Source organism: Streptomyces corynorhini (assembly GCF_003346515.1).
Lineage (GTDB): Bacteria > Actinomycetota > Actinomycetes > Streptomycetales > Streptomycetaceae > Streptomyces > Streptomyces corynorhini.
Genome location: NZ_QQNA01000197.1, coordinates 1 through 40,432 on the forward strand (window position 1 = coordinate 1; position 40,432 = coordinate 40,432).

A 40,432-nucleotide genomic window follows, 5' to 3' on the forward strand; every position below is an offset into this window, starting at 1 on the left:
CGGGGCGGCGCGGGACGGGGCGGCGCGGGACGGGGCGGCGCGGCGCGGCGCGGGCTACGGGCGCAGGGCGGGCCGGTCCCGGTCGGCCGGGGTGCTCTGGGAGGGCACCGACGAGGTCTCCCCGCCACCGCCGAACGCGTACTCGTGCAGCTTGCGCCACACGCCGTCCGCGCCCTGCTCGTAGAGCGCGAAGGAGGCGCAGCTCCAGGCCGCGCCGTACTCCGACAGCTCCTCGTACGCCCGGTCCATCGCCTCCTCGGCGATGCCGTGCGCGACGGTCACATGCGGGTGGTACGGGAACTGCAGCTCACGCACGAGCGGCCCCGACGAGTCCCTGACCCGCCGCTGGAGCCACATGCAGGCCGACGCGCCCTCCACGACCTGGATGAAGACCACCGGCGAGAGCGGGCGGAACGTACCGGTGCCGGAGAGGCGCATCGGGAAGGGCCGCCCGGCCGACGCGACCTCGGCCAGGTGCGCCTCGATCGCGGGCAGCGCCGACGCGTCGACCTCCGTGGGCGGCAGCAGCGTGACATGGGTGGGGATGCTGCGTGCGGCGGGATCGCCGAAGCCCGCACGCCGCTCCTGGATCAGGCTGCCGTACGGCTCCGGGACCGCGATCGAAACGCCGAGCGTTACGGTCCCCACATCGTGCTCCTCAGTCGTCGTGCGTGGCCGGTCAGTCGTCGTGCGTGGCCGGCCGGGCGGCCTGGCGGACGGATCTCTCAGTGCTTGGCGGGCAGGAAGCCCACCCGGTCGTAGGTCTGGGCGAGCGTCTCGGCGGCGACGGCACGGGCCTTCTCCGCGCCCTCGGCCAAGAGTGCGTCCAACGTCTCGGGATCGTCCAGATACTGCTGGGTACGCGCCCGGAACGGAGTGACGAAGTCGACCATGACCTCGGCCAGGTCCGTCTTCAGGGCACCGTAGCCCTTGCCCTCGTAGCCACGCTCCAGATCGGCGACGGACGTCCCCGAGAGGGTGGAGAGGATGGTGAGCAGATTGGAGACGCCGGGCTTTCCCGCGGCGTCGAACCTGATCTCCGTACCGGTGTCCGTGACCGCGCTCTTGATCTTCTTCGCGGTGGCCTTCGGCTCGTCGAGGAGGTTGATCAGGCCCTTGGGCGTGGACGCCGACTTGCTCATCTTGACCGTCGGGTCCTGGAGGTCGTAGATCTTCGCGACCTCCTTGACGATGTGCGGTCGCGGCATCGTGAACGTCTGCCCGAAGCGGCCGTTGAAACGCTCGGCGAGGTCGCGGGTCAGCTCGATGTGCTGGCGCTGGTCCTCGCCGACCGGGACGGCGTCGGCCTGGTAGAGCAGGATGTCCGCGACCTGGAGGATCGGGTACGTGAAGAGGCCGACCGTGGCGCGGTCGGTGCCCTGCTTGGCCGACTTGTCCTTGAACTGGGTCATCCGGGACGCCTCGCCGAAGCCCGCGATGCAGTTCATCACCCAGCCGAGCTGCGCGTGCTCGGGCACATGGCTCTGCACGAACAGCGTGCAGCGTTGCGGGTCGAGCCCGGCGGCGAGCAGCTGGGCGACCGCGAGCCGGGTGTTGGCGCGCAGCTCGGCGGGGTCCTGCGGAACGGTGATCGCGTGCAGGTCGACGACCACGTAGAAGGCGTCGTGGGTGTCTTGCAGCGCCACGTACTGGCGCACCGCGCCGAGGTAGTTGCCGAGGTGGAACGAGCCTGCGGTGGGCTGGATCCCGGAGAGGGCGCGAGGGCTGTCGGATGCCATGTCCACCATTGTCTCAGGTGCGGCCGACAGCTCTGCGACGCAACGGCTGGGGAGCCGGACGGCGACGAAGACCGGCGCCAAGGGCCGCGCGGAGCCCCGTACCCCTCCCGGCAGGCTCTGCTCCGTCCGACAGGCTCTGCTCCGTCGGGGCCGACAGGCTCCGCTCCGTCGGGAATGCGGGAATACATGGCCAGTCGCGGCAGTAGAGTCCCTCTTTGTGCTTCTTGGGATGATCTGCGCGCTGGGTGCCGCCGTCTGCTACGGCACCGCCTCCGTCCTCCAGGCCGTGGCCGCCCGCACGGCCGAGCCCGGGACCGGGTCGGGGGTGGATCCCGCGCTGCTCGTGCGGGCGGTGCGGCAGTGGCGGTACGTGGTGGGGCTCGCCCTGGACGGTGCCGGGTTCGCCCTGCAGATCGTGGCGCTGCGCGTGCTGCCGATCTACGCGGTGGGCGCGGCGCTCGCGGCCAGTCTCGCCGTGACGGCGGTGGTGGCGTCGCGGGTGCTGCGGGTGCGGCTGAGCCGGGCCGAGTGGGGCGCCGTCGCGGTGGTCTGCGGGGGGCTCGCGATGCTGGGGCTGGCCTCGGGAACCGAGGGCGGCTCCGGCGGGACGGCCGCGCTGCGCTGGGCGATGCTGGCCGTCGCGGGCGCCGTACTGCTGCTGGGCACGGTCGCCGGACGGCTGCCGGACCGGCCGCGCGCGCTGGTGCTGGGGCTGGGCGCGGGGTTCGGGTTCGGGGTGGTGGAGGTCTCGGTCCGGCTCATCGACTCGGCCGACCCCGCCAACCCGGCGCTCTACGCGCTGCTGCTGGGCGGCGGGGCGGCGTTCCTGCTGCTGACGTCGGCGTTGCAGCGCGGTTCGGTGACGACGGCCACGGCGGGCATGGTCCTCGGCGAGACGATCGGCCCGGCGCTGGTGGGCGTGGTCTGGCTGGGCGACCGTACCCGGGGCGGGCTGGAGTGGCTGGCGGTGGCGGGGTTCGCGGTGGCGGTGGCGGGGGCGCTGACACTGGCCAGGTTCGGCGAGCCGCCGGTGGCGGAGGCGGCGGCGGACGCCACGTGACGGATACGCCGTTACGGGGCGGCCTGGACTGCCTGGACTGCCTGGCCAGGATCCGGGCAACCGGCCGGAACCGCGTTCTTGACACCCCTCATTCACCTGAGCGACCGTGATGCGACGGTCTGTGACCAGCCAGCGGGGGGCGGCACCATGTCTCTACTCTTTTTCGGCAAGGACCCCAACACGAACGGCGACGACTGCCCGACGGTATGGGTCGACGGCAGAACCGCGGACATGGTGTTCCAAGGATGCAAGGCTGACGAGCAGACCGAAGCGGAATGCCTGACGGTCGGACACATCCCCGACACCGAAGCGGTGATCCGGATTCCGGCACGGATGGTGCCACTGATCAGGAAGGCATGCGATGCCGCAGAGCAACGTGCCGGCATTCTCTGAGTTGGTCGCGGACTGCCACAGCTCTGCCGTCCACCTGGAGATGCGAGACGCGTACGGCGTCGCTTCCGAAGCTGATGACATCTCGGAGTGGAGAGCGCGCGGCACCATCACTCCCGAGTCTGTCGAACGCCGCCGTCCCTGGTTGGATCTCGTCCGCAGGACGGTAGACCGTGGCGTGGTCATGCGCCGTGCCCGAATCGTGTCCACACCAGTCAGCGAGTACATTCGCTACGAGCACGCGGGAACATATCTCAACGTCGCGGCAGGCGAGTTGGTCGGCTGGCTGCCCCGTCGGCTCGCCTCGGGCCTCGCGCTTCCCGGAAACGATCTGTGGCTGCTCGATGACCGGCTGATCCGTTTCGGCCACTTCACCGGCGACGGCGCGTCCGCGGGTCACGAACTGTGCGACGACCCGGCAGTGATCAAGGCATGCGGCACGGCGTTCGAATCTGTATGGGAACTCGCCACGCCACACGCGGAGTTCACGATCTGACCCCCGAGGATCACCGGCCAGCTCATGCCCACATACCCGTCATCCGGCGCAGGAACAGCCCGTAAGGCCATCGCGGCCAGACTACGTGAACTGCGCCTGGAAGCCGGGTTGAAAGGGCATGAGCTGGCTGCTCGCTGTGGGTGGCACAAGTCCAAGGTGTCACGCCTTGAGAACGCGATCACGCCGCCGTCCGACGACGACATCAGGGCATGGTGTGCGGCGTGCGGCACGGACAACCACACTGCCGACCTCATTGCCGCGTCACGCACGGCTGACTCCGCCTATGTCGAATGGCGTCGGCTGCAGCGCACGGGACTGCGCCGCCTCCAGGAGTCCCGCATGCCGTTGTACGAGCGCACACGGCTGTTCCGGAGCTATGCCTCACATGTCGTGCCGGGACTGTTCCAGACACCTGCCTACGCCTCCGCGCTGCTGTCGGCCATCGGCCGGTTTCATGACGCCTCCGGCGATGTCGTCGAAGCCGTCGCCGCTCGCATGGCGCGTTCCCGCGTTCTGCACAACGGGGGTCACCGGTTCACGCTGGTGCTGGAAGAGTCCGTCCTGCGCTACCAGCTCGGAACCCCCGAGGCCATGACCAGTCAGCTCGGCCACCTCCTGTCGGTCATGTCGCTGCCGGCCGTGTCCCTGGGAGTGATCCCCTTCGCAGCGCGGGAGCGGGACCTATGGACCCTGGAAGCGTTCAACGTCTTCGATGATCAGCGGGTTCATGTAGAGCTGCTGTCAGCTCAGGTCACCATCTCTGCCCCCAGCGAGATCGCTCTGTATCTCAGAGCGTTCGCGAAGCTGCGGGAAATAGCGGTGTACGGAACCGAAGCGCGCGGACTGGTCACGTCCGCCATCGACGCGCTGCGCTGAAGACTCGCGTGCAACCACGTAGAACTGACTAGGCATTGAGATCCCGGCGTTCCTAACGTGGTGGCCGTACGGACGACGCGATGGCAGAACATGAGCGGGCCGTACAACGGCGCGGGGACCGTCTCCCCGTACGTACGGCGAAGGGACACCCACCATGACCGCTATCCCCGCATTCGAATTTCGCACAGCGGCAGCGTGCCGTGACAAGAAAGTGGGCAATTGCCCGCAGGTGGCCATGAACGTTCCTGGCGTGGTGGCGTTGCGGGACAGCGAGCGACCCGACACCATCGTGACCATGACGGCGGGCCAGTGGACGGCGCTCGCGGACGCCGTGAAGGCCGGAGAGTTCGACCTGAGCGCCTGAAAGCAGGTCCCGTGAGGAAGACGTGCCCCCGCTGCGCTGCCGAGTGTCCTACGGATCCGGAGAACGGGTTGCCTTGGTGCGCGCGGTGCGGGGCATTCTTCGCACTCTCGCCACCGGCCTGCCGGGGCCTTTGGTGGCGGCGCGACGTGGCCACCCGTATCCCCGCCCAGCCGCGTGAGCACTGATCTCGGGGCGCTCGCCGGCCCGGTCCGGCCCCCGTCGAAGGCCCTGTGCTGCCCCGGAACGGATACGCCGTTACGGGGCGCCCTGGCGGCCCCCGGCGGACTCCGCCCGCTATGGGCTGCGGCCGGGGCCCTCAGCTTCCGCCGTATGGGCGGGTGATCGCTTCCAGCGCGTGACCGGACGGGTCGAGGAAGTAGACCCCGCGCCCGCCGTCGTGGTGGTTGATCTCGCCGGGGCGCTTCTGGTGCGGATCGGCCCAGAAGTCGAGCCCGGCCTGCTGGATCCGCCGGAAGATCCCGTCGAACTCCGCCTCGGTGACCAGGAAGGCGTAGTGCTGCGTGCTGATCGACTCCGCCGGGACGGTCGCGTAGTCGAGGGTGACGCCGTTGCTCACCACGACGGGGACGAACGGCCCCGTCTCCTGGCCGACTTCGAGATCCATGATGTGCGCGAGGAAGGCCGCGGATCGGTGCTTGTCCCGGGAGTGGACGATGGTGTGATTCAGCTGAACGGACACGGTGGATTGCCTCCGTAAGGCAGTCTCACGGGCACCTCCATGCCTCACCCGAACGGTGACCGGCACGCGATGCCGTACTCCCGAGCCTAGAACGGACGCACCCCCGCTGTCACGTGGGCAGCACCCGGCACAGCGCCTCCAGCGCGCCCGCCCACGCGCTGTCGGACGGCGTCCCGTACCCCACCACCAGCGCGTCGGGGCCGGGCGGCGCCGCCGGGTGGCGGAAGAAGGACAGGCCCTCCAGCGCCAGCCCCCGGTCCCGGGCCGCGGCGAGCGTCGGGCGCTCCGTGCCGGGCGGCAGCCGGACGACCGCGTGCAGTCCGGCCGCGATGCCGGTGACGCGCACTTCGGGGGCCGCGTCCGCGAGGGCGGCGGCCAGCTGGTCGCGGCGGCGCCGGTAGCGCCCGCGCGCGGCGCGGACCTGCCGGTCGTAGGCGCCCGAGGCGATGAACTCCGCCAGCGTCAGCTGGTCCGGCGTGCTCGACACCCGGTCCACCGCGCCCTTCGCCGCCGCCACCTCCTCCACCAGCCGCTCCGGCAGCACCATCCAGGCGAGCCGCAGACCGGGCGCCAGCGACTTGCTCGCCGTGCCCAGGTACACCACCCGCTCGGGGTCGAGTCCCTGCACAGCGCCCACGGGCTGCCGGTCGTACCGGAACTCCCCGTCGTAGTCGTCCTCCAGGATCAGCCCGTCCGTGGCGCGCGCCCAGTCGACGGCCGCCGCCCGGCGTTCGGCGTGCAGGGCCCCGCCGAGGGGGAACTGGTGGGCGGGGGTGAGCAGTACGGCTCCCACGCCACCGCGCCGCCCCGTACCGCCCATACCCCCTGTACCGCCTGTACCGCCTGTACCGCCCGCACCCCCCGTACCGCCCGGCCCCGCCAGCTCGTCGGTACGGGTGCCGCGCGCGTCCACCCCGAGCGCGGGCGTGCGCAGTCCCGCCTCGGCGAGCAGCGCGCGGTGCACGGGCAGCCCGTACGCGTCGACGGCCACCTCCCGCACCCGGCGCGCTCCGAGCACCTTCCCCAGCAGGGCCAGCCCGTGGACGAAGCCCGAGCAGACCACGATCCGCTCGGGCGCGGCGTGCACCCCGCGCGCCCGCGCCAGATAGCCCGCGAGCGCGGTGCGCAGCTCGATCCGGCCGCGCGACTCGTCGTACCCGTACCCGAAGGCGTCGTTCGGTGCGGCGGTCAGCGCGCGGCGGGCGGCCCTGATCCACTCCTGGCGGGGGAAGGAGGCGAGGTCGGGGGAGCCCGGCAGCAGGCTGTACGAGGGCCGCCCGCGCGGACCGGGCGCGGCGGCGCTCGCGGGCGCGGCCCGCCGGGGCTCGGCCCGCGCGGCGACCCGCGTCCCCGACCCCTGGCGGGCGGTGAGCCAGCCCTCGGCGACGAGTTCGGAGTAGGCGGTCGCCACGGTGTTGCGGGCGACGCCCAGATCGGCGGCGAGCGTACGGGAGGACGGCAGCCGGGTCCCGGGCGCGAGCCGCCCGCTCCGTACGGCCTCGCGCAGCGCGGCCATGAGCCCGGCGCGCAGCCCGGAGCCGCGCAGCCCGGAGCCGCGCAGCCCGGAGGCCGCCGGATCGAGGTGCAGGTCGACCTCGCCGACGCGGGTATTGGCCCAGGATCCCGTCATGGAAATGGACCATACCTCTGTGCCATTGACTGGGTACGTTCGTAGGTATGACACACACATACATGGCCCCCCACACCCCCCGCCTGGACTGGGCGAAGTCCGCCCCCACGGTCTACAAGGCGATGTTCCAGCTCGACCGGGCGGCCCGCGAGGGCCTCGATCCGACGCTGCTCGAACTGGTCAAGATCCGTGCCTCGCAGCTCAACCACTGCGCGTACTGCCTCGACATGCACACGAAGGACGCCCTGGCGGCGGGCGAGACGGTGCAGCGGATCGTGCAGCTGAGCGCCTGGGAGGAGTCCCGGCACTTCTACACGCGCGAGGAGGTCGCGGCGATCGAGCTGACGGAGGCGGTCACCGTCCTCACGGACGGCTTCGTGCCGGACGAGGTGTTCGAGCGTGCCGCGAAGGTCTTCGACGAGACGGAGCTGACCCGGCTGATCGCCGCGATCACGGTGATCAACGCGTGGAACCGCTTCGCGGTGACGACCCGGATGGTGCCGGGCGCCTACACGCCGGGGCAGTTCGCACACTGACGCCGCGCGTCACCGGGTCGTCGCCACCGTCCCGTACTCAAGCAGCCGACGAACGCCCGTCCAAGCCTGTCTCGGGGGGCGGCTCCGTGCCGTGTGCGGTAAAGACGAAGGTCGAGGTGGCGTCGTCCAGATCGATGGTCAGAGAAGCGTCCAGAGCCTTGGCAAGGCGGGTGAGCAGCGGCAGAGTCGGCACGGAATCCCCCGCTTCGATGCGGGAGATCTGCGACTGGGTCATATCGGCGCGCTGTGCCAACTTCACCTGGGAAAGGCCGAGTACCGAACGCCGGTCGTAAACGGCCTGGCCGAGCGCGAAGGCATGTCCGGCCTCGATGTAGGCCGGCGACTCGTCAACCGTCTCGCCCAGCAGCTTTCTGGTCCGACGGGTTGTCCATTGGGAGTGGTTCACCGCATCTCCTCACTTGAGTCGCTCATAGTCGTGCTGTGCGGGCCCGTGCTCCGTCTCGCAGAGTTTCTGCGCCAGTTGAGCACGCTCGACCTCTGCGATCTCGCGCTGCTTGGACTTACGGAACACGGTCAGCAGCACAATGCGCCGGTCGGCGGCGAGCCAGTACGTGATACGGACCGCATGGCCGTCCATGCCGAAGCGCAGCTCGCGCACCTTGCCACCGAGGTGGCGGGAGTACGGCTCCGCCAGAGTCGTCGGTTCCGCCGCAAGCATCTCCGCCGCACGCTCGACCTTGTCGTAATGCGCGTCCGGAAGTAATTCCAGTCATTGCCGGACCTCCGGCTCGATCTCGATCTGCCAGACCTTGCTCACGACCCAGGACTATACAGAAATCAGTATACGAGTGGCGGGCGAACGGCTGCCCCCGGACGCCCGCCTGGCACCTACCGACGATCCGGCCCTGCCCCTACTTCTTCGGCAGCCACTTCCGCCACGTCGGCCCGTTCGCCTCGACCCACTTCTCCGCCGCCGCCTCCGGGGACATCTTCCGGTCCGCGATCATCATCGCCACCTCGTCCTGCTGCTCCGTCGTCCAGGCGAAGTTCTTCAGCAGCGTCGCCGCGTCGCCGCCGTCGCGGGCGAAGTCGGCGTTCATGAACTTCTGGAGCGGGGTGTGCGGGTAGGCGCAGGCGACCTTCTGCGCGTCGGCGTCGCAGCCCTCCTTGTAGGCGGGGAGCTTGACCTCCGTCATGGGGACCTTCTGGAAGAGCCACTGCGGCTTGTACCAGTAGCTGAGGAAGGGCTTCTTGTCCTTGGCGAACTGCTTGATCTGGGTGATCTGCGCCGCCTCGGATCCCGAGAAGACCACCTGGTAGTCCAGCTTCAGGTTGTCCACCAGCGCCTTGTCGTTGGTGACGTACGACGGCGAGCCGTCGAGCAGCTGGCCCTTGCCGCCGCTCTCCGGGGTGCGGAGCTGGTCCGCGTACTTGTTGAGGTTGCGCCAGTCGGTGACGTCGGGGTGCTGCTTCGCGAAGTACGTGGGGACGAACCAGCCGATGTGGCCCGTCACCCCGAGGCCGCCCGCAGGCGTGATCGTCTTCTTGTCCTTGACGTACCGCTCCTCCTGGCCGGGGTGGCCCCAGTCCTCCAGGATGGCGTCGACCCGGCCCTGGCTGAGGGCGTCCCAGGCGGGGACCTCGTCGATCTGGACTGTGTCGACGTGGTAGCCGAGTTCGTGTTCGAGCAGGTACGTCGCGACCGCCACGTTGGCCTGGGCGCCGACCCAGGACTGTACGGAGAGGGTGACGGTCTTCGTGCCGCCCGCGTTGGCGTACGGGGACGCCTGCTTGGTCATGTCGGCCGCGCCGCAGCCGGTGAGGGCGACGAGCGCGCCCGCCGAGGCGAGGGCGGCGATCTTCCGGTGGATTCGGTGGATTCGCACGTCAGGCGCCTTTCCGTCGTTCCGTCGGCTGCGTCACACGGTCGAGCATCAGGCCGAGGCAGACGATCGCGGCCCCCGCGACCAGGCCGGTCGCCAGGTCGCCCTGGGCCAGGCCGAAGACCACGTCGTAGCCGAGCGCTCCGCCGCCGACCAGTCCGCCGATGATGACGACGGCGAGGACGAGGACGACGCCCTGGTTCAGCGCCAGCCGCAGCGCGGGCGCCGCGAGGGGCAGTTGGACCTGGCGCAGCTGCTGGCCGCCGGTCGCGCCGAGCGAGCGGGCCGACTCCAGCGCGGCCGGGTCGACGTGGCGCAGCCCCTGGGTGGTGATGCGGACGACGGCGGGCAGCGCGTAGACCACGGCGGCGGCGACCGCCGGGGCGCGGCCCACGCCGAAGAGGGCGACGACGGGGATGAGATAGACGAACTGCGGCAGCGTCTGGAACACGTCGAGCACCGGCCTGAGCAGCGCCTCGACCCGGGAGCTGCGCGCCGCCGCGATCCCGGCGGCGAAGCCGATGACCAGGGTGACCGCCACGGCCGCCAGCACCTGGGACAGCGTGTCGAGCGAGGGCTTCCACACGCCGAGGACGCCGATCGCGCCCATGGCGAGCACGGCGGTCAGCGCGGTCTGCCAGGTGCCGATGAGCAGCGCGAGCGCCGCGACGATCAGCAGCAGGACCCACCAGGGCAGCGCCTGAAGGCCGCCGCGCAGCGGGTCGAGGATCCAGGTGGTGAAGTGGCCGGCCCAGTCGGCGGTGCCGCCGATGACGGGGACGCCGGAGTAGAGGTGGTCGGTCATCCAGTCGACGACGCGGTTCACCGGTTCGGCGATGGCCACGGTCCCGCCGGACGGCCATTCCAGCCGGCCCGCGAGGCGTCCTGCGACGGCGACGAGCGCCACGCCCAGCGCGACGAGGGCCCAGCCGCGCCATCCCGTACGGAAGCCGGGCAGGTCGGTGCGGTCGAGGCCGGAGCCCGCCGCGTTGGTCGTACGGTCCAGCACCACGGCGAGCAGCACGATCGGCAGCCCGGCGGCGAGCGCCGCGCCGACGTCGACGGAGGCCAGCGCCTGGTAGACGCGGTCGCCGAGGCCCCCGGCTCCGATGACGGAGGCGATGACGGCCATGGAGAGCGCCATCATGATCGTCTGGTTGAGGCCGAGCAGCAGCTGCTTGCGGGCGAGCGGCAGCCGGGCCGTCAGCAGCCGCTGCCACGCGGTCGCGCCGAGCGACGAGACGGCCTCCATCACGCCGCCGTCGGCCTCGCGCAGCCCGAGCGCGGTGAGCCGGGCCATGGGCGGGGCCGCGTACACGACGGTCGCCAGGACGGCGGCGGGGACGCCGATGCCGAAGATCAGCACCACGGGGAGCAGATAGGCGAACGCGGGCAGCACCTGCATGGTGTCGAGCAGCGGACGCGTCATCCGGTAGACCCGGTCGGAGAGTCCGGCCGCGAGTCCGAGCACCGCGCCGAGCAGCACGGACGCGGTCACGGCCACCACCATCAGCGCGAGCGTCTGCATGGTCGGCACCCACATGCCGAGCACGCCGCACAGGGCGAAGGCGACGGCGGTCGTGAGCGCCAGCCGGATGCCCGCGACGCGCCAGGCGATCAGCCCGGCCGCCGCCGTGACGCCAGCCCAGCCGACGGCGAGCAGCAGCAGGTAGACGCCGCGTACGGAGAGCACGACGGCGTTGCTGATGTGGCCGAAGAAGTAGAGGAAGAGGGGGTGGTGGTCGCGGTTGTCGATGATCCAGTCGCTGGCGCCGCCGAGCGGGCCGGAGAGGTCGACGGTGAGCGCGTCGGGCCAGACGGCCGAGCCGGACCAGCGGGTGAGGGCGAGCGGTACGAGGACGGCCGCGAAGACGGCGAACGGGAGCAGTTTGCCGGTGACCGTACGGTTCCTGAGCAGCGCGGACGGGCCGCCGCGTCCGAGGGATCCGGCGGTGGGGGTGGTGGTGGTCATCGCAGTGCGGCCGCCTCTCCGGACGCGGCCCCGGACGCGGAGGCGGTGTCCGGCCCGGAAGCGGTCCCGGTGTCCGGCCCGGAAGCGGTCCCGGTGTCCGGCCCGGAAGCCGTGCCCGCGACCACGCCGAGCAGCCCCTCCCGGTCCACCACCCCGAGCAGCCTGCCCCGGTCCATCACGCGCGCCGCCGGGTCGCCCGAGCGCGCGACGGCCTCGATCGCCTCGGAGACGGTGGCGGAGGGGCCGAGCGCGGGGCCGGAGTCGTGGTCGCCCGGTTCGGGATCGCGCATCGCGGTGCCCACCGTGATCACCTGCTCGCGCGGCACGTCACGGACGAAGTCCCGTACGTACGCGTCGGCCGGGCTGCCGACGATCTCCTCGGGCGTACCGAGCTGGACGACGCGGCCGTCGCGCATCAGCGCGATGCGGTCGCCGAGGCGCAGGGCCTCGTTGAGGTCGTGGGTGATGAAGACCATCGTGCGGTGCTCCTCGTGGTGCAACCGGATGACCTCCTCCTGCATCTCGCGCCGGATCAGCGGGTCCAGCGCGCTGAACGGCTCGTCGAACAGCAGGACTTGAGGATCGACCGCGAGCGCGCGGGCCAGTCCGACGCGCTGCTGCTGCCCGCCGGAGAGCTGGCCGGGTTTACGGTCCTCCAGCCCTTCGAGGCCGACCTTGACGACGACCTCGGCGGCCTTCTCGCGGCGTTCGGCGCGGCTCATCCCCTGGATCTCCAGGCCGTACGCGACGTTGTCGAGCACCGAGCGGTGCGGCAGCAGGCCGAAGTGCTGGAAGACCATGGCGGCGCGGTGGCGGCGCAGCGCGCGCAGCCGGGTGCGGTCCATCGCCAGGACGTCCTCGCCGTCGATGGCGAGCGAGCCGGAGGTCGGCTCGATGAGCCGGGTCAGACAGCGCACCAGCGTGGACTTGCCGGAGCCGGACAGGCCCATGACGACGAAGACCTCGCCCTTGCGCACGTCGAAGGAGACATCGCGTACGGCGGCGGTGCAGCCGGTGCGTTCGCGCAGTTCGGCGGGGGTGAGCGCGGCGAGTTCCGGGTCGGCGGGGACGCGCTCGGCCTTGGGGCCGAAGACCTTCCACAGGTCGCGTACGGAGAAGACCGGTGGCCGCTCCGAGACCTCGGACTCGGTGCCGGGCGGGGTGAGGTCCTTGTCGGCGACGGCGGCGCTCCTGCCCGTGCCCGCCGCGTCCGTGCCCGCGGCGTCCGTGCCCGCCGTGCCCGTGCCCGCCGCGTCCGTCGTGCCCGCCGTATCCGTACCCGCCGTGCCCGTGCCCGCCGTGCCCGTGCCCGCGGCGTCCGTCGTGCCCGTACCGCTGGTGGTGTCGCTCATCGGTTCAGCCCTTCCTCGTCGGTGGTGGCTCCCGTGAGCAGTTCCGCGCACTTCTCCCCGACCATCAGGACGCCGATCATGGGGTTGACCGCGGGCATCGTCGGGAAGACGGAGGCGTCGGCGATCCGGATGCCTTCGAGCCCCCGGATCCGCAGCTCGGGGTCCACGACGGCCTGTTCGTCGGTGGCCGCTCCCATCCGGCAGGTGCCCGCCGGGTGGTAGACGGTGTGCGCGCACTTACGGGCGTACTCGCTCAGTTCTTCGTCGGAGGTGATCTCCGGCCCGGGGGCTACCTCTCGCTTCAGCCAGTGTGCCAGCGGCTCGGCCGCCGCGACCCGCCGTGCGATCCGGATGCCGTCCACGAGGGTGCGGCCGTCGTAGTCGTCCTCGTCGGTGAAGTAGCGGAAGTCCAGGGCCGGTTTGACCTCGGGGTCGGCGCTCGTGAGGTAGAGCCGGCCGCGGCTGCGCGGCTTGGGGATGTTCGGGGTCATGGACACGCCGTGCTCGGGGCGTTCGTACCCCAGTCGCTCCGGGTTGTCGGTGAAGGGGATCTGGTAGAAGTGGAACATCAGGTCGGGTCCCTCGGCGGCCGGATCGCGCCGCACGAACAGGCCCGCGTCGGAGTCCATCGCGGAGTTCTCCGGTATGGGCCCTTCGGTCTCCCAGACGATCACCGACTCGGGGTGGTCGAGCAGGTTCTCCCCGACGCCCGGCAGGTCGTGGACGACGGGTATGCCCAGCTTCTCCAGGTCGGCGCGGGGGCCGATGCCGGAGTGCAGCAGCAGCCGGGGTGTGTCGACGGCCCCGGCGCAGACGAGGACCTCGCGGCGGGCCTCGACCAGCCGCTCCGCGCCGTCCGCCGTCCGTACGCGTACGCCGGTGGCGCGGGTGCCGTCCAGCTCCAGCCGGTAGGCCCAGGTCTCCAGCAGCAGATGGAGGTTGGGGCGGTCGAGGAAGGGGTGGAGGTAGGCGACGGAGGCGGAGGAGCGCTTGTTGTCCTCCGGGTGGTACGCGAGATCGAAGAAGCCCGCGCCCTCGTGGAAGGGCTTCCGGTTGAAGCCCTCGACGCGCGGGACGCCCAGCGCGTCCCGCGCGGCGTCGACGAAGTCGCGGGCGATGGCGTTGCGGTCGCGCTCGTCGACCGGTACGACGTTGTTGCGCAGCCGCCCGAAGTACGGGTCCATCGCGGCGGCGTCCCAGCCCTCGGCGCCCGCGGCGGCCCACTCGTCCCAGTCGGACGGCAGCGGCTTGAACGCGATCAGCGTGTTGTGCGAGGAGCAGCCGCCCAGCACCCGGGCGCGGCTGTGCCGGATGTGGGAGTTGCCGCGCGGCTGCTCGGTGGTCGGGTAGTCGTAGTCCAGCTCACCGCCGAGCAGCCCCATCCAGCGGCGCAGGGTGAGCACGTCCGGCCGGTCGGCGTCGGAGGGGCCGCCCTCGATGACGGCGACGCTGATGTCCGGGTTCTCGGTGAGCCGGGAGGCGATCACCGAACCGGCGGTGCCGCCCCCGACGACGACGTAGTCGTACGCGGCGTCGTGCTCCGGGCCGTTCTCGGCCGTGGATGCCATGCGTGTTCTGCTCCTCTGCTGAAGGGTGCCGGGCTGGAGAGGTACGTCACGGATTGCGGCCTGGCCGGGCGCGGTTCCAGGTTCTGGTAGACGTGCTTGGCCTCGCGGTACTCGGCGAGCCCGGCCGGTCCCAGCTCGCGGCCGATGCCGGACTTGCCGAAGCCGCCCCACTCGGCCTGCGGGAGGTAGGGGTGGAAGTCGTTGATCCACACGGTGCCGTGGCGCAGCCGCCCGGCCACGCGCCGCGCGCGCCCGGGGTCGGCGGTCCACACGCCCCCGGCCAGCCCGTACTCGGTGTCGTTGGCGAGGGTGACGGCCTCGTCCTCGGTACGGAACGTCTCGACGGTCAGGACGGGGCCGAAGACCTCCTCCCGTACGACGCGCATCTGGCGATGGCACTGGTCGAGCACGGTCGGCCGGAAGAAGTAGCCGCCCTCGGGCCGTACGTCGGACGGGTCGGGACGGCCGCCGCCGACGCGCAGCACGGCGCCCTCGGCGAGCGCGGAGGCCACGTACTCCTCTGTTCTGGCGAGCTGGGCGGCGGAGACGAGCGGGCCGCACTCCACGCCCTTCTCGGTGCCCCGGCCCAGCCGGATCCGGTCGGCGCGGCGGGCGAGTTCGGCGACGAAGCGCTCGCGCACCGACTCCTCGATGATCAGGCGCGATCCGGCGGAGCAGACCTGGCCGCTGTGGATGAAGGCCGCGTTCAGGGCCTGGTCGACGGCGGTGTCGAAGCCCTCCTCTGTGGCGCAGGCGTCGGCGAAGACGACGTTCGGGTTCTTGCCGCCGAGTTCGAGGGCGACCTTCTTCACGCCGGGCGCGGCGGCCTGCATCACCTTCGTACCGCTGGCCAGCCCGCCGGTGAAGGAGACCAGGTCGACGTCCGGGTGCGCGGACATCCGGGCGCCGACCGGGTCACCGGCGCCGGTGACGAGGTTGGCGACGCCCGGCGGCAGCCCGGCCTCGGCGAGCAGGTCGATGAGGTCGACCGTGGAGAGCGGGGTGATCTCGCTCGGCTTGATCACGAAGGTGTTGCCCGCCGCGAGCGCGGGGGCGATCTTCCAGCTGGCCTGGAGCAGCGGATAGTTCCACGGCGTGATCAGCGCGCAGACCCCGACGGGCTCGTGCACGACGACGCTGTGGACGGTGTCGGAGCCCGCGTCGACGACCCGGCCGCCGCTCTCGTTCATGACGAGGTCGGCGAAGTAGCGGAAGGCGTCGGCGACGCAGTCGACGTCGACCCGGCCCTCCTCCACGGTTTTGCCCGAGTCCCGGCTCTCCAGCAGCGCCACCTTCTCGCGGTTGCGGACCAGCAGCTCGGCGGTGCGCCGCAGCAGCGCGGCCCGCTCCGCCACGGGGGTACGGGGCCAGGGGCCCTCGTCGAACGCCCTGCGGGCCGCGGCGATCGCCGCGTCGGCGTCCTCGGCCCCGCCCTCGGACACGACGGCGAGCACGGTCGCGTCGGCGGGGTCGAGGATGTCCCGTGTGGCGCCGGTGGCGGCTTCACGCCACTTTCCGTCCACATGAATCGTCTGTTGTGCCGACACGTCGCGTATGGCCTTCCCTTACCGGAACGTTCTCCACCAGCGAGAACTGGCGATTCCGGCACCTGCCCCGAAGGAGCGAAAGCATGCCTGCCACGTGACCGGAAGTGCTCAGAGTCACGCGGGCACGGGGAACCCGGGGCCTGCGGGCTATGCCTCGCGCTCGTCGGCCGGCTCGTCCCGTACCAGCAGCCCGGCCACCCACAGCGGCATGAGCCAGTGCACGAGGAGCGCCCCGGCCAGAGCGGGCAGGAGCAGGGACCCCGCCCGTACGCCGCCGAGCGGGCCGTCACCGAGCGGGCCGTCACCGAGCGGGCCGTCACCGAGCGGGCCGCCGTCGAACCCGCCGAGTCCGCCCGCCGCGACCGCGCCGAGCGCGGCGGCGAGCAGCACCAGGGTGGTCAGCCGGTGGGCGCGCGCCAGCACCCGGTCCCGTTCGGCGCGCTGCCGCTCGTCGAGGACCCGGCCGCGCAGCTCCAGCAGCCCCCGCGTGGCGCTGTTGAGCACGCCGGTCGCCAGGCACCAGGGCACCAGCAGCCCGAGCAGTACGAAGAGGGGCCAGGTCCGGCCGGTGGCCTCCGCCACGAACGGCGCCGCGCCCCCGAGCACACTGAGCGCGAGATGCGCGCCGACCACCGCGCGCCTGCGCCCGGCCGTCGCGTGGAACGGCCGCGCCTCCTCCCTGTTCATCAGCGCCAGCATCCGCCGGTCGTACGCCGTCGGCTCCCCCGTCTGTCGCGCGCTCATCACTGTTTCCTCCCGTAGACCTCGTCGGTGAGCGGGCTGAAGGGCTTCAGGGAGAACAGCGCCTCCACGGGCAGACCGAAGAACTCCGCCACCCGCAGCGCCAGATCGAGGCTCGGGTTGTACTGCCCGCGCTCGATGTAGCCGATGGTCTGGTAGTGGACTCCCACGGCCGCCGCCAGCTGCTGGCGGGAGACTTTCCGCTCGGCCCTGACCACCGACAGCCTGTTGTGCACCTGCTCGCTCATGTATAAGGAGTACTATATTTGGGCGCAGGTGCACAACACCGGAGGGACAAGGGTTCCGACGGAACGGAGGGGTACGGGTCGCTCAGTTCCAGCCCGGCTCGAAGTGCGCCAGCGCCGTGTCCAGCAGCGTCCGCTGCACGGAGATGTCCCCGGCGGGGGCCGCCGCCAGCACCGCGTACTGCTGGTGGTCGGTGGCGGTGAAGAAGCGCTCGACGCACAGCCGCCGACTGCCGACCTCTTTGTTGTCGTACGAGTAGACCAGCTCGACGGCGTCCCCTGACGGGTTCTCCGCGCCGCTGTCCACGGAGCCGATCCGCTCCTCCCGATAGCCGGGGTTTCCCTTGATCGCTGTCGACGACTGGCGGGCCTGCTCCAGCGTGGTGGGGCCGTGGTCGCCCACGGCGAAGATCTGGAGCAGGCTGCGGCCGTCGGCGGCCCGGTAGAAGACGCCGTTCTTGTTCCGGGTCCGTTCCCAGTCCCCGGGTACGGCGAGCGTGAAGCCCTGGGGATCCTCGGCCAGCCGGTAGCCGGACGGCGGCGAGTCCGACGGCTTGGCGTCGTCGGACGGGTCGGACGGGGAGGTGGAGGGGACGCCGGGGGACGACGGGTCGCCCGCGGGCCCCTCACCACCCCCGGAGGCCGGACCTTCCGCGCCGGTCGGGCCGCGCTCCGTGGGCGTGGCCCGCTCCTCGGTCGGGGACGCCGTGACCTTGCCCGAGCCGTCACCGTCCCGCCCCAGCATGATCGCCGCGGTCGTCCCGCTCGCCCCCACCACGGCGGCGGCGGCGAGCGCGACGACGACGTTACGGGAGAACCGGAACGGGGCGTACGGAACGGGCGGGGCGCCCGGCGGGGGCGGGGTGTGCGGCAGGGGCGGGGCAGCGCTCTCCCAGCGCTGGGCGTCGGCGTTCCACCTCGACGAGTCGTCCGCCATGCGTCAGCCGCCCAGCAGCGCGGTGACGCTCTCCGCGACCGCCACGCCCGAGGCCAGCGTGGCGACGGTGGTCCCGGCGACGGCCAGCGCGTCCCGCAGCCGGGCGAGCCGGCCGGGGCTCGCCGCGCCGGACGCGGCGATCTCCTCCTCGGCCGCGACGAGTTCCGCGTCGAGGCCGGCCGTACGGTCACTGGCGACGAAGCGCGCCAGGTCCGCCCGGAGTGTCTGGACGGCGGCCAGCAGCTCGGCCTGGGCGGGATCGCCCGCCACGCCCTGGTTGTTGGTGACGGAGACCGTGTTGTGGTCCCCGATGCCGACCGCGCCGCCGGTCACCGAACCGATCCGCACGTCGCGTCCCTTGTCAGACCCGGCCATGACTGTCCCCCGCTCTGTCGCTGTCGCTGGTACTGGCTCTGGTGGTGGTGTTGCCGGTGCGCACTTCGTTGTGGTCGCCGACCGCGAGGGCGCTGTCCCGTACGGAGTCGATGAAGACCCCGCCCTCCGACACGTTGACGATCTTCTGCTCGAACTCGGCGGTCTGCCAGCCCGCTTCGTACAGGGCCTGCCGCACTCCGCCCGTCACCCGGTCCTGAATGCTCGTGAGGTACCGGTTCGCGTCCATCTCCTGGAAGAGCGAGGCACCCTCGCCGGAGCCCAGTTCCCGTACGGAGACGGCGGGCCCTTCGGGCAGCGCGTCGCCGTACCCGCCGGCCAGCCGCCGCCACTCGGCCAGGAGATACCGGACCACGGCCACCAGGCTCTCCCCGACGGCTGCGGGCGCGTGCCGCAGCGCCCAGCCGAGCTTCCCGAACCAGAAGTTGCTCCGGAACCGGTGTGCCAGCCCGTCCCCCTCGCGGAACCTCTCCCGTACGGGCCGCAGCACATGCGGAGCCACCTCCAGCATCAGCATGCCGCCCTGCGTGTGCACGCGGACGAAGACGGTGACGACCAGCTCCTCCTGCCAGCCGCCGACCTTGATCCGCAGAAAATGCCGCCGGGCCTCGCCGCCCTCCTCGACGGAGTCGGCATGGTGCTCGGCGATGCCGGACGGGTGGAACGGCGCCCCGTCACGCCGCTGGAGCCCGTCGGCCGGCAGGAAGACGCACTCGTCGACGGTGAGTTCGCGCAGCCGGTCCCGTACCGTGTGCGCCGCCGACGCGCGCAGCTCCTCCAGCAGCGGCAGGATCAGCCGCAGCACCTCCGCGTTGCCGACGGCGGACGGCTCGCGGCCGGACTGCGGTCGCAGCTCCACGGCGAGGGTCCAGGGGCGCCGCGGTACGCCGACGCCCAGGAACGGGTTCGCCGAGTGGTACATCACCAGCGGCTCGTGCTGCTCGGCGCGGATCCGCCCGGACAGCCGCCGCAGCCGGGACCCGGCGGTCGTGATCGCCGGGTCCGAGGCGACCGAGGGGAAGTGGTGCGTCGAGAGTTCGACGGCCAGCACCCGGGCCAGCACGCCGCGCCGGATCCCGACGCCCACCGCGACCAGCGCGAGCATCAGCAGCGTCAGCCGGGCCTGGCTCGGCCCCAGGAACGCGTCGAGCGGGTCGTCCATCCCACCAGGCCCGGACCCGGACCCGGGCCCGAACTCGGAGCCCTGCTCCGACCCGGCGTAGGGCCCGGGGTCGTCGGCGAAGCTCCGTACGACCAGCAGCACGACGATGCCGGTCAGCAGAATCCACTCGACCCCGTACGCCAGGGCCGTCATCACCCTGGGCCCGGTCACGACAGCGGTCAGCGCCAGGAACAGGGAGGGCACGGCGACGAGGAGAAAGGCCCAGCCGGTGATCAGCAGCGCGACGACCAGCAGGGCCACCGTGCCGAGGGCCCAGCCGAGTTCCATCCGGCGGGCCCGCACGGCGTGGGCGAGGACCCGAGCCGCGTCGAAGCCGACGGAGGGCGCGACGAAGCGCTCCTCGTGGACGTACAGCTCGTCGAGCACCGTGTCGCGGAACCGGGGATCCAGATACACACCGGCGCACAGCAGCCGGCACGCCTCGCTCGCGGCGGGCTCCACCGGACGCCCGCCCTGCCGGGGCACAGCCGCGCCGGTCGGGCCCGTCGTACGGGTCGTGTCGGTGATGTCGGTCAATGCGCCAGGCCCCCGGGTGAACCGCTACGCTCCGGGGTCGGTCAACCCCTCAGCGGAAGCGACATCGTAGGGCCGGTGAGGGCGCTACCGCACCCCCTTTCACCGGAAGGACGCCCCCGACGAGTGAATCGGGGGCGCCTTGGCGCGCGTGGGGCGGAAGGGGGCGCGGAGGGGTCAGATCAGACCCAGCTCGCGCACGGCGTCGCGCTCCTCCGACAGCTCCCGCACGGAGGCGTCGATGCGGGTGCGGGAGAAGTCGTTGATCTCCAGGCCCTGGACGATCTCGTACGCGCCGTCCTTCGTGGTGACGGGGAAGGACGAGATCAGGCCCTCCGGCACACCGTACGAACCGTCCGACGGGATACCCATCGAGGTCCAGTCGCCCGCGGCGGTGCCGTTGACCCAGGTGTGGACGTGGTCGATGGCCGCGTTGGCGGCGGAGGCGGCCGAGGACGCGCCGCGCGCCTCGATGATCGCCGCGCCGCGCTTGGCGACGGTCGGGATGAAGGTGTCGGCCAGCCACGCCTCGTCGTTGACGGTCTCGGCGGCGTTCTTTCCGGCGATCTCCGCGTGGAAGATGTCCGGGTACTGGGTGGCGGAGTGGTTGCCCCAGATCGTCAGGCGCTTGATGTCCGAGACGGCCACACCGGTCTTCGCGGCGAGCTGCGAGATCGCGCGGTTGTGGTCGAGACGGGTCATCGCGGTGAAGCGCTCGGCCGGTACGTCGGGAGCGGCGGAGCGGGCGATGAGGGCGTTGGTGTTGGCCGGGTTGCCGACGACGAGGACCTTGATGTCGTCCGCCGCGTGGTCGTTGATGGCCTTGCCCTGCGGCTTGAAGATGCCGCCGTTGGCGGCGAGCAGGTCGCCGCGCTCCATGCCCTTCGTACGGGGGCGGGCGCCGACCAGCAGGGCGACGTTCGCGCCGTCGAAGGCGACGTTCGGGTCGTCCGTGATCTCGATGCCGCTGAGCAGCGGGAACGCGCAGTCGTCCAGCTCCATCGCGGTGCCCTGGGCGGCCTTGAGGCCCTGCGGGATCTCCAGGAGACGCAGCTTGACCGGCACATCCGCGCCGAGCAGATGCCCGGAGGCGATGCGGAAGAGGAGCGCGTAGCCGATCTGGCCGGCCGCGCCGGTGACGGTGACATTCACGGGAGTGCGGGTCATGGCGATCTCCGTAAGACAGCTGGCGGTGGCGGGGGTCCCTGCCCCTTGGTGCGGGACATCTCCGCCACTCTCCGTCTCCGTCGCCGGGACGGGTCCTGTCGCCGAGACGAATCTTGACGTGAAGAGATATCCGGCGGCCAGGCTATCGGACCCGGGCCGCACCTCACCCACACCCCCTTGTGGGACGGCTCACGCGCCCGGTGTGCAGCCCTCCGTGCCGCTCACCGCGAGCGTCGCGCACGCCTCGGCGCTCGCGGCGTCGGGGACGGCCGCCATCGGCGTGTACGCGTTCGCGCTCGCCCCGACCGACGCGGTCTGTTCCTCGCCCGTGGCCCGCGGGGAGCCGATCCGCACCTCGTCGCCCGCGGCGGCCCGGGTGATCCTGGCCCAGGCCGCGCCGCAGGTCTTGCTGTAGCGGACCTCGATCAGACGCGTACCGACCGTGGCCTCGGAGACGGTCTCGGCGAACTCGCCACCGCAGCCCATCTCCTCCGGGTCCTTGCCCGTGCAGTCGTCGCCGCCGCACTTCACTCCGGGCGGCAGGGAGGGTTTGTCGGGGGACGCGGAGACGGACGGGGAGGCCGACGGGGACTGCGCCACGGCCTTGCCGCCGTCGCCGTCACCGCCGATGTCGGTCAGCAGCAGCGCGGTCCCTATGACCACCAGCGCGCCGACGACGCCCGCGGCGAAGACCAGCATCCGGCGCCGTCCGCCTCCCGGTCCGTCCGCGGCCCCCTGTCCTCGGCTCAGGGGCTGCCGCTGGGACCGGCCCTGCCCCGGGGCGGCAGGGGAGCCATGGTCAGGCTCCGGCTGCCGGGGGCCCGCGTACCCGCCGGGGTCGCCTGACCACCGCTGCTGCGGGACGCCGAACCCGGCGGCCCGGGACGACGGTACGGCGCCCAGGTCGAGGGTGGCGCCCGGCACTCGGGCTCCGGCTCCGGCTCCGGCTCCGGCTCCGGCTCCGGCTCCGGCCACTGTGTCGCCGGGGCGGGCCGTACCCGCCGTACTCCCCGTACCCGCCGAACCCGCGCCGCCCACGGGCCCCGGGGCGGGCTTCCCCAGGGCCATCCTGGCCTGCGAGATGCGAATCGCTTCCATCGTCATGTCATGACGCATCTCGGAGCGGCTCCAGGCCCGCTCCGCCAGCTCCCACATCGTGGTCAGATGCCCCTGATGCGTGCCGGTGACGTCGGCCAGGGCGACGATCGCGCCCTTGGGCGCGAGCATCCGGCCGTTGAGATAGCGCTCCCACGACGTCTTGCTGTAGCCGGTTCTGTCCGCCACGGCGGTGATGCTCAGACCGCTGCGGTCGACCAGCGTGCGTAACTGGCCGGTGAACTCACTGACTTCCGGATCGAGATCCTCCGGAAGCGCCTTCCAACGAGGCATTCCACCTCCCCCTTGTCCCCGCCTGTCCCCCCGCGACGGCGCCCCCCGGCGGCCGTGTCACGGACGATCCGCGTCGCGTACTACCCACAGGGATGCGCCGAGTCAGGATGTCAGTTCCCTCACCGGCAGCGCATGGAAGCAGTCGGATCGGTGCCGACGCGCCGTCGCGCGCCCCTTCCCACGCGGGCGGACAGAACACCGCGACGCGGCGTGCGTGCGTGCGTGCCAGGCGCCGCGGGGCAGGGGGGACTTGAAAGACCCTAGGGGACGGTCGAGTGGACGATGTCCTCCAGGAACGGGATCTCCAGCCACGGCCTCGGCTGGGTCATCAGCGAGAGCATCACGATCGCCACCCCCAGCAGGCCGTACGTCAGCATGTCCGTGAAGCGCGAACGCACCGCCAGCATGCCCACGGACGGCATGACGCGCCGCAGGACAGCGCCGCCGATCAGCGCGAAACCGATCAGTATCGTGCCGACGCGGAACGCCTCGGCGAAAGGATGCAGTCCCACGATCAGCAGCCCCAGACCGACCGTTCCGAGGACGCTGAGCAGCGGCCACTGGCGGGCCGGTGCGGGGGCGTCGCGCGGAGCGGCCCGGCCGCCGCCCTCGGGGCGCGCCGTGTCCTGGGTGAGCGAGAACCGGCTGCCGGGCTCGGACGGCTCGGAGGCGTCGCCGTCGGCCGACGCCGCGTCCGCCGGGTCCGAAGGGCCGGTTGAATCCGCCGGGTCGGGCGGGTCGGCCGACTCCGCCGGGGTGGTGTGCGGGGTACTGGCCGACGGCGGCTCCGTGGACGATCCCGAAGGCGTGGCGCCCCCCGCGTTCCCCGCGTTCCCCGCGTTCCCCGCGTCGCCCGCGTTCCCCGTGTCCCCCGTGTCCCCTGTCCCCGGCTTCCCTTCGCCCTCCTCGGGAGCGGCGGCGGGCTCCGTGGCGCCCCTCGCCGCCGCCCGCCGCGACCGCGCCGCGCCGTCCGCGCCCGTACCAGCGGCGTTCGTACCAGCACCCATGAAGGTGGTGCCCCTTTCCGGTTCGGCTCGCGCTCAGCCCGCGTCCGCGACGAGGACGCGTTCGGCCGCCTCGACGACGTTGACCAGCAGCTGGGCGCGGGTCATCGGGCCGACGCCGCCCGGGTTGGGCGAGATCCAGGCGGCCACGTCCGCGACGCCCGGGTGGACATCGCCGACGATCTTGCCGTTCTCGTCCCGGCTGACCCCGACATCCAGGACCGCCGCGCCTTCCTTGACGTCCTCGGGGTTGATGATGTGCGGCACCCCGGCCGCCGCCACGATGATGTCGGCCTGCTTGAGCTGCGCCGACAGGTCACGGGTGCCGGTGTGGCACTGGGTGACCGTCGCGTTCTCCGACTTGCGGGTCAGCAGCAGCGGGATCGACCGGCCGACGGTGATGCCGCGGCCCACGACCACCACATGCGCGCCGTTGATCTCGACACCGTGGTGACGCAGCAGCTGGATGATGCCGTACGGGGTGCACGGCAGCGGTCCCTCCTCGTTGAGCACCAGGCGGCCGAGGCTCATCGGGTGCAGCCCGTCGGCGTCCTTGGCCGGGTCCATCAGCCCCAGCACCCGGTTGGTGTCGATGCCCTTGGGCAGCGGGAGCTGGACGATGTATCCGGTGCACTCGGGGTTGGCGTTCAGCTCCGCCACCACCGCCTCGATCTCCTCCTGGGAGGCGGTGTCGGGCAGTTCGCGCTGGATCGAGGCGATGCCGACCTGGGCGCAGTCGCGGTGCTTGCCGTTCACGTACCAGCGGCTGCCCGGGTCGTCCCCGACGAGCAGGGTGCCGAGGCCGGGAGTGATCCCGCGCTCCTTGAGGGCCGCCACGCGGACGGTCAGATCGGACTTGATCGCGGCTGCGGTGGCCTTGCCATCGAGAATCTGGGCGCTCATACCCCCATTCTCACGGATGACCCCTCCGGTGTTCCAATCCGGTGTTCCCAGCCGGTGTTCCACTCCGGTGTTCCCCTCCCGGTTTTCCGTCCGGTGTTTCCGTGCGGAGCAGGTTGCACTTGCACAACAGCTACGGAAAGCGACTGGACAAAATGAGAGGTTAATACCACGATTAGCGCGCAGCGCGCGGCCGGTGTAACGGGGGGCAGACCGCTCAGTCCTGAGAAGTTCCTCCACGCGGGTCCCGCCGTCCCCGCATCACCCAACGGAGGAAATTCCCCATGAGTTTCGGTGACCCGAACAACCCGTACGGCCAGCAGGGCCAGCCGGGTCAGCAGCAGCCCGGATACGGCTCGCCCCAGGGCCAGCAGCCGGGCTACGGCTACCCGCAGCAGGCTCCCCAGGGCGTACCGCAGCAGGGGTACGGATATCCCCAGCAGCCGGGCCAGCCGTACGGCGCCCACCCGCAGCAGCAGCCCGGTCACGGCAGCGGCATGCCGGAACTCGCCCACTGGGGACTGCGGTTCGGCGGCAAGCTCATCGACGGGCTGCTGTATCTGGTGCCGTACGTCCTGTTCGCCTTCGGCGCCAACTCCGACGGCGGCGCCGCCCCGGCCCTCACCATCGTCGGCTCGCTCGGCATGCTCGCCATCTTCATCTGGCAGGTGATCCAGGAGGGCTCGACCGGTCAGACGGTCGGCAAGAAGGTCGTGGGGATCCGGCTGCTGCGCGAGAGCGACGGCCAGCCGATCGGCGGCGGCATGGCGTTCGTCCGCACGCTCGCCCACTTCCTGGACAACATCGCCTGCTACATCGGCTGGCTGTGGCCGCTGTGGGACCAGAAGAAGCAGACGTTCGCCGACAAGGTCTGCTCCACGGTCGTCATCAAGTCCCAGTGAGCGACGCCTGTTTAACGGCTCCTCGACACGACGCGAAGGCCGCGTTCCCGGACGGGAACGCGGCCTTCGCCGTGGGTGGCGCCGCTCGGCGGCGCGTCAGTGACGCGTCATCGGCGCGTCATCGACCGATCAGCGGATCGGCGGGTCGGCGGGTCGGCGGGTCGGCGGGTCAGTGGAAGAAGTGGCGCGTCCCCGTGAAGTACATCGTGGCGCCCGCCGCGCGCGCCGCCTCGACGACCTGCTCGTCGCGGACCGAACCGCCGGGCTGGACGACCGCCTTGACGCCCGCCGCCAGCAGGATCTCCAGACCGTCGGGGAACGGGAAGAACGCGTCGGAGGCCGCGTACGCGCCGCGCGCCCGCTCCTCGCCCGCGCGCTCGACCGCGAGCTTCGCGGAGTCGACGCGGTTGACCTGGCCCATGCCGACGCCCACGGAGGCGCCGCCCTTGGCGAGCAGGATCGCGTTGGACTTGACCGCGCGGGACGCCTTCCAGGCGAAGGCCAGTTCGCGCAGCTCGGCCTCGGAGAGCGCCTCGCCCGTGGCGAGGGTCCAGTTGGCCGGGTCGTCGCCGTCGGCCTGGAGCCGGTCGGTGACCTGGAGCAGCGCGCCGCCGTCGATCGGCTTGACCTCGACCCGCGCCGAGGGCGCGTCGGGGCAGCGCAGCACGCGGATGTTCTTCTTGCGGGCCAGCACCTCGACGGCGCCGTCCTCGTAGCCGGGCGCGACGATGACCTCGGTGAAGATCTCCGCGACCTGCTCGGCCATCGCGACGGAGACCGGCCGGTTGACGGCGATCACACCGCCGAACGCGGACAGCGGGTCGCACTCGTGCGCCTTGCGGTGCGCCTCGGCGACATCGTCACCGATGGCGATGCCGCACGGGTTGGCGTGCTTGATGATCGCGACGCACGGCTCGGCGTGGTCGTACGCGGCACGGTGCGCGGCGTCCGTGTCGGTGTAGTTGTTGTACGACATCTCCTTGCCGTGCAGCTGCTCGGCCTCGGCGAGACCGCCTTCGGCGCTGGTGTAGAGCGCGGCGGGCTGGTGCGGGTTCTCGCCGTAACGGAGCACGTTCTTGAGGGTGTACGTGGCGCCGAGGGAGTCCGGGAAGCCTTCGCCGTCGGCGTCCGCCGCGCCGTGTTCATCAGCGGCTCCGCCGCGGGCGTCGGCGAACCAGGAGGCGACGGCCACGTCGTACGCGGCGGTGTGCTGGAACGCCTCCGCCGCGAGGCGCTTGCGGGTGGTGAGGTCGAACCCGCCGTCCTGGGCGGCGCCGAGGACGTCCGCGTACCGCTCGGGGCTGGTGACGACGGCGACCGAGGGATGGTTCTTGGCGGCGGCGCGGACCATGGAGGGGCCGCCGATGTCGATCTGCTCGACGCACTCGTCGGGCGAGGCGCCGGAGGCGACCGTCTCGCGGAACGGGTAGAGGTTCACGACGACCAGGTCGAACGGCTCGATGTCCAGCTCGGCGAGCTGCTCACGGTGCGCCTCCAGCCGCAGGTCGGCGAGGATGCCGGCGTGGACGCGCGGGTGCAGCGTCTTGACCCGGCCGTCCAGGCACTCGGGGAAGCCGGTCAGCTCCTCGACCTTGGTGACGGGCACGCCCGCTGCGGCGATCTTCGAGGCGGTGGAGCCGGTCGAGACCAGGGTGACGCCCGCCTCGTGCAGTCCACGGGCCAGCTCTTCGAGGCCGGTCTTGTCGTAGACGCTGACCAGAGCCCTGCGGATCGGGCGCTTCGTACCTTCGGCGGTCACTGGATCGTTACCTTTCGTCCCTCAATGCGGTAGCCGTGCCGGGCCAGACGCCCCACGACCTCGACGAGCAGGCGTCGCTCGACTTCCTTGATGCGCTCGTGGAGAGCGTCTTCATCGTCCTCGTCCCGCACCTCGACCACGCCCTGCGCGATGATCGGGCCGGTGTCGACGCCGTCGTCGACGAAGTGGACGGTGCAGCCGGTGACCTTCGCTCCGTAGGCGAGCGCGTCGCGCACGCCGTGGGCACCGGGAAAGCTGGGGAGCAGGGCGGGGTGGGTGTTGACGACCCGGCCGCCGAAGCGGGCGAGGAACTCCTTCCCCACGATCTTCATGAAACCGGCCGAGATCACGAGGTCGGGCTCGTGCGCGGCGACCGCCTCGGTGAGCGCGGCGTCCCACTCGTCACGCGTTCCGTAGTCCTTCACGCGCCGGACGAACGTCGGCAGCCCGGCGCGCTCGGCGCGCTCCAGACCGGCGATCGCGCTCCGGTCCGCGCCGACGGCGACGATGTGCGCCCCGTAGGCCGCGGGGTCGTCGCCGATGGCGTCCAACAGCGCCTGGAGGTTCGTACCGGAACCGGAGACCAGCACCACCAGGCGGGCCGGCCGCGCGGGCGGACCGGCCGGGAAGGACCGGGGCGACGGGGAGGGCGGGGAGGCCACGGCGGGCGCCTTTCTCGGAGCGAGCACGGCCTCTCGGGGGCGTGCGGCGTTGTGTGGACGGCGACTTGGCGCGACCGTACGACTTTGTGCGGTCGTACGAACGAGTCACGTTCCCGGATACGGGGAACTCTACGAAGAGGCCGACCGTCAGCAACGATACCGGCACTTCGCACGGTCCCCACGGGACGGGGGCCGGGCACGTACCCGCTCCTCCGGGGCCCTGCTGTCGTCCGACGGGCGGCGATCATGGTCCGACGCCCCTTGACGACAAGTCCTGGGACGGGAGGTAGCGTCTGGGGACAGGGTTTGTCTCCGCGACCGACCATGACGAGAGAAGACCCCCGCGCGCAGGGTCTGAGGGGAAGACGTTCACCAGATGCCGGACCGACGCCGCCGTACGGCGCTCCACCTCCCGCCGCCCTCTGGGCCGGTGCTGCTGCCACGGGAACGCCAGTCCTCTTCCACGGACGCCACCGATTCCGCCGGTTCCGCCGGTTCCAAGCGGCCCTCCGACGACAATCCGTTCGCGCCGCCGCCCGAGGGCAGCGCCGACCAGCCCTGGCAGCCGCGCCACCCCGCGAACGGCGATTCGCCGGACGGCGACTCCGGTTCGGGCTCGGGTTCCGGCTCGGGCTCGGGCTCGGGCTCGGGTTCCGGCTCGGGCTCGGGTTCCGGCTCGGGCTCGGGCTCGGGCCGTGGTGGTTGGGGCAGCCAGTGGAGCAGCCGCCAGCCCGGCCGTTCGTCGGGCGGCTTCGGCAGCCGCCCGGGGAGCCAGAACGGGCAGAACGGCCCGGGGAGCGGCAAGGACAACCCCGAGGGCGGTCGCGGCGGGCTGCGCTGGGACCCGACGGACGTATCACAGCGCCGGGCCCGTTACGCGCTGCTCGCGGGCATGTGGGCGGTGTTCTTCGTGCTCTTCGACCTCCCGGAGATCGCGCTGCTCCTCGGCTCCCTCGCCGTGTACTGGGGCGGCAGCTCGCTGCGTAACAAGTCGGGCAAGAAGCGGGACGAGGGGGAGAAGGCCGTCACCGACGGATCCTCCCCGGCTCCGGTACGGATGGAGAAGACGCCCCGGTCGGGGACGGCTGCCGATCCGTGGTCCGGGCAGAACGGCCAGGACAAGAGCGCCTCCCCCGCGTCCACCCGGCCGCAGACGACGGCCGCGGTGAGCGGCATCGTGGCGGCCGGTATCGCGCTGGCCTGCGTGGCGACGCTCTTCACCGTGCAGCTGGTCTACCGCGACTACTACTCCTGCGTGAACGACTCACTGACGAAGACGGGCCAGCTCTCGTGCAACGAGCTGCTGCCGCGTTCGCTGGAGCCGCTGTTCGGCGTCAAGGAGTAGTCGGCGGCGGGCAGCGGCGGCTCGCGTCCGGCTTCGTGCTTGAGCGTCCGGTTCGGTGAGCGGACGGTCACGCGCCGCCGCCGACGCTCGGTGGCTCACTCCTCCCGTTCCCGTTCCCGCGCCCCGCTCCCGCTCCCGTTTGCACTTCCGTTGGCGTTCTCGTTCTCGATCCCGCCGGAATCGTCCTCCTCGCCGGAGGACGGTTCCGGCGGAGTCGTTTCCGGGGCCATCGCGGGGAAGTCGGCCATCAGGCCGCCGGACGCTTCCTTGAACGACGCCCAGCGCGCCTCCCGGGCCCCGCGCTCGTGCCAGGCGTCGGCCGGCAGGAAGTCGTAGGGCGCTCCGTCCGGATCGTCCAGCACACCCACCGCACCGGCGGGTGAACCGGCGGCACCGGCGGCGGCCACCGCGGCACCGGCCGCACCGGCTGCCGTCGCTGCCGTCGCTGCCGGTGCGCCGCGTACGCGCCGCCGCCAGAACGTCCGGCGGCGGGCACCCACCTCCACGGCGCCGCGCTCCTCTTCCTTCCCACGCTTCCCCTCCTTCCCACGCTTCCCCTCCTTCCGGGGCTTCCCTTCCTTCCCACGCTTCCCTTCCTGCTTCTCGGCAGCGGAGCCGCCCGCGGCCTCCGGAGCCGTCCGCTCCGCCGCCGTACGGAAGCCTCCCGGCCGCCGCCGCTCCCTGAGCCGCCAGACCCGCAGCAACAGCGCCACCGGCACCCCCAGGGTCACCGTCCACACCAGGGCGGCGGCGCCCGTCGACCACCACACCGGGCCGAAGGCCGCCAGCTCACCCGTGCCGAGCCGGCCGCCCGCCATCGCCGCCAGAACCGCCGCCAGAACGGCGCAGACCACGCCCGCCAGGGCAGCCGTCGACGCGGTCGCCCGCACGCCCCACGCCTCCTCCCGTACGGAGTACGGCGGCGCCGCCGCACGGACCGTGAACCAGGCGACCGCCAGCCCGGCGGCGGCGGGCACCGCGCCCACCGCCCAGTTCGGCGCCGTCCCGGTCCCGGTCGGCACCGCGGCGAGCAGCGGGAACGACGGCAGCGCCGGGCTGCCGAGGACGCCGAGCGGGGTGGCGGTCGCCGCCGTACCGAGCGCGAAGCCGGGCCCCAGCCCGTACGCCGCGCCCCAGACCGCCGCGTTCGGCACCAGGGCCAGCCCCAGCAGCAACAGGGCGAACCGCCCCGACCAGTCGCCCGCGAGCCGGGTGAACGACGCGTGGGCCGGGTCCGCGTGCCAGCACAGGGAGACCCCGACCAGCAGCGCGCCCCCGCCCAACAGCAGCAGCGCCGCCGCCGCCCCGGCCCGCACCGCGGCCGCCGACCGCCGCCGCGCCTCGGGCGCCCCCACCGTACGGACCAGCGCCGCCCGTACGGCGCCCGGCAGCCACAGCGGCAGCGGGCCGCGCGCCCGTCCGCCGCCCGCCCGCCAGGCCCCGGCCGTCGCGGACAGCAGCGTCAGCGCGGGCAGCGCGAGAGCGGCGCGCGCCGGGGGCGCGATGAGCGGCCCGCCCGCGGCCCAGAGCACCGCCGCCGCGCCGACCAGCAGATATCCACCGGACACCGTGCACACGGCGCCGATCGCGGTGAGCTGCGGACGCCCCTCGTCCGGTTCGAGCGTGTCCCTCGCCGCCCGGTACACCAGCCAGACCGGCAGGGCCGTGAGCAGCAGGGGCACGACACCGAGCGGCGCGGGAGCCCCGGAGAGGGTGTCGGGGCGCACCAGCTCCACCCCGTGCGCCAGCAGCCAGAGCCCGGCGGCGACCCGCAGCCCGGGGCCGGCTCCGCTGTCCGGGTACGGCGAAATGATCCACATCGCCATCACGAGCACGGCGAGAGCGCCGAGCCCGAGGCTCGCGGCGAGGACTCCACGGAGAAAAGAGGTGGTCAGCGCGGCGGCCCGGCCGCGCTCCACGGCCGAGGCCGAGGACAACGCCGTGCCGCGATCGGTCAATTGGGTCACGCCGCCATGCTGCCCACGACACGCGCTTTATCCGCGTAACAGGCGATTACTCGCCGTGTCGCTCAATATACGTTTATGTGCTTTTATGCCAAGGACGGCAGTGCTGCCGGGAGTCCGACATGACGCAGAACACCACGCGGAAGGCCGCGGAACCGGCCGTCACCGCCCTCTCCGGCGCTCCCGACGCCTCGCTGCCCTCCCCCACGGAGCGCCGCAGACTGCGTGAGGCGAAGTCGATGACCGAGAAGCAGGTCGCCACGGCGGTGGGTGTCACCCGCTCGACGATCCGGTCCTGGGAGACCGGGCGTACGACTCCCCGAGGGCGCAAGGGACAGACGTACGCGAAGCTGCTCGCCGGGATCGAGGCGGAGATCCGGCAGCGGGAGGCGCAGGCGAGAAAAGCCGAACGGGAGGCGGTGAAGGCCGCCCAGGCGCGTTCGGCGGCGCGCCTGCACAGCACACACGGCTCCCCGGCCTTCCCGACCGGGCCGCCGCCTCGGGACGACGGGGACGGCCAGGAGCGGACGGCGACGGCGACCGTCGCCCGGGAGCTGGACCCCGCTCCCGCCTCCCGGGCCGGCGCCGGTCCCGCCGCCGGTCCTCCCGCTGCCGCTCCTTCCGCTGATGCGGATGCCCATGCCCATGCCGACGCCGAGGCCGACGCCACTGCCGGTCCCGGCCACGTCGCCGGGGCCGGGACCGGGGCGGCCGAGGCGGGAATCGAGGCGGAGTCACGCCCCGCGCCCCTACCCGTACCGGACACACCCGACCAGGCGTTCGACGCGCTGTACACCCACTCGGCGCCCTCCCTGGCCCGTCAGGCGTTCCTGCTCACCGGTCGGCGCGCGCTGTCCAAGGAGTCCGTCGAACAGGCGTTCCACCTCGCCTGGCAGCGCTGGCCCGAGGTCGCCGTCGACCGGGACCCGGCGGGCTGGGTACGGGTCGCCGCGTACGAGTACGCCATGTCGCCCTGGCACAAGATGCGCCGCGTCGGCCGACGGCCCGACCGTGCGGGGCCCGGCGACGGGGGGCCCGGCGCGCGGGCGCTGCACGAGGCGCTGCTGGCCCTGCCGCCCGCGTACCGTCGCACCCTGCTGCTCTACGACGGACTGGGGCTGAATCTGCCGGAGACCGCTGCGGAGACCGAGGCGAGCACCCCGGCCACCGTCAACCGGCTGACGTACGCCCGCGACGCGGTCACCGCGCGGCTGCCCGAGCTGGCGGACCCCGAGGTGCTGCACGAGCGCCTCGGCACGCTCGCCCGTACGGTGACGCCGCCGAAGCTCGCCCCGCCGCTCGCCGTGCGGTCGCGCAGCGAGCGGCGGATCCGGCTCTGGACACGGGCGGCCATCGCCTTCACGGCGCTGATCCTGGGGGCCACGTCGTTCACGCTGGCCACCGCCCCGACCCACTACGAGCCCCGGCTCGCCCCGGCCGAGCCGGTCGGCGGGGTACCGGGCGCCTCGGGTCCGCAGCGGCTGAGCCCGCAGGACCTGAAGCTGCGCGACCGGCTGCGCGCCGAACCGATGAACGGCCCCTACCGCCTCGTACCGCGTCCGGTCTGAGCGCCGCACGCGCGTGGGCCCGCACCCCTGACCGGGGTGCGGGCCCACGCGCGTGGTGCCGGATCGGGTCCGGGATTCAGCCGGCGAGGATGGCGCGGGCGAGCCCGGCCGTCTCGGTCGGCGTCTTGCCGACCTTCACACCGGCGGCCTCCAGGGCCTCCTTCTTCGCCTGGGCCGTGCCGGAGGAGCCGGAGACGATGGCGCCGGCGTGGCCCATGGTCTTGCCCTCGGGCGCGGTGAAGCCCGCGACGTAGCCGACGACCGGCTTGGTGACGTTCTTCGCGATGAAGTCGGCGGCGCGCTCCTCGGCGTCGCCGCCGATCTCGCCGATCATCACGATGAGGTCGGTCTCGGGGTCGGCCTCGAACGCGGCGAGCGCGTCGATGTGCGTCGTCCCGATGACGGGGTCGCCGCCGATGCCGACGGCGGAGGAGAAGCCGATGTCGCGCAGCTCGTACATCATCTGGTAGGTCAGCGTGCCGGACTTGGACACGAGACCGATGCGGCCGGGCTTGGTGATGTCGCCCGGGATGATGCCGGCGTTGGACTGGCCGGGGGTGATCAGGCCGGGGCAGTTGGGACCGATGATGCGGGTCTTGTTGCCCTTGCTGCCCGCGTACGCCCAGAAGGCGGCGGAGTCGTGGACCGCGATGCCCTCGGTGATCACGACGGCGAGACCGATCTCGGCGTCGATCGCCTCGACGACGGCGGCCTTGGCGAAGGCCGGCGGCACGAAGACGACGGAGACGTCGGCGCCGGTCTTCTCGATGGCCTCGGCCACGGAGCCGAAGACGGGTACGGAGGTGCCGTCGAAGTCGACGGACGTGCCGGCCTTACGGGGGTTCACGCCGCCGACGATGTTGGTGCCGTCGGCGAGCATGAGCTTGGTGTGCTTCATGCCGGTGGCGCCGGTCATGCCTTGGACGATGACCTTGCTTTCCTTGGTCAGGAAAATAGCCATGGTTGTGGTTTCCCTCGTCCCTTACTTGGCCGCGGCCAGCTCGGCGGCCTTGTCGGCCGCCCCGTCCATGGTGTCCACGCGCTGCACCAGCGGGTGGTTGGCGTCGGAGAGGATCTTGCGACCCAGCTCCGCGTTGTTGCCGTCGAGACGCACGACGAGCGGCTTCGAGACGTTCTCGCCCTTGCTCTTGAGCAGCTCAAGAGCCTGGACGATGCCGTTGGCGACCTCGTCGCACGCGGTGATGCCACCGAAGACGTTGACGAAGACGGACTTGACGTCCGGGTCGCCGAGGATGATCTCCAGCCCGTTCGCCATGACCTCGGCCGAGGCGCCGCCGCCGATGTCGAGGAAGTTGGCGGGCTTCACGCCGCCGTGGGCCTCACCGGCGTACGCGACGACGTCGAGGGTCGACATGACCAGACCCGCGCCGTTGCCGATGATGCCGACCTCGCCGTCGAGCTTGACGTAGTTGAGGTTCTTGGCCTTGGCGGCGGCCTCCAGCGGGTTGGCCGCGGCCTTGTCCTCCAGCGCCTCGTGCTCGGGCTGGCGGAACTCGGCGTTCTCGTCGAGCGAGACCTTGCCGTCGAGCGCGATGATCTTGCCGTCGCCGGACTTGATCAGCGGGTTGACCTCGACGAGGAGGGCGTCCTCCTTGATGAAGACGGTCCACAGCTTCTGGAGCACGTCCGCGACCTGGTCGGCGATCTCGGCCGGGAACTTCGCGGCGGCGACGATCTCGGCGGCCTTCTCCGGGGTGCAGCCCTCGTAGGCGTCGACCGGGATCTTGGCCAGCGCGTCGGGGTTCTCCTCCGCGACGACCTCGATCTCGACGCCGCCCTCGACGGAGGCCATCGCGAGGAAGGTGCGGTTGGTGCGGTCCAGCAGGAAGGAGACGTAGTACTCCTCCGCGATGTCCGCGGTCTGGGCGAGCATCACCTTGTGGACCGTGTGGCCCTTGATGTCCATGCCCAGGATCTGACCGGCCTTCTCCACGGCGTCGGCGGCGTCGGCGGCCAGCTTCACGCCACCGGCCTTGCCTCGGCCACCGACCTTGACCTGCGCCTTGACGACGGCCTTGCCGCCGAGACGCTCCGTCACCTCGCGCGCCGCTTCAGGCGTCTCGATGACTTCACCGGCCAGCACCGGTACACCGTGCTTGGCGAAGAGGTCCCTCGCCTGATACTCGAACAGGTCCACGCGCGTCCGTCCCTTGTCTTTAAAAACCGCAGCCTGGTGATCGCGGGTTCGTTGTCTGCGTGGGCGTGCCGCGGAGGGCAACGTGACTGCGCTGTCACTGAGGAAGGCGTACACGCGGTCCGGTACGCGGCATGTCCGTCTCGCAGGTTATCCCCGTGGGCCGTGGGTCCGTAAATCGCGGATCACAGCTGAGCGGTGATACCTGTCACAGAGCGGTGATACCTGTCACATCTCGTACTGGCGACCCCCTTGTCACCGGTGTTTCAGCAGGTGCCGACGGGTGTCGGCGGGGACGGTCAGCCGGCGGGCACCGGGCCCGGCAGCTCCGGGTCCGGGACGGGTATCGGGCGTCTCTCGATGGCCGCCGCCATCACCTCGGGGAAGAGATCAGGGGTGCAGGCGAACGCGGGAGCGCCGAGCGCGGCGAGGGCCGCCGCGTGTTCCCGGTCGTACGCGGGCGCTCCCTCGTCCGACAGCGCGAGCAGCGCCACGAACCCCACGCCGGACGCCTTCATCGCGGCGACCCGCTTGAGCATCTCGTCCCGTATCCCGCCCTCGTAGAGGTCGCTGATGAGAACGACGACGGTGTCGGCCGGACGGGTGATCTTCGACTGGCAGTACGCGAGCGCCCGGTTGATGTCGGTGCCGCCGCCGAGCTGCGTGCCGAACAGGACGTCGACGGGGTCGTCGAGCTGGTCGGTCAGGTCGACCACGGCCGTGTCGAAGACGACCAGCCGGGTCGCGAGGGACCGCATGGAGGCGAGGACGGCGCCGAAGACGGAGGCGTAGACGACGGACGCGGCCATCGACCCCGACTGGTCGATGCAGAGGACGACCTCCTTCTTCACGGACTGCGCGGCCCTGCCGTATCCGATGAGCCGCTCCGGGACGACCGTGCGCCGCTCGGGGAGATAGTTCTTGAGGTTGGCCCGGATGGTGCGGTCCCAGTCGATGTCCCGGTGGCGCGGTCTGCTGACGCGCGCGGAGCGGTCGAGCGCGCCGGTGAGCGTGGCCCTGGTGCGGGTGGCGAGGCGCTTCTCGATGTCCTGGACCACCTTGCGCACGACGGCGCGGGCGGTCTCCCTGGTCGTCTCGGGCATCGCCTTGTTGAGCGAGAGCAGGGTGGAGACGAGATGGACGTCGGGCTCCACCGCTTCCAGCATCTCGGGCTCCAGCAGCAGCGAGGCGAGTCCGAGCCGCTCGATCGCGTCACGCTGCATGACCTGGACGACGGAGCCGGGGAAGTACGTACGGATATCACCGAGCCAGCGCGCCACGGACGGCGCGGAGGCCCCCAGCCCGGCCGTCCGCCTGCCGTCCCGCCCGCCGTCCCGGCCGCCGCGGTCGGCTCCGTACAGCGCGGCCAGCGCGGAGTCCATCGCCGCGTCCGTGCCGGAGAGCGCGTGCCCCGTACCGTCGGCGCCCTCCCCGCCGAGCACCATCCGCCAGCGGCGCAGCCGCTCGCCGCCGCTGTCGGTGACGGGGTCGGTGACGGGGTCGGTGACGGGGCTGGGATCGGTGCCGGGGCCGGGGTCGGTGCCGGGGTCGGCGTTCGTACGGTCGATTCCGGTCTCTCCGGTCATGCCGTCACCTCCACGAGTGCCCCGCGGTCCTGGGCTTCGGGGCGCTGGGCGCCGGGGTCCTCGTCCGTGCCGAGGATGAGTGCGAGCACCGGCATCACGGCGTCGGCGCGGGCCGTGTCCAGTCCGGGGCCGAACCCGGGTACGGCGGCGGTCCCGGCCCGCGCCGCTCCCCCGCCGGAACCGGAGCCGGAGCCGCCGTCGCCGCCGCGGCGGATCAGCTCGCCCAGCGTGCGCCGTACGCCCGGCTCGTATCCGGAGAACGTCCGCCGCAGCAGCGGCAGGACATCGGTGAAGGAGCCCGGCGCCACCGCGGTGAGCCAGGTGTCGATCAGGCCGAGGAGTCGTTCGTCGTGGACCAGGAGCATGCCGCCCCCGGAGGCGCCGCCCACGAAGCCCTCGATCCAGGCGGCGGCGTCGGGCGGCGGGGTGCCGGGCGAGAGCGCGAGCCCCATGAGCCGCGCGGCCCGGTCCTGGGCGAGCCGCCCGTCGTCCAGCAGCAGCCTGGCCGCCCGTCCCCGGATCACCCCGGGCACCGTGTCGCGTTCGGCGAGCTTGCGCAGGACGGCCTCCCAGCGCTCGGCGGGCCCCGGGTCGCGGCCGTCGGTCAGGAGACCGACGGCGGTGTGCACGTGGTCGACATGGCGCCGCATCTCGGCGGCGCCGTCCGCGTCGAGCCCGGCGCACGCGGGCGGCAGCCCCACGCAGATCCGCTCGACGAGCCCGGTCGCCACGTCGCCGAGGGCCCCGGTGTCGGTGGAGCGCACGTCGCCGTAGCGCAGGGAACGGGCCAGCGCGGGCAGCGCCCCGGCGAGCCGGCCCACGTCCGCGTCGAGTGCGGCGCGGTCGGCGAGGGCCCGCAGCACGGCGGGCAGGGCGTCCGGCAGCCCGGCCGGGAGGCAGCGCTCGGCCAGCTCGGTGACCTCGGCCAGCGTGGTGGCGGCGCGGGCGCGGGACTCGGCGTTGGCGGTGGCGGCGGAGAGCACGGTGGTGCCCCAGACACCGGCCTCGGCGACCCGTACGGACAGCTCCGGCTCCCAGCACAGCCGCCAGGTCTCCCGGAAGGTGCCGGTGCCGGACCGGCCCGCGGCGGGCTCGCCCCAGCCGACGCCGAGCAGCCGCAGCCGGTGCAGCAGCGCGCTCTTCGCCGCGTCGTTCTCCTTGCGCAGGTCGAGGTCGACCTCGCGCTCCATGGCCTGCGGTGTGAGGCGCAGGGAGCGCTGGAGCCGGGTGAGATCGCGCTGGAGCGGCACGGCGGGCGCCGTGTCGGGGACCTCGCCGAGGACGTCACCGACGATGAGCCGGTCCCTGATGAGCGCGAGCGGCACGTCGGAGCCCTCGCACATGACCGCGCGGACCGCGTCGACGGTCTCGGTGAGCCCGGCCAGCGGTCTGCCGCGCACGGTGGCGAGAGTCTCCGCGAGCCGTACCGCCTCGATGACATGGGCGGAGGAGACGGGCCGGTCCTCCTCCCTGAGCAGCCCCGCGACCTTGGTGAGCCAGCGCTCCACGGGCCGGTCGGGCGCGTCGAAGAGATGCCCGTACCAGCCGGGCGAGTCGATGCCCGCGCCGTAGCCGCTGTGCCGGGCGAGGCGGCGGTGGGTCCAGGGCACCCAGGTGATGTCGGCCTTGAGCTTGGGCACCCCCTTGATCAGGGCGCGGTCTGCGGTGACGGTGGTCTTCTCACGGAGCGCGGGCACGTGCCAGGCACCGCAGACGACGGCGACCGCCTCGTCGCCGTACTCCTTGAACTCCCTGCGCGCCGCGCGCAGCTGGAGCCGCATGTGGGCCTCGCGGACGCGGTCGCGTGTGCGCCCGCCGTCGCCGTACTCCTCGCGGAGCGCGCCCATGGCCTCGGCGACGCCCTCGAACGGTGCGAAGGGGTCGGCCTCGGCGCCGGGGCTCCGGTGTTCGACGGCGTCCTCCCACCAGCGCTCGGGGTCGTCGTAACCGGCGGCCTCGGCGAGTACGGCGAGCGGATCGACGCGCAGCGCGGCGCCTTCGGGGCCGTGCGGTGCCTCGGGCGCGGACGGCGCGTCCCGCTCCCCGGCCCCGCCCTCCCGAGCCCTGTCCTCCCCGGCCTGGTCCTCCCGGGCCCCGTCCTGTTGGGCCTCGTCCTGTTGGGCCTCGTCCTGTTGGGCGAGGGCCAGGGAGTGCGCCGCCGGCAGGTCGATGAACCGGGCCGGTACGCCGTGTGCCAGGGCCCAGCGGATCGCGATCCACTCCGGGGAGAACGCGGCCAGCGGCCAGAATGCCGCGCGGCCAGGATCGTCCACGGCGTGGGCGAGGAGCGCGACGGGCGGCCGCATCGCCTCGTCGGCGGCGAGCGCCAGCAGCGCGTCGCCCTCGGGCGGCCCCTCGATCAGCACCACCTTCGGCGCGGCGGCGTCGAGCGCCGCGCGGACGGCCCGAGCGGATCCCGGACCGTGGTGGCGGATCCCGAGCAGTAGCGGCCCGCCGGGGCGGGGTGCGGGTGCCGTGGTCACGCGCTCACCTCGCGGCAGGCGCGGTAGAAGTCCTTCCAGCCGTCGCGCTCCCGCACGACCGTCTCCACGTACTCCTGCCAGATCACCCGGTCCGCCGCCGGGTCGCGGACGACCGCGCCGAGGATGCCCGCCGCCACGTCGCCGGGCCGCAGCACTCCGTCGCCGAAGTGGGCGGCGAGGGCGAGGCCGTTGGTGACGACGGAGATCGCCTCGGCGGTGGAGAGCGCCCCCGAGGGGGACTTGAGCTTCGTACGGCCGTCGGTCGTGACGCCGTCGCGCAGCTCGCGGAAGACCGTGACGACCCGGCGGATCTCGTCGATGCCCTCGGGACCGCCCGGCAGGTCGAGGGCGCGGCCCAGCTGGTCGACGCGGCGGGAGACGATGCCGACCTCCGCCTCCGGCGTCGCGGGCAGCGGCAGGACGACGGTGTTGAACCGGCGGCGCAGCGCGCTGGAGAGGTCGTTGACCCCGCGGTCGCGGTCGTTGGCCGTGGCGATCAGGTTGAACCCGCGGACGGCCTGCACCTCCTGTCCCAGCTCCGGCACCGGCAGGGTCTTCTCCGAGAGGATCGTGATGAGCGAGTCCTGCACGTCGGCGGGGATACGGGTCAGCTCCTCGACCCGGGCGGTCATGCCGTCGGACATGGCCCGCATCACCGGGCTGGGTACGAGCGCGTCGCGGCTGGGGCCGTGGGCGAGCAGTCGCGCGTAGTTCCAGCCGTAGCGGATGGCCTCCTCGGGGGTGCCCGCCGTGCCCTGCACCAGCAGGGTGGAGTCGCCGCTGACGGCCGCCGCGAGATGCTCGGACACCCAGGTCTTCGCCGTGCCGGGCACACCGAGGAGCAGCAGCGCCCGGTCGGTGGCGAGGGTGGTGACGGCGACTTCCACGATCCGGCGTGGTCCGACGTACTTCGGCGTGATCACCGTCCCGTCGGGCAGGGTGCCGCCGAGCAGATAGGTGGCGACGGCCCATGGCGACAGCCGCCATCCGACGGGCCGCTGCCGGTCGTCGGCCAAGGCCAGGGCCGTCAGCTCGTCGGCGAACGCGTCCTCGGCGTGCGGGCGCAGGAGCGCGTCCGCGGTGGACTCGGTGGGCTGCTGCGCGGTGGTTCCGGGCACGGTCATGGATCCCCCTCCAGATCGATGGACCTGATGTGGGTTCCACGGTGCACCACACCACTGACAATCGGTCTTCGTCGCAGGTCGGACGAGTCGGGAGGGGGTGCGGCGGATCCGGAGGGGGTGCGGGCGGCGGATGTCGGACCGCGCGGCGGACGGGCGGGGCGCCATGCCGCTGCTCCAGCGCTGATCCAGCACGTCCTGGCAGGTCGGAGCGATTGTCAGTGGCGGGTTCTACCGTCTTGGGCATGGATAAGACGGGGGTGCGCCCGACGGCGGAACAGGTGCTGGCTCTGGCGCCTGACGACGCGTCGCGCAAGGCGGGGACCAAGCTGGGCACGGCG

36 protein-coding genes and 1 pseudogene are annotated in these 40,432 nt (G+C 72.3%); 9 read left to right on the forward strand and 28 right to left on the reverse strand.

Features of this window, described 5'->3' with window-relative positions:
• Positions 1–54: 54 nt before the first annotated feature.
• Together DVH02_RS23270 and trpS are read right to left on the reverse strand one after the other, a co-directional pair.
• Positions 55–648, reverse strand: coding sequence for a 2'-5' RNA ligase family protein (locus tag DVH02_RS23270; protein ID WP_114625772.1), 594 nt, complete (start codon positions 646–648; stop codon positions 55–57).
• Positions 649–725: 77 nt separating this feature from the next.
• Positions 726–1,739, reverse strand: a complete 1,014-nt coding sequence (gene trpS / locus DVH02_RS23275) for a tryptophan--tRNA ligase (RefSeq protein ID WP_114625803.1) — start codon at positions 1,737–1,739, stop codon at positions 726–728.
• 229 nt (positions 1,740–1,968) lie between these two features.
• On the opposite strand from trpS, the gene DVH02_RS23280 reads away from it, so the two are divergent.
• The 5 genes from DVH02_RS23280 to DVH02_RS23300 all read left to right on the forward strand — a co-directional run bounded on the left by DVH02_RS23280 (position 1,969) and on the right by DVH02_RS23300 (position 4,925).
• Positions 1,969–2,799 carry a DMT family protein gene (locus tag DVH02_RS23280; RefSeq protein ID WP_114625773.1) on the forward strand — a complete coding sequence of 277 codons (831 nt, stop codon included), beginning with the start codon at positions 1,969–1,971 and terminating at the stop codon, positions 2,797–2,799.
• Positions 2,800–2,946: 147 nt separating this feature from the next.
• The gene (locus DVH02_RS23285; RefSeq protein ID WP_114625804.1) at positions 2,947–3,192 is read left to right on the forward strand and encodes a hypothetical protein; all 246 of its coding nucleotides are present in this window, start codon (positions 2,947–2,949) and stop codon (positions 3,190–3,192) included.
• A complete protein-coding gene (locus tag DVH02_RS23290; protein ID WP_114625774.1) occupies positions 3,161–3,685 on the forward strand; it encodes a DUF6879 family protein in 525 nt (174 codons plus the stop codon). The genes DVH02_RS23285 and DVH02_RS23290 overlap by 32 nt, the downstream gene beginning before the upstream one ends.
• 24 nt (positions 3,686–3,709) lie before the next feature.
• Positions 3,710–4,561: a helix-turn-helix domain-containing protein gene (locus DVH02_RS23295; RefSeq protein WP_114625775.1), complete on the forward strand. Its 852-nt coding sequence runs from the start codon at positions 3,710–3,712 to the stop codon at positions 4,559–4,561.
• A gap of 154 nt (positions 4,562–4,715) precedes the next feature.
• Complete coding sequence (locus DVH02_RS23300; RefSeq protein WP_114625776.1) at positions 4,716–4,925, forward strand: DUF397 domain-containing protein; 210 nt, start codon at positions 4,716–4,718, stop codon at positions 4,923–4,925.
• A gap of 316 nt (positions 4,926–5,241) precedes the next feature.
• Here the strand turns inward: DVH02_RS23300 and DVH02_RS23305 are convergent, their stop codons facing one another.
• Entirely contained in the window at positions 5,242–5,625 is a 384-nt protein-coding gene (locus DVH02_RS23305) for a VOC family protein (RefSeq protein ID WP_114625777.1), read from the reverse strand.
• 109 nt (positions 5,626–5,734) lie between these two features.
• Positions 5,735–7,255 (reverse strand): MocR-like pyridoxine biosynthesis transcription factor PdxR, encoded by a 1,521-nt coding sequence (gene pdxR, locus DVH02_RS23310; RefSeq protein ID WP_114625778.1) that lies wholly within the window; start codon positions 7,253–7,255, stop codon positions 5,735–5,737.
• Positions 7,256–7,302: 47 nt separating this feature from the next.
• On the opposite strand from pdxR, the gene DVH02_RS23315 reads away from it, so the two are divergent.
• On the forward strand, positions 7,303–7,791 hold the full coding sequence (locus DVH02_RS23315; RefSeq protein WP_114625779.1) for a carboxymuconolactone decarboxylase family protein: 489 nt from the start codon (positions 7,303–7,305) through the stop codon (positions 7,789–7,791).
• 37 nt (positions 7,792–7,828) lie between these two features.
• Here the strand turns inward: DVH02_RS23315 and DVH02_RS23320 are convergent, their stop codons facing one another.
• From DVH02_RS23320 to DVH02_RS23395, 16 genes and pseudogenes are all read right to left on the reverse strand, one after another.
• A complete protein-coding gene (locus DVH02_RS23320; RefSeq protein ID WP_114625780.1) occupies positions 7,829–8,197 on the reverse strand; it encodes a helix-turn-helix domain-containing protein in 369 nt (122 codons plus the stop codon).
• A gap of 9 nt (positions 8,198–8,206) precedes the next feature.
• Complete coding sequence (locus DVH02_RS23325) at positions 8,207–8,521, reverse strand: type II toxin-antitoxin system RelE/ParE family toxin (RefSeq protein ID WP_233518417.1); 315 nt, start codon at positions 8,519–8,521, stop codon at positions 8,207–8,209.
• Positions 8,522–8,663: 142 nt separating this feature from the next.
• On the reverse strand, positions 8,664–9,551 hold the full coding sequence (locus tag DVH02_RS23330) for an ABC transporter substrate-binding protein (RefSeq protein ID WP_114625805.1): 888 nt from the start codon (positions 9,549–9,551) through the stop codon (positions 8,664–8,666).
• An 88-nt stretch (positions 9,552–9,639) separates the two neighbouring features.
• Entirely contained in the window at positions 9,640–11,607 is a 1,968-nt protein-coding gene (locus DVH02_RS23335; protein ID WP_114625781.1) for an ABC transporter permease subunit, read from the reverse strand.
• A complete protein-coding gene (locus DVH02_RS23340; protein ID WP_233518415.1) occupies positions 11,604–12,959 on the reverse strand; it encodes a quaternary amine ABC transporter ATP-binding protein in 1,356 nt (451 codons plus the stop codon). Before DVH02_RS23340 ends, DVH02_RS23335 begins: the two co-directional genes overlap by 4 nt.
• Positions 12,956–14,527: a GMC family oxidoreductase gene (locus DVH02_RS23345; RefSeq protein WP_114625782.1), complete on the reverse strand. Its 1,572-nt coding sequence runs from the start codon at positions 14,525–14,527 to the stop codon at positions 12,956–12,958. Before DVH02_RS23345 ends, DVH02_RS23340 begins: the two co-directional genes overlap by 4 nt.
• Positions 14,528–14,586: 59 nt before the next feature.
• Positions 14,587–16,074 (reverse strand): annotated as a pseudogene (locus tag DVH02_RS23350) (aldehyde dehydrogenase family protein); the annotation flags it as partial.
• 147 nt (positions 16,075–16,221) lie between these two features.
• A complete protein-coding gene (locus DVH02_RS23355) occupies positions 16,222–16,818 on the reverse strand; it encodes a hypothetical protein (protein ID WP_114625784.1) in 597 nt (198 codons plus the stop codon).
• The gene (locus tag DVH02_RS23360; protein WP_114625785.1) at positions 16,818–17,063 is read right to left on the reverse strand and encodes a helix-turn-helix transcriptional regulator; all 246 of its coding nucleotides are present in this window, start codon (positions 17,061–17,063) and stop codon (positions 16,818–16,820) included. Before DVH02_RS23360 ends, DVH02_RS23355 begins: the two co-directional genes overlap by 1 nt.
• 82 nt (positions 17,064–17,145) lie before the next feature.
• Positions 17,146–17,997, reverse strand: a complete 852-nt coding sequence (locus tag DVH02_RS23365; RefSeq protein ID WP_114625786.1) for a hypothetical protein — start codon at positions 17,995–17,997, stop codon at positions 17,146–17,148.
• A 3-nt stretch (positions 17,998–18,000) separates the two neighbouring features.
• Positions 18,001–18,372 (reverse strand): hypothetical protein, encoded by a 372-nt coding sequence (locus DVH02_RS23370; RefSeq protein WP_114625787.1) that lies wholly within the window; start codon positions 18,370–18,372, stop codon positions 18,001–18,003.
• A complete protein-coding gene (locus DVH02_RS23375; protein WP_233518416.1) occupies positions 18,359–20,089 on the reverse strand; it encodes a hypothetical protein in 1,731 nt (576 codons plus the stop codon). The genes DVH02_RS23370 and DVH02_RS23375 overlap by 14 nt, the downstream gene beginning before the upstream one ends.
• A 174-nt stretch (positions 20,090–20,263) precedes the next feature.
• On the reverse strand, positions 20,264–21,253 hold the full coding sequence (locus DVH02_RS23380; protein ID WP_114625788.1) for a malate dehydrogenase: 990 nt from the start codon (positions 21,251–21,253) through the stop codon (positions 20,264–20,266).
• Positions 21,254–21,442: 189 nt separating this feature from the next.
• Positions 21,443–22,642 carry an XRE family transcriptional regulator gene (locus DVH02_RS23385; protein ID WP_114625789.1) on the reverse strand — a complete coding sequence of 400 codons (1,200 nt, stop codon included), beginning with the start codon at positions 22,640–22,642 and terminating at the stop codon, positions 21,443–21,445.
• A gap of 260 nt (positions 22,643–22,902) precedes the next feature.
• Positions 22,903–23,649, reverse strand: a complete 747-nt coding sequence (locus DVH02_RS23390; protein ID WP_114625790.1) for a DUF3017 domain-containing protein — start codon at positions 23,647–23,649, stop codon at positions 22,903–22,905.
• Positions 23,650–23,682: 33 nt separating this feature from the next.
• Complete coding sequence (locus DVH02_RS23395; protein WP_114625791.1) at positions 23,683–24,549, reverse strand: bifunctional methylenetetrahydrofolate dehydrogenase/methenyltetrahydrofolate cyclohydrolase; 867 nt, start codon at positions 24,547–24,549, stop codon at positions 23,683–23,685.
• Positions 24,550–24,830: 281 nt separating this feature from the next.
• Here DVH02_RS23395 and DVH02_RS23400 point away from each other — a divergent pair, with 281 nt between their 5' ends.
• Complete coding sequence (locus tag DVH02_RS23400; protein ID WP_114625792.1) at positions 24,831–25,448, forward strand: RDD family protein; 618 nt, start codon at positions 24,831–24,833, stop codon at positions 25,446–25,448.
• A gap of 169 nt (positions 25,449–25,617) precedes the next feature.
• Here DVH02_RS23400 and purH read toward each other — a convergent pair whose 3' ends face one another.
• Positions 25,618–27,207 (reverse strand): bifunctional phosphoribosylaminoimidazolecarboxamide formyltransferase/IMP cyclohydrolase, encoded by a 1,590-nt coding sequence (purH, locus tag DVH02_RS23405; protein WP_114625793.1) that lies wholly within the window; start codon positions 27,205–27,207, stop codon positions 25,618–25,620.
• Positions 27,204–27,869 carry a phosphoribosylglycinamide formyltransferase gene (gene purN, locus DVH02_RS23410; protein ID WP_114625794.1) on the reverse strand — a complete coding sequence of 222 codons (666 nt, stop codon included), beginning with the start codon at positions 27,867–27,869 and terminating at the stop codon, positions 27,204–27,206. The genes purH and purN overlap by 4 nt, the downstream gene beginning before the upstream one ends.
• A gap of 376 nt (positions 27,870–28,245) precedes the next feature.
• Between purN and DVH02_RS35250 the strand changes: the two genes are divergently transcribed.
• On the forward strand, positions 28,246–29,214 hold the full coding sequence (locus DVH02_RS35250; RefSeq protein ID WP_158575929.1) for a hypothetical protein: 969 nt from the start codon (positions 28,246–28,248) through the stop codon (positions 29,212–29,214).
• A 95-nt stretch (positions 29,215–29,309) separates the two neighbouring features.
• Here the strand turns inward: DVH02_RS35250 and DVH02_RS23425 are convergent, their stop codons facing one another.
• Positions 29,310–31,181 (reverse strand): cell division protein PerM, encoded by a 1,872-nt coding sequence (locus DVH02_RS23425; RefSeq protein WP_147286112.1) that lies wholly within the window; start codon positions 31,179–31,181, stop codon positions 29,310–29,312.
• A 119-nt stretch (positions 31,182–31,300) separates the two neighbouring features.
• On the opposite strand from DVH02_RS23425, the gene DVH02_RS23430 reads away from it, so the two are divergent.
• A complete protein-coding gene (locus DVH02_RS23430; RefSeq protein ID WP_114625798.1) occupies positions 31,301–32,746 on the forward strand; it encodes a helix-turn-helix domain-containing protein in 1,446 nt (481 codons plus the stop codon).
• 76 nt (positions 32,747–32,822) lie between these two features.
• Here the strand turns inward: DVH02_RS23430 and sucD are convergent, their stop codons facing one another.
• The 5 genes from sucD to DVH02_RS23455 all read right to left on the reverse strand — a co-directional run bounded on the left by sucD (position 32,823) and on the right by DVH02_RS23455 (position 40,094).
• The gene (gene sucD, locus DVH02_RS23435) at positions 32,823–33,707 is read right to left on the reverse strand and encodes a succinate--CoA ligase subunit alpha (protein WP_114625799.1); all 885 of its coding nucleotides are present in this window, start codon (positions 33,705–33,707) and stop codon (positions 32,823–32,825) included.
• A gap of 21 nt (positions 33,708–33,728) precedes the next feature.
• Positions 33,729–34,904, reverse strand: a complete 1,176-nt coding sequence (sucC, locus tag DVH02_RS23440; RefSeq protein WP_114625800.1) for an ADP-forming succinate--CoA ligase subunit beta — start codon at positions 34,902–34,904, stop codon at positions 33,729–33,731.
• Between the two features lie 296 nt (positions 34,905–35,200).
• Positions 35,201–36,346, reverse strand: a complete 1,146-nt coding sequence (locus DVH02_RS23445; protein ID WP_114625808.1) for a VWA domain-containing protein — start codon at positions 36,344–36,346, stop codon at positions 35,201–35,203.
• A gap of 137 nt (positions 36,347–36,483) precedes the next feature.
• Positions 36,484–38,970: a DUF5682 family protein gene (locus DVH02_RS23450; protein WP_114625801.1), complete on the reverse strand. Its 2,487-nt coding sequence runs from the start codon at positions 38,968–38,970 to the stop codon at positions 36,484–36,486.
• Positions 38,967–40,094 (reverse strand): ATP-binding protein, encoded by a 1,128-nt coding sequence (locus tag DVH02_RS23455; RefSeq protein ID WP_114625802.1) that lies wholly within the window; start codon positions 40,092–40,094, stop codon positions 38,967–38,969. The genes DVH02_RS23450 and DVH02_RS23455 overlap by 4 nt, the downstream gene beginning before the upstream one ends.
• Between the last annotated feature and the right edge of the window lie 338 nt (positions 40,095–40,432).

Coding starts and splice junctions, on each gene's coding strand:
- trpS (WP_114625803.1), bottom strand. CDS start 1,739: ATGGCATCCGACAGCCCTCGCGCCCTCTCCGGGATCCAGCCCACCGCA.
- DVH02_RS23280 (WP_114625773.1), top strand. CDS start 1,969: ATGATCTGCGCGCTGGGTGCCGCCGTCTGCTACGGCACCGCCTCCGTC.
- DVH02_RS23285 (WP_114625804.1), top strand. CDS start 2,947: ATGTCTCTACTCTTTTTCGGCAAGGACCCCAACACGAACGGCGACGAC.
- DVH02_RS23290 (WP_114625774.1), top strand. CDS start 3,161: ATGCCGCAGAGCAACGTGCCGGCATTCTCTGAGTTGGTCGCGGACTGC.
- DVH02_RS23295 (WP_114625775.1), top strand. CDS start 3,710: ATGCCCACATACCCGTCATCCGGCGCAGGAACAGCCCGTAAGGCCATC.
- DVH02_RS23300 (WP_114625776.1), top strand. CDS start 4,716: ATGACCGCTATCCCCGCATTCGAATTTCGCACAGCGGCAGCGTGCCGT.
- pdxR (WP_114625778.1), bottom strand. CDS start 7,255: ATGACGGGATCCTGGGCCAATACCCGCGTCGGCGAGGTCGACCTGCAC.
- DVH02_RS23315 (WP_114625779.1), top strand. CDS start 7,303: ATGACACACACATACATGGCCCCCCACACCCCCCGCCTGGACTGGGCG.
- DVH02_RS23330 (WP_114625805.1), bottom strand. CDS start 9,551: ATGACCAAGCAGGCGTCCCCGTACGCCAACGCGGGCGGCACGAAGACC.
- DVH02_RS23335 (WP_114625781.1), bottom strand. CDS start 11,607: ATGACCACCACCACCCCCACCGCCGGATCCCTCGGACGCGGCGGCCCG.
- DVH02_RS23340 (WP_233518415.1), bottom strand. CDS start 12,959: ATGAGCGACACCACCAGCGGTACGGGCACGACGGACGCCGCGGGCACG.
- DVH02_RS23345 (WP_114625782.1), bottom strand. CDS start 14,527: ATGGCATCCACGGCCGAGAACGGCCCGGAGCACGACGCCGCGTACGAC.
- DVH02_RS23355 (WP_114625784.1), bottom strand. CDS start 16,818: ATGAGCGCGCGACAGACGGGGGAGCCGACGGCGTACGACCGGCGGATG.
- DVH02_RS23360 (WP_114625785.1), bottom strand. CDS start 17,063: ATGAGCGAGCAGGTGCACAACAGGCTGTCGGTGGTCAGGGCCGAGCGG.
- DVH02_RS23365 (WP_114625786.1), bottom strand. CDS start 17,997: ATGGCGGACGACTCGTCGAGGTGGAACGCCGACGCCCAGCGCTGGGAG.
- DVH02_RS23370 (WP_114625787.1), bottom strand. CDS start 18,372: ATGGCCGGGTCTGACAAGGGACGCGACGTGCGGATCGGTTCGGTGACC.
- DVH02_RS23380 (WP_114625788.1), bottom strand. CDS start 21,253: ATGACCCGCACTCCCGTGAATGTCACCGTCACCGGCGCGGCCGGCCAG.
- DVH02_RS23385 (WP_114625789.1), bottom strand. CDS start 22,642: ATGCCTCGTTGGAAGGCGCTTCCGGAGGATCTCGATCCGGAAGTCAGT.
- DVH02_RS23390 (WP_114625790.1), bottom strand. CDS start 23,649: ATGGGTGCTGGTACGAACGCCGCTGGTACGGGCGCGGACGGCGCGGCG.
- DVH02_RS23395 (WP_114625791.1), bottom strand. CDS start 24,549: ATGAGCGCCCAGATTCTCGATGGCAAGGCCACCGCAGCCGCGATCAAG.
- DVH02_RS23400 (WP_114625792.1), top strand. CDS start 24,831: ATGAGTTTCGGTGACCCGAACAACCCGTACGGCCAGCAGGGCCAGCCG.
- DVH02_RS35250 (WP_158575929.1), top strand. CDS start 28,246: ATGCCGGACCGACGCCGCCGTACGGCGCTCCACCTCCCGCCGCCCTCT.
- DVH02_RS23430 (WP_114625798.1), top strand. CDS start 31,301: ATGACGCAGAACACCACGCGGAAGGCCGCGGAACCGGCCGTCACCGCC.
- sucD (WP_114625799.1), bottom strand. CDS start 33,707: ATGGCTATTTTCCTGACCAAGGAAAGCAAGGTCATCGTCCAAGGCATG.
- DVH02_RS23445 (WP_114625808.1), bottom strand. CDS start 36,346: ATGGTGCTCGGCGGGGAGGGCGCCGACGGTACGGGGCACGCGCTCTCC.
- DVH02_RS23455 (WP_114625802.1), bottom strand. CDS start 40,094: ATGACCGTGCCCGGAACCACCGCGCAGCAGCCCACCGAGTCCACCGCG.